The 56311-nt window shown below is 62.4% G+C and carries 53 protein-coding genes and 1 riboswitch (2 of these 54 cut by a window edge); of the genes, 17 read left to right on the top strand and 36 right to left on the bottom strand.

Translation table 11 applies throughout. The annotated features are described in order from the left end of the window. A protein-coding gene (gene rluF, locus AB5Y53_RS18340; protein WP_319907107.1) for a 23S rRNA pseudouridine(2604) synthase RluF crosses the window boundary here: on the bottom strand, positions 1 to 57 show its beginning. Its footprint begins 957 nt before the window's first position; the window shows 57 of its 1014 coding nt (coding positions 1-57); the start codon lies at positions 55 to 57; its stop codon lies off the left edge, out of view. 571 nt (positions 58 to 628) lie between these two features. On the opposite strand from rluF, the gene gdhA reads away from it, so the two are divergent. Both gdhA and AB5Y53_RS18330 read left to right on the top strand, forming a co-directional pair. Continuing rightward, positions 629 to 1972 carry an NADP-specific glutamate dehydrogenase gene (gdhA, locus tag AB5Y53_RS18335; RefSeq protein ID WP_134997899.1) on the top strand — a complete coding sequence of 448 codons (1344 nt, stop codon included), beginning with the start codon at positions 629 to 631 and terminating at the stop codon, positions 1970 to 1972. 143 nt (positions 1973 to 2115) lie between these two features. Beyond that, positions 2116 to 2319: a DUF3955 domain-containing protein gene (locus tag AB5Y53_RS18330; protein WP_319896784.1), complete on the top strand. Its 204-nt coding sequence runs from the start codon at positions 2116 to 2118 to the stop codon at positions 2317 to 2319. Positions 2320 to 2343: 24 nt separating this feature from the next. On the opposite strand, the gene AB5Y53_RS18325 is transcribed toward AB5Y53_RS18330, so the two are convergent. Further along, a complete protein-coding gene (locus tag AB5Y53_RS18325) occupies positions 2344 to 2712 on the bottom strand; it encodes a VOC family protein (RefSeq protein ID WP_041212762.1) in 369 nt (122 codons plus the stop codon). A 110-nt stretch (positions 2713 to 2822) separates the two neighbouring features. Continuing rightward, positions 2823 to 3290, bottom strand: a complete 468-nt coding sequence (locus AB5Y53_RS18320) for a hypothetical protein (protein WP_368182792.1) — start codon at positions 3288 to 3290, stop codon at positions 2823 to 2825. A 153-nt stretch (positions 3291 to 3443) separates the two neighbouring features. Here AB5Y53_RS18320 and AB5Y53_RS18315 point away from each other — a divergent pair, with 153 nt between their 5' ends. Continuing rightward, positions 3444 to 6587, top strand: a complete 3144-nt coding sequence (locus AB5Y53_RS18315; RefSeq protein WP_368182790.1) for a DUF3427 domain-containing protein — start codon at positions 3444 to 3446, stop codon at positions 6585 to 6587. Between the two features lie 48 nt (positions 6588 to 6635). Here AB5Y53_RS18315 and AB5Y53_RS18310 read toward each other — a convergent pair whose 3' ends face one another. Further along, positions 6636 to 7223: a histidine phosphatase family protein gene (locus AB5Y53_RS18310; protein WP_052814946.1), complete on the bottom strand. Its 588-nt coding sequence runs from the start codon at positions 7221 to 7223 to the stop codon at positions 6636 to 6638. Between the two features lie 460 nt (positions 7224 to 7683). Here AB5Y53_RS18310 and AB5Y53_RS18305 point away from each other — a divergent pair, with 460 nt between their 5' ends. Both AB5Y53_RS18305 and AB5Y53_RS18300 read left to right on the top strand, forming a co-directional pair. After that, the gene (locus tag AB5Y53_RS18305) at positions 7684 to 9792 is read left to right on the top strand and encodes a bifunctional diguanylate cyclase/phosphodiesterase (RefSeq protein ID WP_227656147.1); all 2109 of its coding nucleotides are present in this window, start codon (positions 7684 to 7686) and stop codon (positions 9790 to 9792) included. Between the two features lie 163 nt (positions 9793 to 9955). Beyond that, positions 9956 to 10243 carry a hypothetical protein gene (locus AB5Y53_RS18300; protein WP_368182788.1) on the top strand — a complete coding sequence of 96 codons (288 nt, stop codon included), beginning with the start codon at positions 9956 to 9958 and terminating at the stop codon, positions 10241 to 10243. A 45-nt stretch (positions 10244 to 10288) separates the two neighbouring features. Here the strand turns inward: AB5Y53_RS18300 and AB5Y53_RS18295 are convergent, their stop codons facing one another. After that, entirely contained in the window at positions 10289 to 10477 is a 189-nt protein-coding gene (locus tag AB5Y53_RS18295; RefSeq protein WP_010674183.1) for a hypothetical protein, read from the bottom strand. Between the two features lie 256 nt (positions 10478 to 10733). Beyond that, positions 10734 to 12635, bottom strand: a complete 1902-nt coding sequence (gene speA, locus AB5Y53_RS18290; RefSeq protein WP_368178205.1) for a biosynthetic arginine decarboxylase — start codon at positions 12633 to 12635, stop codon at positions 10734 to 10736. A gap of 1025 nt (positions 12636 to 13660) precedes the next feature. Here speA and pepT point away from each other — a divergent pair. Then, a complete protein-coding gene (gene pepT, locus AB5Y53_RS18285) occupies positions 13661 to 14887 on the top strand; it encodes a peptidase T (protein ID WP_253584630.1) in 1227 nt (408 codons plus the stop codon). A gap of 105 nt (positions 14888 to 14992) precedes the next feature. After that, positions 14993 to 16717, top strand: coding sequence for a lysophospholipid acyltransferase family protein (locus AB5Y53_RS18280; RefSeq protein WP_368182786.1), 1725 nt, complete (start codon positions 14993 to 14995; stop codon positions 16715 to 16717). Between the two features lie 63 nt (positions 16718 to 16780). Here AB5Y53_RS18280 and AB5Y53_RS18275 read toward each other — a convergent pair whose 3' ends face one another. From AB5Y53_RS18275 to AB5Y53_RS18260, 4 genes are all read right to left on the bottom strand, one after another. Then, entirely contained in the window at positions 16781 to 17092 is a 312-nt protein-coding gene (locus AB5Y53_RS18275) for a SelT/SelW/SelH family protein (RefSeq protein ID WP_010674179.1), read from the bottom strand. Continuing rightward, positions 17089 to 18210 carry an adenosylhomocysteinase gene (locus tag AB5Y53_RS18270; protein ID WP_202014330.1) on the bottom strand — a complete coding sequence of 374 codons (1122 nt, stop codon included), beginning with the start codon at positions 18208 to 18210 and terminating at the stop codon, positions 17089 to 17091. Before AB5Y53_RS18270 ends, AB5Y53_RS18275 begins: the two co-directional genes overlap by 4 nt. Before the next feature lie 185 nt (positions 18211 to 18395). Continuing rightward, positions 18396 to 19130, bottom strand: coding sequence for a hypothetical protein (locus tag AB5Y53_RS18265; RefSeq protein ID WP_368182785.1), 735 nt, complete (start codon positions 19128 to 19130; stop codon positions 18396 to 18398). Further along, positions 19130 to 19690 carry a YceI family protein gene (locus AB5Y53_RS18260; RefSeq protein WP_053288582.1) on the bottom strand — a complete coding sequence of 187 codons (561 nt, stop codon included), beginning with the start codon at positions 19688 to 19690 and terminating at the stop codon, positions 19130 to 19132. Before AB5Y53_RS18260 ends, AB5Y53_RS18265 begins: the two co-directional genes overlap by 1 nt. Before the next feature lie 109 nt (positions 19691 to 19799). Here AB5Y53_RS18260 and AB5Y53_RS18255 point away from each other — a divergent pair, with 109 nt between their 5' ends. After that, positions 19800 to 20702 (top strand): LysR family transcriptional regulator, encoded by a 903-nt coding sequence (locus tag AB5Y53_RS18255; RefSeq protein ID WP_039038856.1) that lies wholly within the window; start codon positions 19800 to 19802, stop codon positions 20700 to 20702. Between the two features lie 8 nt (positions 20703 to 20710). Here AB5Y53_RS18255 and AB5Y53_RS18250 read toward each other — a convergent pair whose 3' ends face one another. After that, on the bottom strand, positions 20711 to 21112 hold the full coding sequence (locus AB5Y53_RS18250) for a hypothetical protein (RefSeq protein WP_010674174.1): 402 nt from the start codon (positions 21110 to 21112) through the stop codon (positions 20711 to 20713). 66 nt (positions 21113 to 21178) lie between these two features. On the opposite strand from AB5Y53_RS18250, the gene AB5Y53_RS18245 reads away from it, so the two are divergent. Next, entirely contained in the window at positions 21179 to 22912 is a 1734-nt protein-coding gene (locus AB5Y53_RS18245) for a formate--tetrahydrofolate ligase (protein WP_368182783.1), read from the top strand. A gap of 152 nt (positions 22913 to 23064) precedes the next feature. Here AB5Y53_RS18245 and AB5Y53_RS18240 read toward each other — a convergent pair whose 3' ends face one another. Further along, positions 23065 to 24714 (bottom strand): methyl-accepting chemotaxis protein, encoded by a 1650-nt coding sequence (locus AB5Y53_RS18240; protein ID WP_043154240.1) that lies wholly within the window; start codon positions 24712 to 24714, stop codon positions 23065 to 23067. A 251-nt stretch (positions 24715 to 24965) separates the two neighbouring features. Next, positions 24966 to 25622, bottom strand: a complete 657-nt coding sequence (folE, locus tag AB5Y53_RS18235; RefSeq protein WP_010674171.1) for a GTP cyclohydrolase I FolE — start codon at positions 25620 to 25622, stop codon at positions 24966 to 24968. A gap of 370 nt (positions 25623 to 25992) precedes the next feature. Between folE and moeA the strand changes: the two genes are divergently transcribed. Both moeA and moeB read left to right on the top strand, forming a co-directional pair. After that, positions 25993 to 27219 carry a molybdopterin molybdotransferase MoeA gene (moeA, locus tag AB5Y53_RS18230; protein ID WP_368182901.1) on the top strand — a complete coding sequence of 409 codons (1227 nt, stop codon included), beginning with the start codon at positions 25993 to 25995 and terminating at the stop codon, positions 27217 to 27219. Then, a complete protein-coding gene (moeB, locus tag AB5Y53_RS18225) occupies positions 27216 to 27971 on the top strand; it encodes a molybdopterin-synthase adenylyltransferase MoeB (RefSeq protein ID WP_368182781.1) in 756 nt (251 codons plus the stop codon). The genes moeA and moeB overlap by 4 nt, the downstream gene beginning before the upstream one ends. A gap of 71 nt (positions 27972 to 28042) precedes the next feature. Here the strand turns inward: moeB and AB5Y53_RS18220 are convergent, their stop codons facing one another. The 18 genes from AB5Y53_RS18220 to moaA form a co-directional block, all read right to left on the bottom strand. Continuing rightward, positions 28043 to 28855, bottom strand: a complete 813-nt coding sequence (locus AB5Y53_RS18220; RefSeq protein ID WP_239053273.1) for a hypothetical protein — start codon at positions 28853 to 28855, stop codon at positions 28043 to 28045. Continuing rightward, the gene (parM, locus tag AB5Y53_RS18215; protein WP_223302530.1) at positions 28848 to 29891 is read right to left on the bottom strand and encodes a plasmid segregation protein ParM domain-containing protein; all 1044 of its coding nucleotides are present in this window, start codon (positions 29889 to 29891) and stop codon (positions 28848 to 28850) included. The genes AB5Y53_RS18220 and parM overlap by 8 nt, the downstream gene beginning before the upstream one ends. A gap of 113 nt (positions 29892 to 30004) precedes the next feature. Next, positions 30005 to 30781 (bottom strand): alpha/beta fold hydrolase, encoded by a 777-nt coding sequence (locus AB5Y53_RS18210; RefSeq protein WP_167825173.1) that lies wholly within the window; start codon positions 30779 to 30781, stop codon positions 30005 to 30007. A gap of 69 nt (positions 30782 to 30850) precedes the next feature. Continuing rightward, positions 30851 to 31906 (bottom strand): molybdenum ABC transporter ATP-binding protein, encoded by a 1056-nt coding sequence (modC, locus tag AB5Y53_RS18205; protein WP_368182780.1) that lies wholly within the window; start codon positions 31904 to 31906, stop codon positions 30851 to 30853. Further along, positions 31903 to 32583 (bottom strand): molybdate ABC transporter permease subunit, encoded by a 681-nt coding sequence (gene modB / locus AB5Y53_RS18200; RefSeq protein WP_194860098.1) that lies wholly within the window; start codon positions 32581 to 32583, stop codon positions 31903 to 31905. Before modB ends, modC begins: the two co-directional genes overlap by 4 nt. A 123-nt stretch (positions 32584 to 32706) precedes the next feature. After that, the gene (modA, locus tag AB5Y53_RS18195; protein WP_041215507.1) at positions 32707 to 33429 is read right to left on the bottom strand and encodes a molybdate ABC transporter substrate-binding protein; all 723 of its coding nucleotides are present in this window, start codon (positions 33427 to 33429) and stop codon (positions 32707 to 32709) included. Between the two features lie 54 nt (positions 33430 to 33483). Then, positions 33484 to 33948 carry a molybdopterin synthase catalytic subunit MoaE gene (moaE, locus tag AB5Y53_RS18190; protein WP_045525345.1) on the bottom strand — a complete coding sequence of 155 codons (465 nt, stop codon included), beginning with the start codon at positions 33946 to 33948 and terminating at the stop codon, positions 33484 to 33486. A 100-nt stretch (positions 33949 to 34048) separates the two neighbouring features. Beyond that, positions 34049 to 34294: a molybdopterin synthase sulfur carrier subunit gene (gene moaD / locus AB5Y53_RS18185; RefSeq protein WP_010674162.1), complete on the bottom strand. Its 246-nt coding sequence runs from the start codon at positions 34292 to 34294 to the stop codon at positions 34049 to 34051. Continuing rightward, positions 34291 to 34785 carry a cyclic pyranopterin monophosphate synthase MoaC gene (gene moaC, locus AB5Y53_RS18180; protein ID WP_151028417.1) on the bottom strand — a complete coding sequence of 165 codons (495 nt, stop codon included), beginning with the start codon at positions 34783 to 34785 and terminating at the stop codon, positions 34291 to 34293. The genes moaD and moaC overlap by 4 nt, the downstream gene beginning before the upstream one ends. Positions 34786 to 34835: 50 nt before the next feature. After that, entirely contained in the window at positions 34836 to 35342 is a 507-nt protein-coding gene (gene moaB, locus AB5Y53_RS18175) for a molybdenum cofactor biosynthesis protein B (RefSeq protein ID WP_039038846.1), read from the bottom strand. 194 nt (positions 35343 to 35536) lie between these two features. Then, positions 35537 to 36127, bottom strand: a complete 591-nt coding sequence (locus AB5Y53_RS18170) for a cytochrome c3 family protein (protein ID WP_010674159.1) — start codon at positions 36125 to 36127, stop codon at positions 35537 to 35539. Between the two features lie 11 nt (positions 36128 to 36138). Then, on the bottom strand, positions 36139 to 36594 hold the full coding sequence (locus tag AB5Y53_RS18165; RefSeq protein ID WP_041212738.1) for a nitrate reductase cytochrome c-type subunit: 456 nt from the start codon (positions 36592 to 36594) through the stop codon (positions 36139 to 36141). Then, on the bottom strand, positions 36594 to 37469 hold the full coding sequence (gene napH / locus AB5Y53_RS18160) for a quinol dehydrogenase ferredoxin subunit NapH (protein ID WP_368182778.1): 876 nt from the start codon (positions 37467 to 37469) through the stop codon (positions 36594 to 36596). The genes AB5Y53_RS18165 and napH overlap by 1 nt, the downstream gene beginning before the upstream one ends. Beyond that, a complete protein-coding gene (napG, locus tag AB5Y53_RS18155; protein ID WP_368182776.1) occupies positions 37466 to 38200 on the bottom strand; it encodes a ferredoxin-type protein NapG in 735 nt (244 codons plus the stop codon). Before napG ends, napH begins: the two co-directional genes overlap by 4 nt. A gap of 16 nt (positions 38201 to 38216) precedes the next feature. Continuing rightward, positions 38217 to 40706, bottom strand: a complete 2490-nt coding sequence (napA, locus tag AB5Y53_RS18150) for a nitrate reductase catalytic subunit NapA (protein WP_368182773.1) — start codon at positions 40704 to 40706, stop codon at positions 38217 to 38219. A 189-nt stretch (positions 40707 to 40895) separates the two neighbouring features. Beyond that, entirely contained in the window at positions 40896 to 41198 is a 303-nt protein-coding gene (locus tag AB5Y53_RS18145; protein ID WP_010674154.1) for a chaperone NapD, read from the bottom strand. Continuing rightward, a complete protein-coding gene (napF, locus tag AB5Y53_RS18140) occupies positions 41195 to 41704 on the bottom strand; it encodes a ferredoxin-type protein NapF (RefSeq protein ID WP_223916397.1) in 510 nt (169 codons plus the stop codon). The genes AB5Y53_RS18145 and napF overlap by 4 nt, the downstream gene beginning before the upstream one ends. 251 nt (positions 41705 to 41955) lie before the next feature. Further along, positions 41956 to 42951 carry a GTP 3',8-cyclase MoaA gene (moaA, locus tag AB5Y53_RS18135; RefSeq protein WP_010674152.1) on the bottom strand — a complete coding sequence of 332 codons (996 nt, stop codon included), beginning with the start codon at positions 42949 to 42951 and terminating at the stop codon, positions 41956 to 41958. Next, positions 42939 to 43078: riboswitch (molybdenum cofactor riboswitch) on the bottom strand. It overlaps the preceding gene by 13 nt. A 78-nt stretch (positions 43079 to 43156) precedes the next feature. On the opposite strand from moaA, the gene narQ reads away from it, so the two are divergent. The 4 genes from narQ (at position 43157) to AB5Y53_RS18115 (ending at position 46952) form a co-directional block, all read left to right on the top strand. Further along, complete coding sequence (gene narQ, locus AB5Y53_RS18130; RefSeq protein WP_041215515.1) at positions 43157 to 44869, top strand: nitrate/nitrite two-component system sensor histidine kinase NarQ; 1713 nt, start codon at positions 43157 to 43159, stop codon at positions 44867 to 44869. Beyond that, entirely contained in the window at positions 44869 to 45507 is a 639-nt protein-coding gene (narL, locus tag AB5Y53_RS18125) for a two-component system response regulator NarL (protein WP_039038841.1), read from the top strand. The genes narQ and narL overlap by 1 nt, the downstream gene beginning before the upstream one ends. A gap of 141 nt (positions 45508 to 45648) precedes the next feature. After that, positions 45649 to 46074, top strand: coding sequence for a globin domain-containing protein (locus tag AB5Y53_RS18120; RefSeq protein WP_039038868.1), 426 nt, complete (start codon positions 45649 to 45651; stop codon positions 46072 to 46074). Between the two features lie 302 nt (positions 46075 to 46376). Next, positions 46377 to 46952, top strand: coding sequence for an LON peptidase substrate-binding domain-containing protein (locus tag AB5Y53_RS18115; protein ID WP_368182770.1), 576 nt, complete (start codon positions 46377 to 46379; stop codon positions 46950 to 46952). Between the two features lie 272 nt (positions 46953 to 47224). Here AB5Y53_RS18115 and AB5Y53_RS18110 read toward each other — a convergent pair whose 3' ends face one another. Then, complete coding sequence (locus AB5Y53_RS18110) at positions 47225 to 49300, bottom strand: ATP-binding protein (RefSeq protein ID WP_368182769.1); 2076 nt, start codon at positions 49298 to 49300, stop codon at positions 47225 to 47227. Positions 49301 to 49318: 18 nt separating this feature from the next. Next, positions 49319 to 50500 (bottom strand): FIST signal transduction protein, encoded by a 1182-nt coding sequence (locus AB5Y53_RS18105; protein WP_041215518.1) that lies wholly within the window; start codon positions 50498 to 50500, stop codon positions 49319 to 49321. Positions 50501 to 50613: 113 nt separating this feature from the next. Here AB5Y53_RS18105 and yvcK point away from each other — a divergent pair, with 113 nt between their 5' ends. Next, positions 50614 to 51537 carry a uridine diphosphate-N-acetylglucosamine-binding protein YvcK gene (gene yvcK / locus AB5Y53_RS18100; protein WP_029314269.1) on the top strand — a complete coding sequence of 308 codons (924 nt, stop codon included), beginning with the start codon at positions 50614 to 50616 and terminating at the stop codon, positions 51535 to 51537. A gap of 12 nt (positions 51538 to 51549) precedes the next feature. Here yvcK and AB5Y53_RS18095 read toward each other — a convergent pair whose 3' ends face one another. From AB5Y53_RS18095 to lpcA, 3 genes are all read right to left on the bottom strand, one after another. Then, the gene (locus tag AB5Y53_RS18095) at positions 51550 to 51885 is read right to left on the bottom strand and encodes an Hpt domain-containing protein (protein WP_368182767.1); all 336 of its coding nucleotides are present in this window, start codon (positions 51883 to 51885) and stop codon (positions 51550 to 51552) included. 300 nt (positions 51886 to 52185) lie between these two features. After that, positions 52186 to 52983 carry a class II glutamine amidotransferase gene (locus tag AB5Y53_RS18090; protein ID WP_043154215.1) on the bottom strand — a complete coding sequence of 266 codons (798 nt, stop codon included), beginning with the start codon at positions 52981 to 52983 and terminating at the stop codon, positions 52186 to 52188. A 112-nt stretch (positions 52984 to 53095) separates the two neighbouring features. Continuing rightward, complete coding sequence (gene lpcA, locus AB5Y53_RS18085; protein WP_049636345.1) at positions 53096 to 53674, bottom strand: D-sedoheptulose 7-phosphate isomerase; 579 nt, start codon at positions 53672 to 53674, stop codon at positions 53096 to 53098. Positions 53675 to 53926: 252 nt separating this feature from the next. Between lpcA and fadE the strand changes: the two genes are divergently transcribed. Beyond that, positions 53927 to 56311 carry the 5' portion of an acyl-CoA dehydrogenase FadE gene (fadE, locus tag AB5Y53_RS18080; RefSeq protein ID WP_323943529.1) on the top strand. The gene runs 72 nt beyond the window's last position, so 2385 of the gene's 2457 nt are visible here — the first part of the coding sequence; its start codon is at positions 53927 to 53929; its stop codon lies beyond the right edge, outside the window.

The following is a 56311-nucleotide window of genomic DNA, read 5'->3' as shown; positions in this document are numbered from 1 at the left end:
GCAGATGCCGCTCTCGCTGATGTATTTGTTCAGGCGCATGGATTCATCGGCCAGCATGGGTCACCTCCCGGGTCGGATGGGCCTTGAGAATGGCTGGCTGGATCAGCCGCGCTGTGGTCGGGTTCGTCTGCATACAACTCCATGAAATAAGGGCCTGCGCCCTGCATGTTCGGCAAAAAACGCCGCTACAGTAGCACATTGCACGCGCACGCGCCCGGCCCCGTCGCACCCTGGCCGCTGGCTCACAGGGGGGGCTGCCCCTGATGCAGCAGCAGGCCCCCCATTATCCAGCGTGCGGTGACGCCGCGGCCCTGATTGGGCTGCACCGCGCACTCCCCGCCTCTTTTCACTTCATGGTGCTCACTTCATGGGCCGGGCCCCCGCCGCCGAAGATAGGGTGCGGCCTTTGCCAGATAGCCAGATGATCTAACGCTTGATATTTATCCAGCAAAAATGCATAAAAAGATTTTGGTCATCGCGAATTATCTGCTCTGACCCGCCGACGACGGGAAATGACACCCCCATCGGGGCGCAACAACGGGCCCCTTGAGCCCCGCGAACCCTGAAGACGGGCATGATCCCCTCTCTGGCAGGACGCCACTTTCATCATTCACGACAGGAGTTAAAGATGAGTCATTCCCTCTCCCAGGAGGCCTTCCTGGCCCAGGTCGCCAGCCGCAACCCTCACCAGCCCGAGTTTATCCAGGCCGTGAGCGAGGTGATCGCCTCCATCTGGCCCTATGTGGAGCGCCACCCCCGCTACCTGCAACACGGCCTGCTGGAGCGATTGGTGGAACCCGAGCGCCTGGTGCAGTTTCGGGTAAGCTGGGTGGATGACCAGGGTCGGGTGCAGGTGAATCGCGGCTACCGGGTGCAGCACAGCTCCGCCATCGGTCCCTTCAAGGGCGGCATGCGCTTCCACCCCTCGGTGGATCTCTCGGTGCTGAAATTCCTCGCCTTCGAGCAGACCTTCAAGAACGCCCTCACCACCCTGCCCATGGGCGGCGGCAAGGGGGGCAGCGACTTCGATCCCAAGGGCAAGAGCGAAGGAGAAGTGATGCGCTTCTGCCAGGCCCTGATGCTGGAGCTCTATCGCCACCTGGGGGCCAACACCGACGTGCCGGCGGGCGACATCGGGGTGGGCGGGCGCGAGGTGAGCTACATGGCGGGCATGATGAAGAAGCTCACCAACAGCGCCGAGTGCGTCTTCACCGGCAAGGGACTCTCCTTTGGCGGCAGCCTCATTCGTCCGGAAGCCACCGGCTACGGCCTGCTCTACTTTGTCGACGCCATGCTGGCCCATCGCGGCCAGTCCCTCGATGGCCTGCGGGTCTCGGTGTCGGGCTCGGGCAACGTGGCCCAATACGCCATCGAGAAGGCGATGGCCCTCGGCGCCCGCGTCATCACCGCCTCCGACTCCGGCGGCACCGTCTATGATCCGGACGGCTTCACCCCCGAGAAACTGGCCCGCCTGATGGCGCTTAAAAACGAGCAGCGCAAGCGGGTCGCCGATTACGCCCATGAACTCGGGCTCGAGTTCTTCAGCGGCCGTACCCCCTGGCACCTAGCGACCGACGTCGCCCTCCCCTGCGCCACCCAGAACGAGCTGGATGCCGAAGATGCAGCGCAGCTTATTGCCAACGGCGTGCAGCTGGTGGCCGAGGGAGCCAACATGCCCTCCAGCGCCGCGGCCATCCGTCTCTTCCACGACGCCCGGGTGCTGTTCGCCCCGGGCAAGGCGGCCAACGCCGGCGGGGTTGCCACCTCGGGCCTCGAGATGAGCCAGAATGCCCAGCGCCTCTCCTGGACCCGGGAGGAGGTGGACGCCCGCCTCAAGGGGATCATGACCAGCATCCATGCCACCTGTGTCCGTTACGGTCAGGATGATGGTCATGTGAACTACGAAAGCGGCGCCAATATTGCCGGCTTCGTCAAGGTGGCCGACGCCATGCTGGCGCAAGGGGTCTGCTGAGCGCCTTGGCCCGGGGCTTCCCCCTCAACACAACGGCAGCCCTTGGGCTGCCGTTGTGTTTGGTGCCTGGCGCGACTTCACACTCTCTTCACCCAGGCATGAAAGTCTCCCATCCGTTCCATCTCGCTGACGAGGATAACAAGATGACGATGAAAATAGGTGCCCTGCTGATCCTGGCCGGGCTCGGCTGCTTCCTGGCATTCAACCTGCTGGGCTCCACCCTCGATGCCCAGGGCTTCCTGCACGAGCCCTTTGCCCTGCTGCCCCTGGGCTATCTGCTGCTCTTCACCGGCATGGTGCTCACCGTGATCCCTCTGCTGCGCAAGGGGCGCTCCAAGGAGCAGTGACACAAACCGCAAGGTAACAGGAGCTCAGCAATAACGGCTGATCTCGATGAGGTTCTGATCCGGGTCCAGGCAATAGACAGATTCGATGGGACCACAGGCACCGCTTTTCATCACAGGCCCCTCCACGATTTCGACCCCCTGGCTCGCCAGCTGGGCCATCACCTGATCCAGGGGCCAGCGGGTGATGAGGCAGAGATCCCCCGACCCCACCTGCGCCCGGTTGCGCGCCTCCTCCCCCAGCAACTGCAAATTGATCTTCTGGTTGCCAAAGCGCAGGGCCCGGCGCCCCGCCCCGAAGGTGATGGGCTCCATCTTGAAGGCGCCGCTGTAAAACGCCACCGCCCGCTCAATATCGCTGACCGTCAATACCAGATGGTCGATATGGCTTATCATGCTTGCTCCCTGTCATGGTGATTGCCGCACCATCATACCCACCCGCCTCAATAGAAACTGTGGCATGGTGCACAGGGGGGCTAACCACTTATTTTGACTAGGGAAATACCTTAACGCACGGCAGCACACGCCTTGTCACGCTGGGCCAGCAGGGTTTCGTCATCACTGCCCATGGCCGCCAGAATGGCCTGATTACAGGCCCGCTCCGCGAGCTTACCCGGGCTCTGCTGGGCATCGGCGATCTCCGCAATCATGGGGCGATAACCGACAGCCGCCGAGCAGTACATGGTGCGGTACTTGGGAAGCTGCCAACTGCTGTCGTCTTGCCGTGTCAGGTCATCACACAGTTTGCCAAACAGTGCCTGCGCCTTGACCGTGCACTGACTGAATCGCCGCACATCTTGCTCGTAGGGACAGCAGACACTTTGCTGTTTTATCTGCCAGAGCTGGAAAGAGAAGGGAACCTGCTCTCCCTCATAGGGCACTACCAGCGTTTTTAGCTCGGTGCCATAGATATCCGTCACCTGCTGCTGCACCAGATTGAGATAAGCCGAAAAAAGATAAGATATTGGATCCATCACTACCTCCCTGTGGTTCGCCTTCTCTATCTTCGCCGCCCATGGCTAGATAGATCTTCAAATGGGCAAATTTAGATAACAGCTTACTGATTTAGCTAAAAAAAATGATACCCTGCCTACTCCCCTTATGCACAAGATTCAAGGTCAGTCACCATGCAGCAATGTGGTATTTATGAACAACTCATCACACAACTGTTGGCATCAAGACTAGATCGATCGCATTTCTACATCGGGGAACGACAACTGGAGTCTGCGGAGGCCGCAGTCTGGTTATCACGATTCCTAACTCGTGTGTTGGAATATGCAGTAGGCTCGGTCACTGGCGATGACCCATTACAACGGCAGATTGAGCTGGCTAACCAGTTATTGCTTTGGCTAAAAGATCGCATACAAGACCCAGACTTTATTGGCGAGAACCTTATCGACAGTCAGGGAAAAATACTGACCGCGCTCTACCAGTTAGATAACCCCATCTCTGCCAATTTAAAGAAATATACCGAAGATATTTTTCCTCTGACCGGTCTAACGCAAAGTGAGCTGTTCTGCGGCAGCAATGCGGGTTTGTCGATGGAGTCAGAGATTAAACGGGAGATATTATCGGCAGATAGCATCTGCTGGCTGGTCTCATTTATCAAGTGGGCAGGTATCCGTATTTTCCGTCATGAGCTGGAAGAGTTCACTCGCAGCGGCCGCCAATTAAAAATAATTACTACCTCTTATATGGGGGCGACCGACGCTAAGGCAGTTGAATTTTTAGCCAGCCTCCCAAATACCGAAGTCAAACTCAGCTATAACACCCAGCGCGAGCGGTTGCATGCCAAAAGTTATCTATTTTGCAGAAATACCGGCTTTCATACCGGCTATATAGGTTCATCCAATCTCTCTCATTCTGCCCTCACCAGTGGCTTGGAGTGGAACCTAAAAATCACCTCACAAGAGATCCCTCATATTATCGAGAAATCCCTGAGTACCTTTGAAACCTATTGGGAGTCCGATGATTTTGAGCTATTCGATGGCAAGCTCGAAAGCCGCACGAAATTACAGCATGCCCTGCAAGAGGCCCGAGGGGACGGGGACAAAAATAGCCCTGCCTATTTTTTTGATATCACGCCGTTTCCCCATCAACTGGAGATCCTTGAACAATTGGCGATGGAGCGCGCTTTACACCAGCGCTTCCGTAACTTGGTGGTTGCGGCCACCGGTACAGGGAAAACCCTGATCTCCGCTTTTGATTTTGCGCGCTTTTTGAAAACCAAACCCGATGCCAAGTTTCTGTTTGTCGCCCACAAAGAGGAGATCTTGCGCCAAGCATTGGCCTCATACCGCGGAGTGCTTAAACAATCCAATTTTGGCGAACTCTTGGTCGGCGGCGCCGTGCCGACCCACTACCGTCAGCTATTTGCCTCGGTGCAATCCTTGAATAACCAGCTGGCTAATTTACGCCTTAGCCCAGACTATTTCGATTACATCGTCATCGATGAGGTTCACCATATTGCGGCGGCCAGTTATCGCGGTCTGCTCGCCGCCTTTGAACCTCACATTCTGTTGGGATTAACCGCAACGCCAGAGCGCCATGATGGCGGTGATATTCTTGCCGACTTTTGTGGTGTCATCGCAGCAGAGATCCGCTTGCCCGAGGCCATCAATCGTCGCCATCTCTGTCCGTTCCAATATTTTGGTATCGATGATGATACTGACTTGCGCCAAGTGGCTTGGAAAAATGGCCGTTATGACATCACTGAACTCACCAATATCTATACCCACAATCAGCAGCGGGTACAGAAGATAGTCCAGAGCCTCAATGAGATCGTCACCGATATTACCAAGATCAAAGCGCTGGCATTTTGTGTGAGCCGTGAACATGCCGACTTTATGTGCAAGGCATTTTTATTGAAGGGCATCAAGGCTGACATCCTCACTAGCGATAACCGAGACGAGCGACATAGTAAGCAACAAGATTTGCGTACCGGCGTTATCAATATTCTCTGCGTGGTGGACATCTTCAACGAAGGGGTTGATATCCCGGAAGTCGATACCTTGCTGTTTTTACGACCAACGGAAAGCCTCACCATCTTCTTGCAGCAATTGGGACGTGGTCTGCGGCTGGCAAGCGATAAAGAGTGCTGCACCGTATTGGACTTTGTTGGGAATGCCCGTGCGGAGTATGACTTTGCCCAGAAATTCCGGGCACTGGTGGGTAAAACCAATAAGGCGATCAGCCACGAGATCAAACAGGGCTTCCCTCACGCCCCCTTGGGCTGCCGTATCGAGCTCTCAAAACAGACCCAAGAGTTAATTCTGAGCAATATCAAAAAGGCGACTCTCAATACATCGCGCCTGATGGGCCTGATCCGCCGTTTCTCACAGGATTGCGATTTACCGCTGACACTGGCGAATTTTCTGAAGTTCTACCCTCATATCAGCCTTGAGGAGATCTACAAGCGCGGCAATTGGAGCGCCTTGGTCAAACAGACCCACAACCATACCATTTCTGAAATGAGCGATGAGAAGCTGTCGACCCTCTACACCCGGGCCATCAAAACCCGGCTATTGGGCTGCGATGCGCTCCATTACTTGAACTTCTTACAAACCTTGGTGGAAAGCGCCTTTACCTTAACAGCCGAGCACGATGCACGCATGGCCTTAATGTGCCACTACGATTTCTGGCAACAAAGCGGCCCCAACGCAGGCTTTAGCTCCTTGGCGCACAGCCTGAAACAACTCAATCAACCAGAGTTAAGGGCCGAGCTGGCAGATCTGTTGCCCATGCTGATCAACCGGGTGCAGCACGAACAAAGAGCCATGCCAGATCTTCCCGGCAATCCACTACAACTGCATGCTCGCTATGCCAGAGAACAGGTGCTGGTTGGCTTTGGCGCGACCACCTTCGCGCAGCAGCCCACGGCTCGCGAAGGGGTCTATGTCATCGCAGAGCACAATATCGAGTTGCTGTTCGTGACCTTGAACAAAACGGAGCAGCACTTCTCCCCCACCACCCGTTATCACGACTACGCCATTAATGAGTCGCTGTTCCATTGGCAGAGCCAAAACAGCGCTCGCCCAGAGCGAGGTAAGGGGCTGAGTTACATAAACCACAGAGCAGAAGGTAAGCGTTTGTTTCTGTTCGTTCGTGAGCAGAGCAAAGATGAATTTGGCCGCACCCTTGGCTTTGTGAACTTCGGTGAGGTGGAGTACATCTCCCACAGCGGTAGCCAACCGATGAACATAAAATGGCGTCTCACTACTCCGATGCCGCCTTTTATGTGGAAAGAAGCGGCCAAATTGGCAGTTGGCTGAGCGACCTATCACAACAAGGCCCACCCACGGCGGGCCGCCTTCGTGTGGTCAGCAGGCAATCCGCTCGATGCGACCGCCACTGAGTTTGAAGAAGGCATCCTGCGGCAGCTCCTGAAGCCAGGTGGTGGTGTAGTCCAGATCCACATAGGCGCCGCGCAGCATGGCGCCAAAGAGACCGTGAGAAACCACGATGGCCTGCTCGGCAATGTGCTCGTCCTCAAGCCATTGCCGGGCCCGGCGCTGAATGCTCTCAAAACTCTCGCCATGGGGGGCCCGCAGATACCAGTCCGGCTCCTCCAGATCCAGCTCGGGGTAGGCCGCCAGCAGCTCGGGTACCCGGCGACTCTCCCACTCCCCCATCCCTAGCTCCACCAGCCGCTCGTCCCAGATGATGCGCTCCTGGTCCAATCCAAGCTGCTGACACACCCGCTCCGCCGTCTGCCGTGCCCGACCGAGGGGACTGGCGTAGATCGTCCAGTCGGTGGGCTCGGTCAGGAGCTTGGCCAGACGGGCCCCCATGGCGAGGGCCTGGGCTTCTCCCCTGGGGGTCAGCTCGGAGTTGCAACGCCCCTGCAACCGCAATTCGGCGTTGTAACGGGTCTGGCCGTGGCGCAGCAAATAGAGGGTTCGAGACATGGTTTCTCCAGCAGAGTCAACGAGATAAGAAAAACAGGGGGAAGATGATAACAGATGTACCGGGTCAACCAAGACCCGGAGGATGCAGGCTTGTGCTGACTCCTTGAGCGCATGGCATACGGCTATACGTGAAAGGGCAACAGGGGCTGCGCGCCTTTATCGCACAGGCGCCTTGTGCGCATTCCACACGCCTTCGCCACGGGCCCGGCGCACCATGCCAGCACCGTGGCAAGCGCCCCATGCCCCCCTATCTTGTTGTTCAGACGGGATAAAATGGGGGCGTGCCGGTTTATCGGTCACAGGATGGCGGCCAATGCCAGAAAAGACAGAGTTTTTGCTCTGATCCGGGCGCCATTTTGGTACGTATCTCTGGCTCACGACAGGGACGCCTGGTGTACAATCTGCCACCCGATTTCCCCTGACCCGGCCCAGGCTCAGGCCCTGATGTACCCCAGAGTAAATGAACGTGACCCCAACCCACCCCATGCTCGACAGTTATTACAGCCAGGATCTGGTGTTCTTCTCCATCCTGGTGGCGGTGCTCGCCTCCTACACGGCGCTGACCATGACCAGTCGGGTGAGCCAGAGTCGGGGACGGGCCGCCGTGCTCTGGCTAGCGGGGGGAGCCTTCGCCATGGGGCTCGGCATCTGGTCCATGCATTTTATCGGCATGCTCGCCTTCAACCTGCCCATCGCGCTGGGATACGATCTGACCCTCACCGGTCTCTCCCTGGTGGCGGCCATCGGCTCCTCGGCTTTTGCGCTCTGGCTGGTGAGTCGCCCCCAGCTCCCCTGGCACCAGATCCTGTTCGGGGCCGTGCTGATGGGGGCCGGCATCGCCACCATGCACTACATCGGCATGGCGGCCATGAAGATAACACCCGGCATCCACTACCTGCCTGGGCTTTTCATTCTCTCCATCCTCATCGCGGTATTCGCCTCGGGTGCCGCGCTCTGGATAGCGTTTCGCCTGCGCAACAGCTCGCCCCGCGCCTTCTTCAGCAAGGCCCTCGCCTCCCTGGTGATGGGGGCGGCCATCATCGGCATGCACTACACCGGCATGGCGGCGGCCCAGTTCCCCGCAGAGAGCCTGTGCGGGGCCCTCTACACCGGTCTCAATACCCAGTGGCTGGCAACCGTGGTCATCATAGTGACCCTGGCGGTGTTCGCCATCGCCTTCGTGCTCTCCATGCTGGATGCCCACGCCGCCAGGCTCTCCACCTCCCTGCATCAGGCCCACGACGAGCTGCTCAAGCTGGCGCTCCATGACAGCCTGACCCGGCTGCCCAACCGGCTGCTGTTTGCCGACCGCCTGGAGCAGCGCATCCAGGAGTGCCAGCACAGCCAGCGCAGCTTCTCCCTGCTGTTTCTCGATCTCGACGGCTTCAAGATCATCAACGATGCCCACGGCCACCACACCGGGGATCTGCTGCTGGCCGAGGTAGCCCAGCGCATCACCGGCCTGCTCGGAGCCAGCGACACCGCCTCGCGCTTTGGCGGGGACGAGTTCGTGCTGGCCCTGGCGCCGGGGGATGTGAGCCAGACCACGGCCTTTGCCGAGCGGCTGCTGGCCACCCTGGCCCAGCCCTATGAGTGGGAGCACCACAGCCTGCACATCACCGCCAGCATCGGCATTGCCGTCTATCCCCAGGATGGTACCAGCCTGCACGAGCTGACCCTCAACGCCGATGCCGCCATGTATTACGCCAAGGAGCAGGGGCGCAACGACTACTACTACTTCGACAGCGCCATGAACGCCAACGCCCACCAGCAGTTCCTGCTGCACAAGGAGCTGCAACACGCCCTGGAGCGGGGGGAGCTGGCCCTGCACTACCAGCCCAAATACTGTGCCCGCAGCGGCCAGGTGGTCGGCGCCGAGGCCCTGCTGCGCTGGCAGCACCCGGAGCATGGTGCCGTCTCGCCGGCCAGCTTCCTGCCGCTGGCGGAGAAAAGCAGGCTCATCATCCCCATTGGCAACTGGGTCATCGACGAGGCGTGCCGCCAGATGAGCGCCTGGCGGGCGGCGGGTCATCACGACTGGAGCGTGGCGGTCAATCTCTCCACCATCCAGCTCGCCAGCCCCGGGTTGCTGGAGGAGGTGCAGGGCGCCCTCGCCCGCCATCGGCTCGAGGCCCGTCACCTGACCCTGGAGATCACCGAATCCACTGCCATGCAGAAGGCCGAGGAGAGCCTCGCCATCCTCAACCGTCTGGCCGAGCTCGGCCTTGGCATCTCCATCGACGACTTCGGCACCGGCTACTCCAGCCTGCTCTACCTCAAGCGCTTCCCCGCCAACGAGCTCAAGATTGATCGGGGCTTTGTCACCACCCTGGAGCGGGGAGGCGACGATGCCACCATCATCGCCGCCATCATCGCCCTGGGTCAGGCCCTGGAGATGCGCATCGTGGCAGAGGGGGTGGAAACCCCGGAGCAGCGCGACCTGCTGACCGAGCTGGGCTGCGACACCTTGCAGGGCTACCTGCTCGGACGCCCCATGACAGGGGAGCAACTGCTTGTCCACTGCGCTCCCGAGACTCCCCAACGGGTGCTGGAAGGTGTGCTTGCCTGACAAGCAGGTGAGGCGCAGCGCCCGTGTCGCCAAGGTCATCACCAGCCCGATTGCGTCCCTTCACGACTCAAGGTAGTCTGCTGCAAGACTCGAATGCTCCTTTATCTTGCCGGGCGCATCGAGCGCCCCCATGGCAGATCACCCGTTCAGAGGAGCCACATCCATGGCCAGATACCAGTTCTTCAGCGTCCCCGCCTCCCGCCGTCAGCAATATACCTATGTCGACATGGCCTCCCCCACCTTCCTCACGGAGAAGGAAGCGCTGCTGACGCAAGGGTTCGAGGTGGAAGAGGATTTCATCGACGCGGCCACTCCCCGCGAGGCGGTGGAGAAGTACAGATCCGGTTTTCTCTACGTGGCGGACGAGATAGGCAAGTCAGACGAGGCCTATGCGGCGGCAACGGCCTTGCTGGAGATGGGCAATAAGATCCTGGGCCACAAGGCGGGCTGAGCAAGGCGGGCCGCCGGGACGATACCCTCGATGGCCCGCAGGCAGTCAGCGTTGGGGGTGCTGGCGGAGCATCTCCACCAGCTCCTCTTCACTGCCGGGTTCATGGGCAAGCTGCAGGCTGGGGGCGGCGCCCCCCATCAGCATATAAACGTGAGTGCTGCAGTGATCGTAGTGATACCACTTACCGTCGATACAGACGTCGGTATAGCATCTCGGGTCCCTCTTGAGTTCCATACGCACATCCTTATGTGTCATTCACCAACCTCACCCTTGACCGTAAAATAAGCGGCCCGAGTCCCCCTTGACCTGGATCAAGGGCGGTGGCGGGCAGAAGCGGGCAGTGGCCGGATCTGGCCGGGGCGGGATGCCGCCAGCCCGGATGACAGAGCCCGCCAACCGGCCCCAGCCAGGCAACAGCGCAACAAAAACGGCGCCCGAAGGCGCCGTTTTTCATGTCCGTCATTTGACCGACGGAGAACAAGCCGCTGGCTTATTCGTCTTCCAGGTAGGCGTAGCCTTGCAGACCCAGCTCCAGCTCGTCGAGCAGGGCCTTGCGGGTCTCGTCGTCCAGCGCCGGGTGGGAGACGATGCGCTGGTAGTTCTCGCGGATCACAGACGGGTCGATGTTGACGTAACGCAGCAGCTGGTCGACGGTGTCGCCACGCACCACGTTGCGGATGTCCATCTTGCCTTCTTCATCCAGCCACACTTCCGCGCAGTGGGTGTCACCGAACAGGTTGTGCAGATCCCCCAGGATCTCCTGATAGGCACCCACCAGGAAGAAGCCGACATGGCACTCTTCGCCTTCACCGTAGACCGGCATCGGCAGGGTGCTTTCCACCCCCAGACCGTCGACGTAGTGCTCCACCTGACCGTCGGAGTCACAGGTGATGTCCATCAGGATACCGCGGCGGGTGAGCGGACGCTCGAGGCCGGAGAGCGGCATCACCGGGAACACCTGACCGATACCCCAGGCATCCGGCAGGGACTGGAACAGGGAGAAGTTGGCAAAGCACTTGTCAGCCAGTTTCTCGGAGAGCTCGTCGGCCAGGGCGCGGTGGTTGCGGTTGACCGGGTTCAGCAGCTCCTTGAGCGCCAGACAGGTGTTTTGGTGCAGCATCTCGGCCCAGGCGCGTTGCTCCAGGTTCAAGAGGCCCATGGTGTACTGGGCGTTGACGTCACCGAGATCCGCCACGGAGTCGTGGAAGATCTCCAGCAGGGAGGGATCTTCCCCGCGCAGGTCCAGCCAGCCTTTCCACATGTTCTGCAAGATGGTGGGCGCGTCTTCGTCCGGGGCGCTGATGTCGTTCACCTCCACCCCTTCGGCGCCAATGATGTTGGTGACCAGCACGGCGTGGTGTGCAGTCAGGGCACGGCCGGACTCGCTGATGATGGTCGGGTGCGGCAGGTCGAACTCGCGGCACACATCGCCGATGCCCCAGACCACGTTGTTGGCGTACTCGGAGAGGCTGTAGTTCGCGGAGCAGTGGCTCTGGGAACGGGTGCCCTCGTAGTCCACACCCAGGCCGCCGCCCACGTCCACCACCTCGACCTTGGCGCCAAGACGGCACAGCTCGGCGTAGAAGCGGCCGCACTCGCGGATGCCACCCTGGATGTCGCGGATGTTGGCGATCTGGGAGCCCAGGTGGAAGTGCAGCAGTTGCAGGCAGTCCAGCTTGCCGAGGCTGCGCAGACGCTCCACCAGCGCCAGGATCTGGGAGGCAGAGAGACCGAACTTGGACATGGAACCGCCGCTCGATTCCCACATGCCGGAGCCGGTGGACGCCAGACGGGCGCGCACCCCGATGTTGGGCTTGATGTTGAGACGAGCGGACTCGTCGAGCACCATTTCCAGCTCGGAGGGCTTCTCCACCACGATGTAGACCTTGTGGCCCATCAGGTTGCCCAGGAGGGCGTGGCGGATGTATTCACGGTCCTTGTAACCGTTGCAGACGATCACGGACCCTTGCTCATGATGATGGGACAGCACGGCCAGCAACTCGGGCTTGGAGCCCGCTTCCAGCCCAAGCCTCGGCTTGTCGCTGTAGGACTGACTGATGGTCTCGATGACGCGGCGCTGCTGGTTTACCTTGATCGGGTAAACGCACAGGTAATCCCCTTCATAGCCTGACTTTTCGATGGCCTGACCGAAGGCGTTGAACAGCGCATCGACCCGGCTCTTGAGGATGTCGGGGAAACGCAGCAACACCGGCGTGGTCAGCCCGGACTGGCGCAGTTGCTCGATGGCCTCGGACAGCACGATCTGAGCCTCGGGGCGAGACTTGTCGGGAGAGACGGTCACATGACCGGCGTCATTGATATTGAAAAAACCCGCACCCCAGTAGGGAACGTTGTAGACCTTCAAGGAGTCCTTGCTGGACCAGTTAGTCATGGGCTATGCCTCGCAAATGAGCGGCCGTGGGCCGCCTTCGTTACCCTCAATCACATCCAGACCATTGATTGCAAAATGCGGCAAGCCAGAGCGGCCTGCTGACGTTGGACCCGCAACGGAGCATGCTCCGCCACATCCTGTTCATTGCACATCGCGGCAAGCCAAGGCTGCCTGGTGGATCTTGGGAAGTAACGAGTCTTGATGTGGGGCTGGTGGCTTTACATCAAGCTCAACGGTATGCGGTAACACCTTGCCGGCGTACCGCGGTACTTTGATGACAATCGGCATCAGCCACGCCGTTTGTTCATCATTCGGCAGCCATCCCGACGGACAGGAGAGGGTTTCAAGGAAGAGAAGGGAAGACGTCAGCACGCATCGTGTTGATGGACGACAACCACTACGACCCGCTCAACGCCAGTGACCGCCCATGACAAGGGAGATGATGAGCCCGAAGCCCACTCGGTCAGCTGAAAGATGAGAGTCCGTTGTTCTCCCTGATACCGGAGCCTAACCGGTATTAAAGAAACCATTCCCCAGCAGTGTCTGTCGTTTCTGCGTGCCTCGCCCTATAGGCGTCATGATCCTGCGGGTCTGGCGGACACGGCCTGCGCAGGGTTGCCCTTGGATCGGCGCGGAGTGTACACACTTACCGCAGCCAGTGACAATAAAAAATCGTGTTAAAAAACGGGTTTTCATCGGGGGGCAAAATCTCGCTGCCAGCAAGGCGGGCTCTGGGATAGCGGGGGATGGGAGTGCGTGGGCGAGGCGATGAAAATAACCAACACGTCACGCTTTTTGGGTCACCCCTTGCCAGCGCTGGGCCGAGGGGAAATTCAGCTTTTTCGCAATTGCTTAACCAGTTTTTATTTTGGAATTTTTATGCAAACTGCCGCGCTATGATCCCCGCCCCTCCCCTTCGATGGCCCTCCTCTCCCCCACAAAGTCATCAAAAACTGCGCTGACGCAATAAGCGGCGCCGCCGTCTTGGCCACAATGACTCCTCTTTCGTGACCCGAGGCTTGCCCATGAACACCCTGCTTTCGCGCTTTCTCCACTACCTCACCTTTCATACCCGTTCCGATGCGACCAATCCAGCCTGCCCCAGCAGCGAGGGACAGCGCCTCTTCGCCCGGGCCCTGCGCGACGAAATGACGCAGATGGGGCTGAGCCAGGTCACCCTGGACGAGCATGGCTACCTCACCGCCTGCCTGCCGGGCAACCAGCCGGATGCCCCCGCCATCGGGCTCATCGCCCACATGGACACCGCCGATTACGAGGCCGAATGCGTCGTTCCCCAGATAGTCGAGAACTATCAGGGGGGCGATATCTGCCTTGGCAAAGGGGACGAGGTGCTGGCCATCCGCCAGTACCGCTTCCTGAAAAACTACCTGGGGCAGGATCTCATCACCACCGACGGCACCACCCTGCTGGGGGCCGACGACAAGGCGGGCATCGCCGAAATCCTCACCGCCGTGGAATACCTGCAGGCTCACCCCGAGATCCCCCGTGGCGATGTCTGGGTCGGCTTTACCCCGGACGAGGAGATAGGGCGCGGTGCCGACCGCTTCCCGCTGGACCGCTTCCCGGCCAAGTGGGCCTACACGGTGGATGGCGGCGAACTCGGCGAGCTCGAATGCGAGAACTTCAACGCCGCCAGCGCCACGGTGCGCATCACAGGCAACAACGTCCACCCCGGCACCGCCAAGGGCAGCATGATCAACAGCCAGACCCTGGCCGCCCGCTTCCATGCCGCCATGCCCGCCGAGCAGACCCCGGAGTGCACCCAGGGGTATGAGGGCTTCTTCCACCTGGCCCGGATGGAGGGCACGGTGGAGGAGACCACCCTGCACTACCTCATCCGCGACTTCGACGATGACTGCTTCGCCGCCCGCAAGGCCCAGCTCAAGGAGCGGGTCGCCTCCCTGCAACTGGACGCCCCCAGGGCACGCATCACCCTGGAAATAGCGGACAACTACCGCAACATGCGCAGCCAGATAGCGCCCCATCCCCACATCGTCGAGCTGGCCAAAGCCGCCATGGAGGCCGCCGACGTGGTGCCCAAGATCAAACCCATTCGCGGCGGCACCGACGGCGCCCGGCTCTCCTTCATGGGGCTGCCCTGCCCGAACCTGTTCACCGGCGGCCACAACTTCCACGGCAAGCACGAGTTCATCCCCCTGCAATCCATGGAAAAAGCGGTCGCCACCCTGGTGGCGCTGGTGCGCCTCACCTCTGCCTGGCGGGCAGAGTAAGGGGGCAAGGACGGGGTTCGCCCCGTCATCAAACCGTCACCCAACCGACACACGAAAGGCACGCAGGGGCGTCAAGCTGGGGCAAAGTTCAGCGGAGCCTTGCCCATGTTCGACGTCGATACCCTGTTGGGGCAGCACCTGCCCCGCCTCGCCAGCCAGCCCCTCCTCCGTCCCCTGATGAGGCAGGGGCTGAGCTGGTTGCTGCACGAGGAAGCCTTCACCCGCTTTGCCGCGCGCCATCCCCACCTGCGCGGTCTGGACTTCGTCGAGCAGGCCCTCACCGAGCTCCACTTCGACTACCGGGTGAGTGAGGCCGAGCTCGAGCACATTCCCGCCAGCGGCCGGGTCATTCTTGTCGCCAATCACCCCATCGGCTCCCTGGACGGGCTGGCCCTGCTGCGCCTCATCGGGCGCATCCGCCCCGACGTCAAAATAGTGGCCAACCAGGTGCTGGCCCAGCTCGCACCGCTGCGCCCTTTGCTGCTGCCGGTGGACAACTTGGGGGGCAAGACCGACAGGCAGGCCATCCTCGCCATGAATGAACACCTCGCCGCCGACGGGGCCCTGGTTATCTTCCCCGCAGGCGAGGTCTCCCGCCTCGGCCCCAAGGGGGTGAAGGATGGCCCCTGGCAGGCCGGCTTCATCAAGCTGGCCCAGCGCAGCCGAACGCCCCTGGTGCCCATTCACCTGGGAGGGCGCAACAGCCTCTGGTTCTATCTCGCCTCCTGGCTCAACAAGCCCGCCTCCGCCCTGCTGCTGGTACGCCAGCTGTTTCGCCAGCAGGGGCAGACGCTGCCGGTGACCATAGGGGCGCGCATTCCCCTCGCCAGTTTTCAGGACCTGCCGGCCAAGACCGCGGCCCGGCTGGTGCGCGGCCACCTCTACCGAATCGCTCGGGGCAAGGCGGGACGGTTGCAGACCGAGGCCCCCATCGCCCTGCCGGAGGATCGCCGCCTGCTGAAACAGGCCATCGACGGGTGCGAGCTGCTCGGCCAGACCCCAGACGGCCAGCGTATCCTGCTCTATCGCCGCCACGAGCAGAGCCACTCGGTGATCCTGCGTGAGCTGGGGCGCCTGCGGGAGATTGCCTTTCGGGCGGTGGGGGAAGGCTCGGGCAAGCGGCGGGATCTCGATGCCTTCGACGATGACTATCACCATCTCATCCTCTGGGATCCCGCCCGCCTCGACATCATCGGCGCTTACCGTTTCGCCCCGGTGGCCGAACGGCTGGCCAGCAAGGGGCTGGATGGCCTCTACAGCCACACCCTGTTCGGCTTCGAAGAGAAGCTGCTGCCCCGGCTGGAACAGGCCATCGAGCTTGGCCGCAGCTTCATCCAGCCCGCCTACTGGGGCAAGCGGGGGCTCGATTACCTCTGGTTCGGCATCGGGGCCTATCTGGCCCGCTATCCCCAATACCGCTACCTGTTCGGGCCCGTCACCCTCTCCGGCAGCCTGCCGCCAGCGGCCAAGGATCTGCTGGTGAGCTTCTATCGCCAGCACTTCGCCCCCACCCTTGCCCTCGCCCCTTCCCGCCGCCCCTATCCCGCCACGCCGACGCTGTTCGAGGGGCGCGATTACGGGGACGACCTCAAGGAGCTCAAGGCCGGGCTCGACAACCTGGGCTGCGCCATTCCCACCCTCTACAAGCAGTACGCCGAGCTGTGCGAGCCGGGGGGCGTGCAGTTCATGGACTTTGGCATCGACCCGGACTTCAACCACTGCATCGACGGCCTGGTGTGGGTGGACGTGAGCCGCATCAAGCCCCACAAGCGGGCCCGCTATATCGGCCTCCCCGCCGGGGAAGCACTGGCCACCTCTGGCGACCGTTGACCGGGCGCTGCAACGAAAGAGGGAGGCCTACGCCTCCCTCTTTCACATCATGGGTGATGCCGCCTACTCGGCTGCGGGTTTGCGATCCGCATGGCCGAGATCCCGCTCCGGGGCGATGACATCTCGCACCCGCTGCTTGATCTCCTTGGCCTCGGGGAAGCCCTCGTCGGCCACCCTGTCCCACACCAGCACCCCGTCCACCAGGATGCGAAACTCCCCCTTGCTGGCGGGTACCAGGGCCACCTCTCCCAGTTCGCCGTCGAAGGTGGAGAGCAGCTCCTGGGCGAGCCAGGCGGCCCGCAGCATCCAGCGGCAGAGGGTGCAGTAACGGATTTCGATGCGCGGTTTCGCGAGGGGCAAATGGGTGTCTGTCATGGGGTGACTCCGTGAAAATCGGTCAACCAGTGGCGAGCGATGCGCTGCATGGTGGCCTGGGGCAGTTCGTGAAGGCCCGGGGTGGATGCCTGATGGGCCAGTTGGTGCACCCCTTCGATGATCTCCGCCAGCACGAGGTAGACATATTCGCCGATGACGGCGCCGTGGACGAAGTTGACCGCCTCCCCCCGGTTGAGCAAAAAGATGGTGCTGCCGTCCGGCCGGGTCAGGGCCAGCACATGGGGACACACCTCCTCGCTCGGCCAGGGCAGCTGGGCGAGGCTGAAGGCGAATTCGTCGTCGGCGGAGGTGACCGAGGCCAGCATGGCGCCGGGGCGCAGGGCCTGCAGATCGGTGATGTCGAGGGAGCCGTTGCCGGTGGAGCAGATCACCAGCTCGGCGCGGCCCAGGGCCTCGGCCTTGTTCACCAGCTTGAAGCCGTGGGAGAGCGCCTCCACCTGGCGCAGGGCATCCGTCTCCACCAGCTCCAGATGCAGGTTGCGACAGCGCAGTTCCCGGGCGATGCTGCGCCCCACCTTGCCATAGCCGAACAGGGCGGCCTGGCAGACATTGAAGGTACGCCTCAGGGTACGCGCCAGGGACTCCGCGGAGTAGACCACGCTCAGGCCGATCTGGATATCTTCCGCCTGCTTGAGGGGGCTGCGAGCCACCGAGATGACGGGGGCCGCCAGGGACTCCTGTTCGTAGCGCTGATGGCCGTTCTCGGTCATCTCCACCACCCCGATGAAGCGTGCGCCAAAGTGCTCGGCCAGTACCGCCTGGCTCTTGGCGAAGTAGCCGCCGATGTCGAGGATGATGAGCCGTTCGTGAGACATCACCAGGGGGGCAATCTGGGCGATCACCTCACCGGGATCCGAGGTCCAGTGGCGATTGAGGGGCAGCACGGGGTAGTGCTGCTGGGCCCAGGCCAGCGTCGGCCCGTGAACGGACTTGGGTTTGGGCAGGATGGCACCGACCCGGCCCACCCCATCGAGCACCTGGATGAAGTCGGGTCTGTCGGGAAGCAGGTGGGTCACCAGCAGGATGCAGAGATCCCCAAGACATCCCTGTTCGGTGAAATGGCGAAAAAACAGATGCTCAGATCCCTGACTGTGCAACTGTGGCCTCCTTAGCGTGCCGCGGGAAAGCAGGCAAACAGAACCCGGCATAGCCGGGTTCTGTGTGTATCCAGATAATTGAAAATCCTTTTTATCCGAAAGCACCATGGGTCTCAATCTTTATCTGTCCAGACTTTGACAAGCCCATCAATTTCTAAGGTAATAGCCTGTTTTTCATGCAGAAATCAGTAAAGTGACGCCTCTGGCCATACCCACCACAGACTCACTCCGGCACCGACGGCCGCCACCGGGATCAAGACCCCCCAGCGAGAGAGTCCCGGGCGCCCGTGCAGGGCACGTTCCAGCAGCGGCAACAGCCAGACCGGCAGCAGCACCAGCAGGGGCACTTCCACGTACTGCCAGGCGAGCATCTGCACGAAGGCTAGTGAAAGCCCCAGGGCAGCCGGGGTCACCTTGACCCCTGCAAAGGCGCCGAGCAGGGCACGGAATCCGGCAAACGCGGCCAGGGCACCCGTCAGCTGGGCGATGAGCAGGCTGCCATCGATGCCGATGACCAGCGCCAGCCAGATGAAGGCCAGGGCGAAGCCGAGCCCCTCCTCGCTGTCACCGCGCCAGCTCGTCCAGCCAGACCAGAGGATGGCGGGCAGCAGGGCCAGCCAGATCCCGGGCTCGCTCGCCAGCACGGAGGCCAGCCCCTGCCACCACACCAGGGCGCCCAGCACCCCGAACAGCGCGAGGGCGACCCCCTTGCTGGTACCCTGGGTCAGGGCGGGTACCAGCAGGGTCAGCGGCAGCCACTGCCACGCCTTGACCGGCAGGCCATAGGCACCGCCCAGCAGACAGCCCACCAGCCAGATCCCCAGGGCGCCCCACAGATAGCCCAGCCGCGGCCAGCGCCACGACAGCAAAGCGGCCCCTAAAGGAGCCGCCAGGGTTTGAAGCAGGAGTGCTGCGCCCATTACTTGCGCACGCCTTCAACGAACAGGTTGATGGTCATCTCGTCAGGGATGTTCGGCACCATGTAGTTCACGCCGAACTCGCTGCGCTTGATGGTGGTGGTGGCGTTGAAGCCGCTGCGGTAGCCGCCCCAGGGATCCTTGCCTTCGCCGATGTGGACCAGGTCGAAGGCCACGTCCTTGGACACGCCGTGCAGGGTCAGGGTGCCCTTGAGTACGCCTTTGTCCTTGGTGCCTTCATAGCCGGTGCTGACGAAGGTCATCTTGGGGTACTGCTTCACATCCAGGAAGTCGGGGCTGCGCAGGTGCTTGTCGCGGGCCTCGTGGTTGGAATCCACGCTGGCGGCATCGATTTCGAAGTTCGCCTTGGCCGCCGCCGGGTTGGCGTCGTCCATGCTGAAGGTGCCACTGAAGGTGTTGAACCGGCCGACCAGTTCGGAGAAGCCGAGGTGGCCCACCTTGAACTGGACTGTGGTGTGCGCTGCATCGACATCGTAATCGGCAGCCATCAGGGGAGCCGCCATAAACAGGCAGGAGGCCAGCAGGGCCTTGGTCATTTTCATTCCGATCGTTCCTTCATTGGGGGTTCACAACGGTGTCCAAAATGCTAACCTCCTATCGAGAATAGATAATCATCGATTTATTAAAATAATTATCAACCGAGAGTGGAATATGGATCAGATAGCCGCCATGCGCACCTTCATCAAGGTGGTGGAGTGCCAGAGCTTCACCAAGGCCGCCCATCAGCTCGGGATCTCGGTCGCCATGACCTCCAAGCTGATGCAGCAGCTCGAGGAGTCCCTCTCCACCCGGCTGCTGTCGCGCACCACCCGCCAGGTCAATCCCACCGAGGCGGGCCAGTTCTACTACCAGCGCTCCCTGGCCCTGCTGGCGGAGCTGGAAGAGACCCACAGCCAGCTCACCCACAACAACCAGCAGCCCCAGGGCACCCTCAAGCTCTCGGTGCCCATGGATTTCGGCTACCTGCACCTCTCCCCCGCCCTGCCCCTGTTTCGCGAGCGCTACCCGGACTTGAAGCTCGAGATTGAGTACAGCGACCGGCGGGTGGCCCTGGTGGAGGAGGGGTTCGATCTGGCCCTGCGCATCGGCAACCTGCCGGACTCCTCCCTGGTGGCCAAGCCGCTCGCCATGATGAAGATGGTGGTGTGCGCCAGCCCCGACTACCTGGCCCGCCGGGGCAGGCCGAAGACCCCGGAGGATCTCAAGCAGCACGACTGCCTCATCTACACCCTGACCCAGCCGGACTGGGTCTTCAAACGGGATGGGGAGGAGCACAGCATCCGTCCCCAGGGGCCCCTTCGCGCCAACAACGGGGTGGCCCTGACCCGGGCCGCCTGCGACCACCAGGGCATCATCTTGCAGCCCACCTTCATCGTGGGGGATGCGCTGCGCTCGGGGGCGCTGGTCCCCTTGTTGCTGGAGTGGGAGAAGGGGCAGGTGGGGCTCTATGCCCTCTATCCGCACCGCCGTTTCGTGTCGGCCAAGGTGCGCTGCTTCATCGAATTCGTGCAGGAGCGCTATCTGGCGCCCCACTACTGGGACAGGGAGACCTGAGCCCGGGCTCAGGGGGTGGGCATCAGCTCGGCCACCAGCAGGTGATCCTGCTGGCTCATCTGCCAGCGTGGCAGACGCTGGCGCAAGGCGGCGAGCTCGGCCTCCCCCAGCGCATAGGGCAGGGTGACGTGCAGGCAGTGGCAATCCAGCATGGCCGCCAACTGCATCATCAGGGCGAGGTTCGCCTCGTCGCTCTTGTGCTTGTTGATGCGCTTGCCGAGCTCGTGGCGAAAGTGGGTCTCGGGATCCTGGGTCATCGCCTGCCAGCCGTAACCAAAGAGCGGAATGAAGGCGCTGACGATGCCAAGGGCGGTGAGGGGCCGTTTGGGCGGGTGATAGAGGGCGTTGAGATCCAGCAGGATGGGGCTTTGATGGGGCTCACGACTGCCGGATAAAATAGTATTGCTCATTGGATTACCCTGTTGATTCCTCTAGACTTCGCCGCATATTTGACCTGACATGCCAACGAGGTGCTGATGCTAAGCGATATCGAGATCTCCCGCCAGTCCCCCCGCCTGCCCATCGCCGAGGTGGCAGCACAGCTCGGCATAGCGGCCGCCCATCTCCACCCCCACGGCCATTACAAGGGCAAACTCGACCTCGCGCTGCTCCATCACGCCCCCGCCCGCGAGCCCGGCAAGCTGGTGCTGGTGAGCGCCATCACGCCCACCCCCCTTGGGGAGGGCAAGACGGTCACCACGATCGGCCTCTCCATGGGGCTCAACCACATCGGCCAGCCCAGCATCGCCACCATTCGCCAACCGAGCCTCGGCCCCGTCTTCGGCGTCAAGGGGGGCGCCGCCGGGGGCGGCATGGCCCAGGTGGTGCCGATGGAGGAGATGAACCTGCACCTCACCGGGGATTTTCACGCCCTCACCGCCGCCCACAACCTGGCCTCTGCCGCCCTCGATGCCCGCCTGTTCCATGAACGCAAACTCGGTGACCAGTTCAGCGCCAGAACCGGTCTGGCGCGGCTCGATATCGACCCGGCCAACATCCTCTGGCCCCGCACCCTGGACATGAACGACCGGTCGCTTCGCCACCTCACCCTCGGCCAGGGCGGCGCTGCCGATGGGGTCGAGCGCCCCGATCGCTTCGTCATCACCGCCGCCTCCGAGCTGATGGCCATTCTGGCCCTGGCCAGGGATCTCAAGGACTTGCGCGCGCGTATCGGCCGCATCCAGCTCGCCCTCGACCAGCGCGGCAAGCCCATCACCGCCGAGCAGCTGGAAGTGGCGGGGGCCATGACGGTGCTGCTCAAAGACGCCCTCAAGCCCACCCTGATGCAGACCACGGAGCAGACCCCTGTGCTGGTCCACGCCGGCCCCTTTGCCAACATCGCCCACGGCAACTCCTCCGTCATCGCCGATCGCATGGCGCTGGGTCTTGCCGACTATGTGGTGACCGAGGCGGGTTTTGGCTCCGACATGGGGCTGGAGAAGTTCTTCAACATCAAGTATCGCCAGTCCGGCCTTCCCCCCGCCTGCGTGGTGCTGGTGGCCACGGTGCGCGGCCTCAAGGCCAACAGCGGCCTGCTCGACATCCGGCCGGGCCAGCCGCTGCCGGCCAGCCTGCAAGGGGAAGATCTGCCCACCCTGACAGCGGGGTGCGCCAACCTCGCCTGGCATATTCACAACGCCCGCCGTTACGGGGTGCCCGTGGTGGTCGCCATCAACCGCTTCCCCACCGACAGCGATGCCGAACTGGCCCTGCTGGAGGCGGCGGCGCGCCAGGCCGGTGCCTGTGGGGTCGCCCTCTCCCGGGCCTTCACTGACGGTGGCGCGGGTGCGGCGGATCTGGCTCACGCCGTGGTGGCGGCCTGCAAGCAGCCCAGTGAGGTCAGGCTGCTCTACCCCGATGAGATGAGCCTTGCCGCCAAGCTCGCCACCCTGGTGGAGTGCGGCTATGGTGGCCGGGGCGTCACCCTCTCGGACAAGGCGCGCCAGCAACTGGCCAGACTCTCGGCAGAGGGTCAGGATCACCTGCCCGTCTGTATGGCCAAGACGCCGCTCTCCATCAGCCATGACCCCGCCAGGAAGGGCGTGCCGACGGACTTCGAGGTCCCCATCGAGGAGGTGAAACTCTGCGCGGGGGCAGGCTTCGTCTATGCCCTGGCGGGCCCCATCATGACCATGCCGGGCCTGGGCAGCCTGCCGGCCTATCGCCATATCGACATCGACGATGACGGGGAGATTGTCGGCCTGAGCTGACGCGCAGGCTGGCAGCCTGCCCTCCCTTAACACCATATGGACATCGACGATGACGGGGAGATTGTCGACCTGAGCTGACGGCGCCCAGGTCCAGCCAGAAACGACAAGGCCCCGCCGATTGGCGGGGCCTTCTGCTATCTGCCGAACAAGGCTTACAGGGTAAAACGCTGGGTCATATGGTGCAGGGTATTGGCCAGCTTGCTCAGCTCGACACAGGCCTGGGCGGTCTGCTGCGCCCCCTGGGCATTCTCGTCGGCGGCGGTGTGGATCTTGACGATGCTGCGATTGAGCTCCTCGGTGACCGCGTTCTGCTGCTCGGTGGCGGTGGCGATCAGGGTGTTCATGTCGGTGATCTGGGTGACGGCACCGTTGATGCTGTCGATGCTGCTCCCCGCCTCCCGCGCCAGCTCCACGCTCTCCTGCATCTGCTGACGGCTCAGTTGCATGGCGCTGCCCGCCTCGGCGGTACGCTCCTGAAGCACCTCGATCATCTTGCTGATCTCGGCGGTGGACGCCTGGGTACGCTGGGCCAGACTGCGCACCTCGTCTGCCACCACCGCAAAGCCACGCCCCTGCTCGCCGGCCCGGGCCGCTTCGATGGCCGCGTTGAGGGCCAGCAGGTTGGTCTGCTCGGCGATGCCGCGAATCACGTCCAGCACCATGCTGATGCTGGCGCTGTCGGTCTCCAGTTGCTGCACCACGCTCCCGGCCTGCTCTATCTGGCGGGAAACCTGCTCTATGCTGCCGATGGCGCTGCGCACCACCTGGTTGCCCTGGGTGGAGGTGCGGGAAGCCTGCTTGGCCGCCCCCATGGCGTCCGTGGTGTTGCGAGCCACCTCATTGACGGTGGACTGCATCTCGTTCATGGCGGTGGCGACCTGAGAGACCTCTCCCTGCTGACTTGCCATGCCTTTGGCGGACTGCTCGGAGATGGCGCTCACCTCCTCTACCGCGCTGCTGAGCTGGCTCACCGAACCGGAGATTTCACTCACCAGCTCCGCCAGAGCCCCCTGCATCCGGTCGATGGCCGACCCCAGCTGGCCCAGCTCGTCGCGGTTGAAGCGGTTGCCGCGGATCCACTCCTGCAGCTCGCCCCGACCGAGATCGCCGCTCGCAATGCGCTGGGCCTGACGGGCCAGCATGATGAGCGGGTCACGGATCTGGCGGGTCAGCACCACGGAGAGGGCGACAACCAAGGCCAGGCCGATCACCAGGGCCAGGGTCACACTCAGCTTGGCGCTGTCAAAGGCGGCGATCACCTCGGCGCGGGAGCCCACGGAGTAGCCGTGGTTGATGCGGATGAGATCCCCCACCGACTTGCTCAGGGTGGTGTAGAGGGTGACCCCCTCCCCCATGAAGAGGTGCCGGGCTTCGGCCATCTGTCCCGAGTCCTGCATCTGCCGGATGCGCTGGTGCAGGGCGACATATCGCTCCCAGTCCGCCTTGACGATGTCAAAGGCGCGGCGCTCCTCCCGATCCTCCGCCCAGATGGTGCCATCGTGGGCCACTATCTGGCGCGCAGCCTCTTGCAGGCTCTTCTCGCTCTCGTTGCGATAGCGGGCCTTCTGCTGGGCATCGTCCGCCACCAGGAAGACATCCAGTTCGTAGCGGCGCAGGGCATTGATGGTCTCGCCGAGGGTGCTGGTGCGCACGACGGCGGGCAGGATACTGTCGGTAAAGCCGATGGCGGCGCGGTTCATCTTGCTGAATTCAAACAGCGAGAAGCCGCCGATAAAGGCCATCATCAGGCCGAGTACGGCAAAGCCGGCGGTAAGTTTTTTGCCTATCGTCATGGTGTTCATGGCATGTCCTGCATGGGGGAAAACAAGTGGCATTGCTGGGCGCAGGCCTGGCCTGCGCCTTCACTACCCTCCTTGGCAGCACATCTCGTCCCTGTCGGCGCGCACAAGGGCGGGCCCGGGGGTGTCGGCGTCAACCAGACCGTCCGACAACACGGAGAGCCATAGCGACCGGCACGGTCACAACTTTAGGTATTTTTCAAAAAAAGTGAGGGAAAGGAGACGGGGCCTGTCGGCGACAGGCCCCGGGAGCACTACCCTTTCAGACCACCGAGGAACTCGGCGCGGGTGTCGGGCTGGGTCTTGAAGACGCCGCCCAGGGAGGTGGTGGTGGTGTAGGAGGTGGAGTCCATCACGCCACGGGCCTTCACGCAGAAGTGGGTCGCCTTGATGCTGATGGCCACGTCCCTGGTGCCAAGCAGGGTCTGCAACGCCAGCAGGATCTGCTGGGTCAGCCGCTCCTGTACCTGGGGACGACGGGCGAAGAACTGCACGATGCGGTTGATCTTCGACAGTCCAATCACCTTGCCGCGGGGAATGTAGGCCACGTGGGCAAAGCCGTCTATGGTGACGAAGTGGTGCTCGCAGGTGCTGGTGAGGCTGATGTCCCGCACCATGATCATCTCGTCCACCTTCATCTTGTTCTCGATCACCGTCACCTTGGGGAAGGTGGCATAGTCGAGGCCGGAGAAGATCTCGTTCACGTACATCTTGGCAATGCGGTGCGGGGTCTCGGCCAGACTGTCGTCGGCCAGATCCAGTCCCAGCGTCTCCATGATGGCGCGCATATGACCTTCGATTTTTTCCTTTTTCTGCTGGCCGCTCAATTCATTGGCCACCAGAGGTGTCTCAAGGCCCTCGGCCTCGAGCGCCGCCCTGACCAACAGGGCTTCCTGGCTTAAGCTCGTCATCGTGTTTCTCTCCCACGCTCAGGGACTGTGCTGGCCTGCGGCATGGTGCCGCGGCGCAATCTTACAGGGCGATTATTGTCATAATTCTGTCTAACTCAAGCCCGGTGCCCGACTTTATGCCAAACCACCCCGTTTTGTCCGCACCGGCCTGCCCATTCGGGGGCAAGGCGCACGGCCGTGCCGCCTCTTCCCCACCCGCTATCCCGCGCAAGCCTCGCCCTGGTTACCCATCAGGAGGTAATTCAACGGGATAGCGCCCCAGAATCCGATCACTCCGGGGCATCTGCCCCCCATTACCACACCTTCGGCCTGCCCATCGGAGCGGATTTTTGGGATAATCCGCCCCCTACACACCAGAGAGGTCATGATGATGGGATTCGATACCGGTGCACTCCTCCCCTTGGACAAGGCCCTGCAAGGGATGCTGGAACAACTCACCTGCTGCTGCGAGACGGAGCGGTTGCCCCTGCCCCAGGCGCTGGATCGGATCCTGGCCGAGGAGATAAGCTCCCCCCTCTTCGTCCCCCCCTTCGACAACGCCGCCATGGACGGCTATGCCGTGCGCCTGGCGGATCTCGCCGCCGGGGTGCCGCTCCCCGTGGCGGGCAAGGCCTTTGCGGGCCAACCCTATGAGGGGGAGTGGCCCGCCGGCCACTGCATCCGCATCATGACCGGGGCCCCTGTGCCCCCGGGTGCAGACGCTGTGGTGATGCAGGAAGAAACGCAAGCCGGCGACAACGGGATCACTTTTCTGACCGCGCCCACGCCTGGCCAGAACATCCGTCGCCGGGGCGAGGATCTGGCGCAGGGCGCCCGGGTGCTCGAAAGCGGCCTTCGCCTGAGCCCCAGAGAGCTGCCGCTGCTCGCCTCCCTTGGCATCGCGAACGTCACGGTGCGCCGTCCCCTCAGGATCGCCATCTTCAGCACAGGGGACGAGCTCAAGCCTCTGGGCACCCCGCTCCAGCACGGGGACATCTACGACTCCAACCGCTACGGGGTCAAGGCGATGCTGAGCCGCATGGGCTGTGAGTGCCTGGACCTTGGCATCATTCCCGATGATCCGGCGGCCCTGCGCGCAGCCTTCTTGCAGGCCGACCGCGAGGCCGACGCCCTGATCACCACCGGGGGCGTCTCGGTGGGGGAAGCGGACTTCACCAAGCAACTGCTCGAAGAGCTCGGGGAAATTGGCTTCTGGAAGCTCGCCATCAAGCCGGGCAAACCCTTCGCCTTTGGCCGGTTGCCAAACGCCTGGTTCTTCGGTCTGCCGGGCAACCCGGTCTCCGCCATGGTCACCTTCGATCAGCTGGTGCAACCGGCTCTGGCCAGACTGGCCGGCCAGCAGTTTGCACGCCCGCACCCCCTCCAGGCCCTGGCGACAGAGCCGCTCAAGAAGAGCCCGGGGCGCCTGGACTTCCAGCGCGGCATAGTGAGCGTGGGCCCGAATGGCCTCGAGGTACGCAGCACCGGCTCCCAGGACTCCGGGGTGTTCAGCTCCCTGTCCCGGGCCAACTGCTACATCGTGCTCGAACAGGAGCGCGGCAAGGTGGCCGCCGGTGAGACGGTCACCGTCGAGCCCTTCTCGGGGCTGCTGCTGTGAGCGAGATCCTGAGCGACGCAGAACTCCTTCGCTACAACCGCCAGATCGTGCTCAAATCCTTCGACTTCGAGGGGCAGGAGGCGCTCAAGCAGTCCCGCGTGCTGGTCATAGGCGCCGGGGGCCTCGGCTGCGCCGCCAGCCAGTATCTGGCGGTGGCCGGGGTCGGCCACCTCACCCTGGTGGATTTCGATCGGGTGGAGCTCTCCAATTTGCAGCGCCAGGTGCTGCACAGCGACGCGCGCATCGGCCAGCTCAAGGTGGAGTCCGCGGCGACGTCCCTGCGCGCCCTCACCCCCTGGCTCGAGGTGGAGACCCACGCCACCCTCGCCGATGAGGCGCTGCTCGATGCCCTGCTGCCAGGCCATCAGCTGGTGCTCGACTGCACCGACAACGTCGCCATCCGCAACCTCCTCAACCAGCGTGCCCGCCAGCACAAGGTGCCCCTGGTCAGCGGCGCCGCCATCCGGCTGGAAGGGCAGCTCTGCAGCTTCACCTGGCAGGAGGATGAACCCTGCTACGCCTGTCTCAGCGCCCTCTTTGGCGATCAGGCCCTCACCTGTGTCGAGGCGGGGGTACTGGCCCCCGTGGTGGGGCTGGTGGGCAGCCTGCAGGCGCTCGAGGCCATCAAGCTGCTGGCGGGCATGGGCAAAAGCTACAGCGGCCGCCTGCTGATGATCGACGGTCTGGGTGGCAGCTTTCGCGAGCTGAAGCTTCCCAAGCGCCCCGACTGCCCGGTCTGCTCAAGACCCTGAGCAGCGCCCACAAAAAAGCCGAACCCCGGGGTTCGGCTTTTTTCATTGGGCTGCGGGTCGTCACAAAGGGCCTAGAAGATCCCCTTCGCCTTGACCTTCTTCATGCTCGCCACCTGGTTCGAGAGATCCTCGATGAGGGGCTCGGCCAGCTCGGACGAGCCAGCCCCCCGGACGGGCTGGCTGGCCAGGCGCTGGATCAGGCGGTGCTGCTCGCGAATGAGCCGGGACTGCTCCTCCAACTGGCGGGAGAGCAGCTGGATGCTGCCTGCAAGGGGGGCCAGATCCGCCTCTCCCCCCGCCGTCGGCAGCTTGCCCGCGATGGCCTCTGCCAGCAGATCGTGATCGAGCGGGGCCGGCAGCCCCTGCTTCAGCTCGTCCCAGAGCCCGGTGGGCTGCTGCTCGCCGATGCGGCTCACAATCTCGTCCACCAGGCTGTCCGGAAGTGGCGCCGCCGCCTGCTGACCCAGACGCTGAACGATTTCATCCGCCAGCCCCCGGTTGTCCCCCTGCCCCAGCTGGGGAGCCAGCCTGGCCACGATTTCATCGATCAGGGTATCGGTCGCCACGGGCGCACTCCCTTCCCCCAGATCGAAGCCGCAACTGGCGAAGACATGGCGCAGGGTCGAGAGGTTCACCTGCTCCGGACCGAAGGCATTGGCCATCCCTTTGCACAGGCTCGGTGCCAGCACATACAGGAACATGCCGCTGAGGTAGATGTCCTTGTGAAAACGGCTCTTGGAGAAGTCGAACTCCTCCACGTCGTCCTGGATCTTGCGCGCCCGCTGATACCAGCTTTGCAAGATCCCGGCCGCATAGCGATCAGACTCCAGCGCACCCGGATCCATGAAGATGGAGAAGGTCATGCGCTTGAGTTGACTACTCATCGCCGACCTCGGCCATCACGGGCGCCTCACGGTACACCTCTTCCTCTTCCGTGGTGTAGAGGCAGATCTCCCGCGCCAGGGCGGACTGGGCATCGTCCAGCAGCTCCACCCGCTCCCCCAGGGTCGGATAGGCAGCCTTGATGGCATCGACGATCAGGGACGCGCCGCCACCGACCAGATAGATCCGGTTCGGGTTCTTGGCGAACTTCTTCGCCTCGTGGGCCACCTGGGAGCCCAGCTCGTCGATCTTGTTCTGCATCTTCTCGAGGATCTTCGGGATCTGGCTCTCGTCGTTCACCACGTCACGCACGAAGCTCATGTCGTGGCGGCGCTTGATGAATTCGTTGGCCACCAGATAGCTCGAATCGCTGTCTGCCGCCGCCAGCGCCTTGCGGGTCGCGTCGGTTACCATGGAGACGCCGATCTCGTTGTTGCCATACACATCGGAAACGTCGTCAAACTCGCCGACGATGATCCCCATGTCCAGGGTGGTGCCACCGCAGTCGATCACTAGCGTCTTGGTGAACTCGTTGCAGCCCGAGCCAATCAGGCGGGAGAGCGCCGCCGGCAGGCTTTCCGGCATCACCTCCACGCTGACGATGTTGAACAGCTCACCCTTGTTGAGGCTGATGGCCCGCATCAGGTTGCGGCGCTTCTTCTCGATCTTCTCCTCGTTGCGCTGACAGTCATCCGGGTTGTAGAACTCGGTGATGGGCAGGGTCACGGTGATGGCCACATCGCAGGGGGTCACGCCGGTCTGCAACAGGGCATGGTGCACGGAGAGCAGGTTGAGATCGTCGTACTGGTACTCCACGTGGGTGGTGGCCAGGGACTTGTCGGAGGTGGCGTCGTAGGTGTACTTGGTGTTGCCTATCTCGTAGTTGTAGATCTTCTTGTCCTTGCGCAAGGCAGCACTCTTCCAATCCTTGCGAAAGGAGTTGGGGGAGATGATGGTCTTGAGCACCTTGTTCTCAATCCAGCTCACCTTGACGTTGGTTGAACCATCGTCGATGGCCATTTTCATTACTTCAGACATGAGGAAATACCTGTTCAATAGGGCAAGATGGGTCCGATTGCCTTGCCATCTGCCACTGGCAAGGCGATCGGACCAATACATACACGGGGGATCAAGGTCAAAAGGCGACAAGTCTAATGGGTTTCTAAAATCCGGTGAAGCAAATGATTGAACCCGGCGGGATCTTCCGCCGGCCAGGCGTGGTGACCATCCGGGGTGTGGATGGTGGCATTGGGCAGGGAGGCGAACTGCTCCACCCGCCGCGCCAGGGGCAGATAGTCGTGACTGGTGGAGATGATGGCCACCGGCTGCCAGAGGGTGCCGAGACGAGCCCGCACCGACCAGCCGGGCAGCGCCTCCAGCAGCGCCTTGTAGGTCTTCTTTTTGTTGCGCACGAAGCGCCCCCGGAAGGTGTGGCGCACCTGGGCGAGATCGGGGCCGGGAAAGAGCTCGCGACCGAGCCACCACGCCAGCGGCCGCATGCCGAACCAGCGCAGCCACTTGAGGCGCATGGCATAGCGCTCCTGCTCCTTTGGCGTCTCCAGCAGAAATTCGCTGAAGCCGTTGACCAGCACCAGCCCCTGCACCTTGTGGGGCAGTTGCAGCGCCAGCTCCAGCGCCACCATGGCACCGAGCGACAACCCCACTACCCAGGCAGGCTCGGGCTGCTCGTCGAGCCAGCGGGCCACGTCCGCCGCCAGGGTGGGCACGTCAAAGGGCCCCTCCTGCATGCTCTGGCCGTGGCCGCGCAAGTCCATGGCCACCACCCGGTAGCGCTCGGAAAAACGCTCGATCTGCGCCTGCCAGTCGAGGCTGGAAGAGCCCAGCCCGTGCAGCAAGAGCAGCAAGGGCCCCTCCCCCGCACTGCGCAGGGCCAAGCCATGGGATTTCATTACCTGATTGCGACGCACCCGTCCCCCCCCTTTCTCGACGCCATGCCGGCCACTCATGACCAGCCAATCCGTACTCCGGTCCCCTGTCTACCCCTCTCCCACCAGGCTCACCGCTTTGATGTAGGCGTAGAGGCGCATGGCCGGCGTCAGGGCGAGCCGCTGCGCGGAGCGGCTGGTGATCCGGGCCAGCAGTATCTGCTGCCCGAGAGCCAACTGCAACAGGGTCTGCCCCGGTCGCACCTCCCGCACCTCCAGCAGCCGGGTCTCGAGGCAGTTGGAGAGGCTGGAGTGCACGATGGGCTCGGTGGCGATCACCAGATCCCGCGCCGCCACCTTGATCTGCAAGGGGCCTGCTTCATCGGGGGCATGCTCCATGGTCACCATCAGGGTCTGATCCCCGAGTCGCAGGGTCGCCATCTGCTCGTGCTCGTCGTAGTGGGCCAGGGTTGCCGAGAGCATGACCCCGACGTCGTCGCGACTGGCCAGCGACAGGTCGGTGCGGGCGAAGATCTCCTCTGGGGTGCCCTGGGCCTCCACCCGTCCCTCTGCCAGCAGCACCAGTCCATCGCAGAGCAGGCTCACCTCCTCCATGGCGTGGCTGACGAAGATCATGGGGATGCCGCTCTCCTGCTGCAAGCCCTTGAGCACGTGGGCCTGATGGATGCGGCTGCGCCTGTCCAGCGCCGAGAAGGGTTCATCCAGCAGCAGCAGATGAGGCTCGGCCAGCAAGGCCCTGGCCAGTGCCACCCGCTGACGCTGCCCGCCGGAGAGGCCGTGGGCCGGTTGCCCCAGCAGATCGGCAAAGCCGAGGCGCGCAGCCAGATCCTCTGGCTGCCAGCGCCCCCTCCCCTTGCGAGCCGCCAGTTGCAGGTTGCCGAGCACGCTCAGGTGGGGGAAGAGACGTGCATCCTGAAACACCAGCCCGATGCGCCGCGCCTCGGGGGGCAGGGCTGCAAGCTCGCGCCCCTGCCAGCGCAGGGCATCGCCCGGGGCCCTGTCGAGCCCGGCGATGATGCGCAGCAGGGTGCTCTTGCCACAACCCGAAGGACCGAACAGGCCGAGGATGCGGCTGGGGGGCAGAGCCAGATCGCACGCCAGGGTGAAGGGGCCGAAATCACGTCTGGCCTTGAGGTAGAGGCTCATCCGAACAGCCTCCGTTGCCGGCGTTGCAGCACGCCGTAGACCAGCACCAGCATCACCAGGGAGAAGCCCATCAGGCCGCCTGCCAGAATATGGGCATTCTGGTAATCCATCGCCTCCACGTGATCAAACAGGGCGATGGAGAGCACCTGGGTCTCCCCGGGAATGTTGCCGCCAATCATCAGCACCACCCCGAACTCCCCCAGGGTGTGGGCAAAGCCCAGCGCTGCCGCCATCACGAAGCTGGGCAGCGTCATGGGCAGGATGATGCGAAAGAAACGCTCAAACGGGCCCATCCCCAGGGTCGCGGCAGCCTCCAGCTCCTTGTTGCCCATGTTGACGAAGGCGGAGGTGAGGGGCTGTACCACGAAGGGGAGCGAATAGATGATGGAGGCGATGAGCAGGCCGAGGAAACTGAAGGCGAGCGGGGCCCCGAAGGTCTCCCGCCACCAGCCACCGAGGCCGTACTCCGGGGAGAAGGCCAGCAGCAGATAGAAACCGAGCACGGTGGGCGGCAGCACCAGCGGCAGGGCCACCATGGCCTCCACCAGGGGGCGCAGCCGGTGCTGGCTGCGAGACAGCCACCAGGCGAGCGGCGGCGACAGCAGCAGCAGGATGGCAGTGGTGCTGGCCGCCAGTTTCAGGGTCAGCCAGACCGCCAGCAGATCCCCTTCACTCATAGGGTCCCCTCTCGGGTGTCGATAAAAAACAGGGCGCCGTCATGACGGGCGCCGCCTTGGGACACGTCAGGCACCGGATCTGGCCAGCACGGGGCTGACCGGCCCCCGACAGACGCCGGGCGCTTACTGCGGCAGGGCGTAACCCGCCGCCTTGATCTGCGCCTGTCCCGGCCCCTTGAGCCAGGCGACCAGGGCATCCACCGCCGCCCCTTTCTTCAGCACCAGGGCCTGCTGCTCGATGGGGGGATAGAAGCTGGCCGGCACCGCCCAGGCTTCGCCGGTCTTGCCCGCCTCCACCAGATTGGCCCAGGCGACGAAGCCCAGCTTCGCATTGCCGGTGTCGACGAACTGCCAGGTCTGGCTGATGTTGGTGCCGGTCAGCACCCGATACTGCTTGGGATCGATCTTGAGATGAGCCAGGGTCGCCATGGCGGCGGCGCCATAGGGCGCTGTCTTGGGATTGGCGATGGCTAGCTCCCCTTGCCAGTGGCGCAAGGTGGCCTCGTCAGGAGCAGGCCCCCCCTTCTGCCAGAGGCCGAGCTGACCGATGGCATAGGTGAAGCGCTCGCTCCCCTTGCCTTCCGACTCCAGCTTTTGAGGGGTCGCCACGTCGGCCGAGAGGAAGAGATCGAAGGGCGCACCGTGGGTGATCTGGGTATAGAGCACGCCGGTGGCCGCCGAACTGATGACGACGTTGTGGCCGGTCTTGGCGGTGAACTCCTTGCCGATGCGCTCTATGGTGCCCTTGAAGTTGGCCGCCACCGCCACCTTGACCTCGTCAGCCAGCACAGCACCGCTGTACATGGCGCCGGCCCCCAGCACCAACACGGATACCCATCTCTTCATTCCTTTGCTCCTTATGTTCCGGCACGGCCGGATCGATTGACGCGAGCCCGAGGCTCACTCCCCTTGTTGCCAGCGGGCCAGGGCGGCGTCATCGCTCGCCCTGGCCTCGACCCAGCGTTGCACCCCGTCGGCGGTCAGTTCTTTTTTCCAGAACGGCGCCCGGGTCTTCAAGAAATCCATGATGAAGTGGCAGGCCTCGAAAGCCGCCTCACGGTGGGCGCTGCTCACCACCACCAGCACGATCTGATCCCCGAGCAGCAGCTCTCCGATGCGGTGAATGAGGGTGCACTCCTGCAGGGGCCAGCGGCTGCGGGCCTCGGCCACGATGCCCGCCAGCGCCTTCTCGGTCATGCCGGGGTAGTGTTCGAGGGCCAGCCCCTTCACATGCTCCCCCTGATTGAAGTCGCGCACCTTGCCGACAAAGCTGACAATCGCGCCTGTGTCCTGCCGGGCAGCGAGGCGGGCATATTCGTCAGCCAGCGAGAAGTCAGCCCGCTGCACCAGAATGCGATCGGTCATGGTCAGCCTCCGGTCGTCACTGGAAGGAGAGGGAAGAAGGCGGCCTCACCACAGTCCCACAGCTCAGTGGTGCGATCTACGGTCATTATCTCGTTCATCCTTAACCTCCGGTCACCGGCGGGAAGAAGGCGACCTCATCCCCGTCATGGAGGGGGGTATCCAGCGGCACCAGGGTCTGGTTGACCGCCACCAGGAGCTTGCCGGATTCGAGCGCCAGCGCCCACTTGTCACCCCGCTCGCTCAAGGCGGCGCGAAGGGCATCGGCACTGGCGTAGTCGCAAGGCAGGCTCAGCTCGTCGCAGCCGACCAGCTCACGCACCTGCGCAAAAAACAGAACCTTGATCATGCCTGCTCTCCTTTGGTCTCACCCAGTTGGAAATGACCGGATTTACCGCCCTTTTTCTCCACCAGACGCACCTGCTCGATCACCATGTCCTTTTGCACCGCCTTGCACATGTCGTAGATGGTCAGGGCCGCCACCGAGGCGGCGGTGAGCGCCTCCATCTCCACCCCGGTCTTGCCCGAGAGCTTGCAGAGGGTGCGGATATGGACCCGATTGTGCGCCACTTGGGGGGCTATCTCTACCTCCACCCGGGTCAGGGCCAGGGGATGGCAGAGTGGGATAAGATCGGCGGTCTTCTTGGCCGCCATGATGCCGGCGATGCGGGCGGTGGCGAACACGTCCCCCTTGTGGTGCTGACCGCTCAGGATCAACGCCAGGGTCTCGGGGGCCATGGTCACGAAAGCCTCGGCGCGGGCCTCGCGTTCGGTCACCTGCTTGTCGGTGACATCCACCATGTGGGCCTCGCCGCTCTGGTTGAGATGGGTCAGGTTCATCTATGCCCCTATCGAAAAATAAGATGGATGATCCGGGTTTACTCCCGGGATCACAGATGGGTCACGAAGTTGCACGGCCGGGTACGGGCATCGAGCTGATCCCGGATAAGCTGTTCCCAGCCCAGACGGCAGGCGCCGGTGGAGCCGGGCAGGCAGCAGATCAGGGTGCGATTGGCGAGCCCTGCCAGGGCACGGCTCTGCATGGCGGAGCCTTTGATCTCGGCAAACGAGAGCTGGCGGAACATCTCGCCAAAACCCTGCACCGTGCGCTCGAACAGCACGCCGACCGCCTCGGGCACCCGGTTCTGCTCGTTGAAGCCGGTGCCGCCGTTGATGAGCACCACCTGGACTCCCTCGTCGGCAATCCAGTCGCTCACCTGGGCACGGATGCGAAACAGGTTGTCTGGACAGAGCGCCCGATCGGCCAGCACGTGGCCGGTCTGGGTCAGGGCCTCGACCAGATAGTCCCCCGAGCTGTCATCGGCGGCGGTGCGACTGTCGGAAACCGTCAGGACGGCGATCTTGAGAGGGATGAATTCGCTGTGTTTGGGTGCCATTGGGGCCATTCCTGTCAATCATTGACCACGAGAGGATGAGGTGAACGCGCCGCACCGTGGTGCCAGTCATAAAAGGAGCCGGTGGGCGCCGCGTTGCCGGGAAGGGATTCTATCAAAAGATATCTGGCTGGGGGGGCGTCATTGCCCATTAATCTCGAAGGCCGCCGGATCCCGAGGATCCGGCGGCCTTCCCATCAGAAGCCTGGCACCCCTTTCATGTCAGGCAGTTGGTGCGCAATCCCCTTGTGGCAGTCGATGCAGGTGTTGGCCCCGCTTGCCAGGTTGGTGGAGTGCATCTGGGCGGCCCGACGCCCTTGCAGGGAGAAGTCCATGTACTCGAAGTTGTGGCAGTTGCGGCACTCGCGCGAATCCGTCTCCTTCATCCGCTGCCACTCCCGCTCGGCCATCTCCCGCCGGTGGGATTCAAACTTCTCGCGGGTATCCACCTTGCCGGTGATCATGCCCCACAGCTCCTTGGAGGCCTGTACCTTGCGGATGATCTTGTAGGTCCACTCGTGGGGTACGTGGCAATCCGGGCAGCTGGCCCGCACGCCGGAGCGGTTGGCGTAGTGGATGGTGTCGCGGTACTCCACGAACACGTTGTCCTTCATCTCGTGGCAACCGGTGCAGAAGGCCTCAGTGTTGGACGCTTCCATGGCGGTGTTGAACCCGCCCCAGAAGATGACGCCACCGAAGAAGCCCATCAGCAGGATGACCCAGAGGGCCGCCTTCGACGGTGACTTGAAGGTGGTCCACAGACGCTTCACAAAGCCGGGTAATTTCATCTATGGGCTCCTCAGTTCAGCGCTTCAACCGGTTTAAAGGTATTGTTCACCAGCGGCTTGGCGTCCGCTTGCGGCACGTGGCACTGCAGACAGAAGTAGCGGCGCGGAGAGACTTCGCCCAGGGTCATGCCGTCGCGGGTCTCGAAGTGGGTGGGGCTTATCTTGGGGGCCTTCATGGCACTGGCGTTCTTGAAGCTGTGACAGGCCAGGCACTTGTTGACCTTGTTGTCCACTTCATAGTTGCGGGTGTCGTGGGGGATCAGCGGGGGCTGGTGCATGTACTGGCGATCGTAGAGGTCGCCATCCTTGCGAAAGTTCTTCAGAGGGGCCGCGTCGGCATCCGTTACCAGATCCGTGCTTCCCCGCTCCGACTTGATGCCCCCCGTGCTGTTGGTGATCTCGGGGACGGCCGCCATCAAGGAACCCGCCATCAGGCAGGCCAGCATTGCTCCAATCAGCTTCTTCATTATGTGTTCTCCGACGTTTTCTCTGCCTTGACGGCAAAACCTACAGTGATTTCAAAAACTTGCTCCGCGCAGACATCGATGCAACGGCCGCAGTTGGTACACTCCTGAGCCGCAATCAAGGGCCCGTGACCACGCCTGGCACCGTGAACGGGGCCGCGCAGGATGGGACGCTCCGGGCAGACCGCATAACAATCCATGCAGTTGCTGCACCGCTCGCGCCCCGAGGCTGCAATCTTGATGAACCCGACCCGGTTGACCAGGGCATAGAAGGCCCCCACCGGACAGAGGTGGCCGCACCAGCCCCGCTCCACCACAAAAAGGTCGAACAGGAACAGCACCGCCAGCAGGCCCCAGCCCGCCCCCATGCCAAACAGCAGGCCCCGCAGGGTGAGCGACACCGGATTGACCAGCTCCCACACCAGCACGCCTGTGATGGCCGGCGCCACCAGCACCATGGCCAGCAGCCAGTAGCGGGTAGCGCGGTTGAACTGACCATTGCCCTTGAGCCCGAGCCGCCCCCTGAGCCAGGCGGCGGCATCGGTGACCAGGTTGACCGGACAGACCCAGGAGCAGAACACCCGCCCCCCGACCAGCCAGTAACCCGCGAGCACCAGCCCGGCCCCGAGCCACAGGGTGGGGATGGGCCACTGGCCCGCCGCCACCGACTGCAACAGGGTCAGGGGATCCGTGAGGGGCACCGTCTCCAGCAGCAGGGAGCTGGAGAGGTTGCCCTTGAGGATCCAGATGCCCGCCAGCGGCCCCAGCAGGAATAGCCCCAGCACCCCGAACTGGCAAAGCCGGCGCATCAGCAGGAAGCGGTGGGCACGCCACCACCCCAGCCTGGCCGTGGCCTCGACCCCTGGATACCGACTCATAGACCCTCCGGTTTGCGGGTCGGCAGGGTGAGCCTGTCGCCGATGAGGGACTTGCCCGCCTTCGCCTTCTCTTCCCAGCCGAGCCGGTAGTGGTGGCCAATCTCTCCCTTGGCGAGCTGGCGAGGCACCACCTTGATGGCCGCCTCCTCCAGCACGCAGGCGTGCTCGCACTTGCCGCAGCCGGTGCAGAGATCGCTGTGCACCGTGGGCAGGAACATGGCGTGCTTGCCGGTGCGCGGGTTGTGCTGCAGCTCCAGGGTAATGGCCTTGTCGATGAGGGGGCAGACCTGGTAGCAGACGTCGCAGCGCAGCCCCAGGTAGTTGAGGCAGGTCTCGTGATCGATGAGCACCGCCACCCCCATCCGTGCCTGATCGATGTCGGTCATGCCCTGATCCAGCGCCCCGCTCGGGCAGGCCGCCACGCAGGGGATGTCTTCACACATCTCGCACGGGACGGCGCGCGCCTTGAAGTAGGGGGTGCCGGTGGTCACGGGTTCAAACAGCCGGGCGAGCTTGAGAGTGTCGTAGGGGCAGGCCAGGGCGCAGAGCCCGCAGCGCACGCAGGCGCCGAGAAACTCGGCCTCGTCGAGGGCCGCCGGCGGGCGCAGCGCCTGGGCAGGCACGGCCTGCACCTGCTGGCGCGCCATGCCGCCGAGCCCCACGCCAAGCAGGCCCACACCGCAGGCCCCCTTGGCCATGTCGGCCAGAAACTGGCGCCGACTACGACTCATCTCGCGCTCCCCCGCCTCAGGCCTTCATGACCTTGACGGCGCACTTCTTGTAATCCGTCTCTTTGGAGAGCGGATCGGTGGCGTCCAGGGTCAGCTTGTTGACCAGCTGGCTCGCATCGAAGAAGGGCATGAACACCAATCCCTTGGGCGGACGGTTGCGACCACGGGTCTCGACCCGGGTCTTCACCTCGCCCCGGCGGGAGGAGACGATCACCTCTTCCCCACGGCGCACACCGCGAGCCTTGGCATCTTCCGGGTGCATGAAGAGCACCGCATCCGGGAAGGCGCGATAGAGCTCGGGGACCCGGCGGGTCATGGTGCCGGTGTGCCAGTGCTCCAGCACGCGACCGGTGGAGAGCCACATGTCGTACTCTTTGTCCGGAGCTTCGGCAGCCGGCTCATAGGGCAACGCGAAGATCACCGCCTTGCCGTCGGGCTTGCCGTAGAAACGCACCCCCTCCCCCGCTTTCACATAAGGGTCAAACCCTTCGCGATAGCGCCACAGGGTCTCCTTGCCGTCCACCACAGGCCAGCGCAGGCCGCGGGCTTCGTGATACTGATCGAACGGCGCCAGGTCGTGGCCATGGCCGCGACCGAAGGAGGCGTACTCCTCAAAGAGCCCCTTCTGGACGTAGAAGCCAAAGTGCTCGGCCTCGTCGTTCAGGGCCCCCTTGCTCTGCTCTTTCGGGAACTGATTCACCTGGCCGTTGGCATAGAGCACGTCGAACAGGGTCTTGCCCTTCACTTCCGGCATCTTGGCGATGAGTTCGGCCGGCCACACCTCTTCCACGGTGAAGCGCTTGGAGAACTCCATCAGCTGCCACAGGTCGGATTTGGCCCCTTCCGGTGCCTTCACCTGCTGGTGCCAGAACTGGGTGCGACGTTCGGCGTTGCCATAGGCCCCCTCTTTCTCCACCCACATGGCGGTGGGCAGGATAAGGTCAGCCGCCTGGGCGGTCACGGTCGGATAAGGGTCGGACACCACGATGAAGTTGGCCGGGTTGCGATAACCGGGCAGCGCCTCTTCATTCATGTTCGGGCCGGCCTGCATGTTGTTGTTGCACATCACCCAGTAGGCGTTGAGCTTGCCGTCTTTCAGCATGCGGTTTTGCAGCACGGCGTGGTAGCCCACCTGCTCCGGGATGGTGCCTTCCGGCAGCTTCCAGATCTTCTCGGCGATGGCGCGGTGTTTGGGATCCGTGACCACCATGTCCGCCGGCAGACGATGGGCGAAGGTACCCACTTCACGGGCGGTACCACAGGCGGAGGGCTGGCCGGTCAGGGAGAAGGGGCCGGAGCCCGGCTGAGAGATCTTGCCGGTCAGCAGGTGGATGTTGTAGCAGAGGTTGTTGGCCCAGACGCCACGGGTGTGCTGGTTGAACCCCATGGTCCAGTAGGAGACCACCTTCTTGTCCGGATCCGCATAGATCTGGGCCAGCTTCTCAAGCTTGTCCTTGGGCACACCGGAGAGCTTGGAGACGGACTCCAGATCGTAATCTGCCACGAACTTGGCGAAGTCCTCGAAGCTCATGGGGGTGGAGTCGCCGCTGTCCGGGTTCTTGGCCTTTTGCTGCAGCGGGTTGGTGGGACGCAGGCCGTAACCGATGTCGGTCACCCCTTTGCGGAACTGGGTGTGTTTGTTGACGAACTCCCAGTTCACCTTGTCGTTCTGGATGATGTAGTTGGCGATGTAGTTGAGGATCGCCAAATCGGTCTGGGGGGTGAACACCAGCCCGTTGTCCGCCAGCTCGAAGCTGCGGTGCTCGAAGGTGGAGAGCACGTGCACCTGCACATCCGGGTGGGACAGACGGCGATCGGAGATGCGCGACCAGAGGATGGGGTGCATCTCGGCCATGTTGGAGCCCCACAGCACGAAGGCGTCGGCCTGCTCGATGTCGTCGTAGCAGCCCATGGGTTCATCCATGCCGAAGGTACGCATGAAGCCCACTACCGCGGAGGCCATGCAGTGACGGGCATTGGGATCCAGGTTGTTGGAGCGCAGGCCTGCCTTCATCAGCTTGGCGGCGGCATAGCCTTCCCAGACGGTCCACTGGCCGGAGCCGAACATGCCGACGGCGGTCGGGCCCTTCTCTTTCAGGGTCGCCTTGAACTTCTCGGCCATGATGTCGAAGGCCTGATCCCAGCTGATGGGGGCGAAGTTGCCGTTCTTGTCGAACTTGCCGTTCGTCATGCGCAGCATGGGCTGGGTCAGGCGATCCTCCCCGTACATGATCTTGGAGAGGAAGTAGCCCTTGATGCAGTTCAGGCCACGGTTGACCGGTGCATCGGGATCCCCCTGGGTCGCCACGACGCGGCCAGCCTGGGAGCCCACCAGCACGGAGCAGCCGGTCCCGCAGAAGCGGCACGGCGCCTTGTCCCAGGTGATGGCGGTCTTGTCGGTACTGGTGATCAGATTCGCCGCCAGAGTGGGGGCACTGACACCGGCCACGGCAGCGGCTGCCGCCACCGCATTGGCCTTCATAAAGTCGCGTCGACTCAGCTTCATGACATATCCTCGCATTGCTTAATCACATCAATGACAGCCATTGTGACGAGCCGCGCTGGCTCAGCTCCATGGCGCTTTATTCCTTTGCTCTGGGCTTTTCGTTCATCGAACGCAGACAACAGACCCGGCATCCCGTGTATTACCCGTGGCGGTCAGCGAACGACTCTTGCGCTTCTGCCACATGACGCCTTATTCCCCATCTTCGGCGTCCATTTCATCGAACTGGTGGTAGATCAGGGCCGCAGAGAGCACCCCGGGCAACCCCTGAATGGTGTCGATGGCCGCCATGATGGGGCGCTGGCTCGGCCCCTCCAGGGTCACCACCAGCTTGCCCTCCTCGCTGACGGCGTGGATCTCGGCCCCGTCCAGGGTCGCAATCCGCTCTGCCAGGGCGTGGCGCAGATCGGGCTGGGTCAGCACCACCAAGCTGGATACATGGAACTCTTCTCGCGTCATATCACCGTTTTCCAACTTGTTCGTCTCTTGGGTCATCGCGAAGCCTCGCCACGAGACAGACCGATGCTGATGCTGCCCACCGGGCAATCCGCCACGCAGGCCCCGCAGCCGTTGCACGACTCGGCATGGATGCTGGGGGTGGGTACGCGCCCCAGCCGGGGGGAAAAGCGGATGGCCTGCTGCTCGCAGCTGTCCTGACAGCGCTGGCAGAACACCTGGGCCGTGGCCAGACAACCCGCCTCGATATGGGCCACATACTCCCAGGGTGTCTGGGTTGTCGGCCTGAACACCGGCGCCTGGCAGGCGCTGACGCACTCGGTGCAGAAGGTGCACTCGCCGCGGTGAAAATCCACCGTGGGGAAGCCTCCGTCTCCCTTGATCAGGATCTGCTCCGGACAGGCCGCCAGACAGTCGCCGCAGCGGGTACAGCCGGCCACGAACTCGTCCCAGGAGACGGACCAGGGCAACTGGATCCCGGCCTTGGGGGCGTTCAGGCGTCCCCGAAACAGGCCTCTGCGTGACAAGTTGACCCCGTCGGTCATATCGACTCCTCTTTTCGGGGACGGATGCCCCCGCGCGGATCCCGTGACTGGCATTTTCAATACCAATTATAAGCGTGGGTGTATATTGCGGCCCTGACAAGTCAGGGGATATACCACCAGGGAGATAAACAGGGGGGATTCTTGCGCTGGATCAAACCCTTGGCGCAATTAGACACAGCAGGGGCAAGGTAAATTACCCCTATGTGAGGATTGATAATTAATCGAAGGTTATTTGAGGTGCGCGGCGGCTGTCAGCCGCCGATGGAGGCCAGGTGAGGGGTCATGCCTGCATTGCCTTCATGGAGGCGATGGGTGGCGGCCTTGCCGGTCAGCGCCTGGCGAATACGCCATTGCAGCGCCTCCTGCTGGCTGTCATCGGTGAGCAGATCCCGCAGTTCCACCCCATTGTCGCCAAAGAGACACAGGTGCAGCTTGCCCTTGGAGGAGACCCGCAGCCGGTTGCAACCGGCGCAAAAATCCTTGCTGTAGGGCATGATGAGCCCCACCCCGCCCCTCGAGTCCGGATGCGTGAACACCTGGGCAGGGCCATCATCCAGGCCGCGCAGCTGCTGCACCCAGCCGCTCTCTTGCAGGCGCTGCTTGATGAGTTCACCGCTGGTATGGTGATCGCGAAACAGGGCGTCCATCTCGCCGGTCTGCATCAGTTCGATGAAACGAAGCTCGATGGGTTTGTCCCGGATCCAGGCGAGGAATGTCTCGAGCTGATGATCATTGAGCCCCTTGAGCAGCACGGCGTTGATCTTGACCGACCGGAAACCTGCACTCAGGGCGGCGTCTATCCCCGCCATCACCTCCGCCAGCTTGTTCTCGCCGGTGATCTGGTGGAACTGACGGGGATCCAGGCTGTCGACGCTGACGTTCAGGGCCGTCAGCCCCGCATCGAACCACTCGCGGGCACGCTCCTTGAGGCGATACCCGTTGGTGGTCATGGCCACCTTCTCGATGCCGGGGGTATTGGCCACGGTCTCGATGATGGCCGTGAAGTCGCGGCGCAGGGAGGGCTCGCCTCCGGTCAGACGCACCTTGCGCGTCCCCATGGCCGCAAACCCGGAGACGACGCGACGGATCTCCTCCAGGGAAAGGAAGGACTGGCGCCCCTCACCATCTCCTTTCGGCGGGTGATAGCCGTCCGGCAGACAGTAGGTACAGCGGAAATTGCAGACGTCGGTGACCGACAGACGCAAATAGTAAAAGCGACGGGAAAAACCATCTTCAAGTGGCAACATAAACACCTTTCCAAATACGGGAGGCCAGGGCATTTCTTTCCTGACCCTTTCAGCTCGAACATCGGCTGACGGCGATCTCCCCCTATCTCAATGACTTAGGCAAAATCGCTCGGAGTTCATCTAGTTTTTCGATGCTAGCACAACTTGGAGTACACTCCCATGCTACTTTGTGGGGTCTTTGTGGGTGAAAAGGGAGCCGGTCGGCATGGGAAAATGGTTCAGAGTGCAGTCGGTCAGCAGCGCCATCGGTCGCTCCATGGTGCTGATCCTGTTCATGGCCAGCCTGATCGCCGTGGTGGCCATGGTCACCCTCTTCTATTCAGTTCCCGATGCCAAGGCCATCAACCTGTCGGGATCCCTGCGCATGCAGGCCTACCGCATGGCCTATGAAATCGAGAAGGATCAGGTCGTCCTCGGTCGGCTCGCCCAGTTTGAACAGACCCTTCATGCCCCCGAGCTGCAGGAGACCCAGCGCTGGATCACGCCCGCCTCCCTGCGCCGCACCTATGGTGAAGTCCTGCTGCAATGGCAAGTGATGCGCGAACACATCGAGAATGCCACCCCCAGCCGTTATACCGACAATACGGAACAGTTCGTCGCCGCCATCGATGACTTCGTCAACCAGATGCAGTACCACGTGGAGTTCAAGGTGCGCATGCTGGCCCTGGCAGAGGGGTTGGGTCTGCTCGCCATCATCACCATCGCCTGGTGCACGGTGCGCTTCACCCGCCAGCAGGTGGTGGCGCCCCTCAACCAGTTGGTCTATTGCGCACGCCAGATCCAGCGTCAGGAGTTCGATCTCACCCTGCCCCCCCACTGTGAGAACGAGCTGGGAGAGCTGTCGGGGGCCTTCGCGACCATGGCCGACGAGCTTGGCAAACTCTACCGGGAGCTGGAGAGCAAGGTGGAGGAGAAAACGGCCAAGCTGCAACAGGCCAACGACACCCTCTCCTTCCTCTATTCTACCGCCCAGAAACTGCACGCGGCGCCCCTCAGCCGCCGCACCCTGCAAAAGCTGCTGGAGCGGGCCGCCGCCCACCAGCACATCGAGTACATCCGCCTCACCCGCTTCGAGCACAATGCGATGCCGGTCTACATCACAGGTCGCAAGGGGTGGCCGGGGGATCTGGACGCCGTGGTGAGCTTCTACCTGCAGATGGATGACGAGGAGTACGGCCGGCTCGACATGATAAGCGACCACCCCATCGACGAGCGGCTGATGAAGAACTTCTCCATGTTGCTGGCCCAGGTGCTGCACAAGGATCAGACCCTGCTGCAGCACCAGCGCCTGCTGCTGATGGAAGAACGCGCCGTCATCGCCCGTGAACTGCACGACTCCCTCGCCCAGGCCCTCTCCTACCTGAAGATCCAGGCCACGCTGCTCAAACGCTCCTTCGCCAAGGGAGACAGGGCCAAGACCGAGGCAGCCATGGAGCAGATCGACGAGGGACTCAGCAATGCCTATACCCAGTTGCGCGAACTGCTCGGCACCTTCCGCCTCAGCATCGGCGATGCCAACCTGGGTGAAGCCATCGCGGTCATGCTCGAGCAGCTCAAACCCCAGACGCACGCCGACATCAGGCTCCAGTACGGACTGACGGACACCGACCTTGAAGCGGGGCAGCACATCCACATCCTGCAGCTGATCCGTGAGGCAGTGCTCAATGCCATCAAGCATGCCAGCGCGCGGCACATTGACGTTAGCTGTGAGACCCTGGCTGATGGTAACATCCAAGTTCAGATTGCAGACGATGGTGTTGGAATAAGGGGCGCAAGCTCGGCGGTGAATCACTACGGTCTCAGCATCATGAATGAACGCGCCAGCAAATTGCGCGGCCAGTTGACCATCAGTGAACCGCCCTCCGGGGGCACCCGCATACACCTGACCTTTCCCACCAGCCTAACAAGAGACGCCTGATGGACGAGATGAAATACAGTGTTCTGGTCGTGGATGACCATCCCCTGATGCGCAAGGGAATTGTGCAACTGCTGGAGTTGGAAGATAACATCGACGTGGTTGGCGAGGCCTCCAACGGCACCGACGCCGTGGCCATGGCCAAGGAGTCCGAACCGGACCTTATCCTGCTCGACCTCAACATGAAGGGGTTGTCAGGTCTCGATACCCTCAAGGCGCTGCGGGCCGAAGAGGTGACTTCCCGCGTGGTGATCCTGACCGTCTCTGACGCCCGCCAGGATGTGGTTGCCCTGCTCAAGGCAGGCGCGGACGGCTATCTGCTCAAGGACACCGAGCCTGACATGCTGCTGGCCCAGCTGGCTGACGTGATGACCGGCAAGCAGATCCTGAGCGAGCCGCTACGTCCCTATCTCGAGAACATCTACGAGCTGGACCACCTGCAGCAGAAGCTGGAGAGCCTGACCCGACGCGAGATGCAGATCATGCGTGAAATCGCCAAAGGGTTGTCCAACAAGCAGGTCGCCTCAGTGCTCCATATCTCCGAGGGAACCGTCAAGGTCCACGTCAAGAGCCTGCTGAAAAAGCTCGAGGCCCAAAGCCGCGTCGAAGCAGCCGTCATGTACCTGGAACAGCGCAACTGAGGTCCCGGCCTCCTGCCAGCAAGGGGTCACCATCCGTGCCTCCTTGCTGGCCCCCTCTTCCCCAAATGGCGCGGAACCCGGTGCTCTATTGAGTAGATGGATTATTATTTTCATGACATTGCACGGGAAGGAAACATCGACATGACCTTTGAGCAGATAGAGCTGGTCCAGAAAGCCTGGGGCAGGGTGAGCGCCCTGAACAACAGCTATGTCCAGGAGGTGTATGAAGAGCTGTTCAGATTGTCCCCCGAACTCAGGGCCCTCTTTCCCCCACATCAGGAGCTGCCCGTTGCCAAGGTGTCGGACACCCTGAACACCGTCATCACCAGCCTCTCCCAGCTGGATGCACTGGGTTTCATCATTCGCGATCTCGGCAGGCGTCACCAGCGATTCAACGTTCAACCCCACCAGTTTGCGCTGCTCAAACAGGCGCTGACCCAGGTACTGGCACGGCGTCTCGGCAGTGGTTTTACCCCGGCACTGGCACAGGCCTGGTCGCAGATGTATGACGAAATAGCCGCCCTGATGCTGGACGGCATGACACAGCACACCGAATTCACCACCTGATCCCCTGGCCTTTGCCCCCAATCGCTCAATGGGTCTGTAACAGGCATTTTGCATGAATCAAATTTGCAATATGCGAAAATAGACTCATTCTGCACACGGGGTATGTTCGGCGCCCTAACACCTCACCTGAATCCCTTTCGCACTGCCTTGCCTGCATTCGCGACATCAAATCACAATAGATTGATTTTAAATGGATATTAAAAATATCCACGGGAAATGACTCACCCCTTCGCCACGCCACCTCTCTCTGGCACGGTCACTGCATTGTCACATTCAGCAATGACTGATTAGGAGGATGGAACATGAAACTTCAACAACTGGCACTGTTCCCCTTGCCGTCCCACATTCTGCCCGGCGGCAAGCTCCCCCTTCGCCTGTTCGAGCCGCGCCACCTGCAGATGCTCAAGGAGTCCTTCCTCGAGGATCGGGGTTTTGGCATCGTGATGGAAGAGACCACCAGCACGGGTACCTGCGGACGGATTCTCCCGGTCGGAACCCGCGTCAAGGTGACTGATTTTTATACCCTCAACGACGGTTTGCTCGGGGTCACCGTGCTCGGCCTTGAACGCTTCTGCATCCACGAGATGGAAACGGATAGCGCAGGCCTCAGACACGCCCAGGTCGAGCCGTTGCCCAACTGGCCGAGTGCGGATTCTGATGTCAGCGACAACCAGCTGGTCAGCCGATTGAGAGAGGTCTTTGCACAATACCCGGAACTGGATGAGCTCTACCCGGACAAGCAGTTCGGCGATGCAGCCTGGCTCTGCCAACGCTGGCTCGAGATCCTGCCCATGCCGATCTATGAAAAACAGATGTTGATTGCCAAACAGAACAGTGAAGCGGCGCGCCAGTTCTTGCGTCGACTGATCGCACAGTGAGTCAAAGAGTGAGTCAACGGTTGGTTTGCAAAACGCGAATTTTCGGCACTGCATTCTTATAATGAAAAAATGATAATTGCATTTTGCAATCACGGTAGCGATAAATAACACACAACTCAGCTACAGGCCGCAAATAACAGGTTTTGAAAAGTTGGCACGACTTTTTCATATAAAACCGTACAACCCGATTTATCCCGTGCTCTCTTCAGTATTTGCTGAAGAATTGGTCAACCACCAGGTTGACCATTTTTTTTACCCAAAATCGGCCGGCATCACCTGCAATGGCGGAGCAGGCAGCTTCGCAGCCTGGCAAGACTGATGGGTTTGGCCAGAAAATCGTTCATGCCCTGGGCAAGGCAGCGGGCCCTGTCCTCCATCATGGCATTGGCCGTCAACGCGACAATGGGCACCTCGCACCCCATGTCCCGCAGGCGCCGGGTCGCCTCCAGCCCATCCATCTGCGGCATCCGCATATCCATCAGGACAAGGTCCGGCTGCTGCTTCGCCACCTGTGCCAGGGCCTCCAGCCCATTGCCTGCCAGCCTCACCCTGCACACCAGCTTCTGCAGCATCAGGGATACAACCAGTTGATTGACCGGACTGTCTTCCACCACCAGCACATCCAGCTCCAGTCTGGCGCACTCTTCACTGCCGGGGGCGGCTGCCGGAGCACAGGGAGAGGCCATCCCGGGCAGCTCGAACCAGAAGCAGCTTCCCAGCCCAGGCGTGCTCTGCACGCAAATGTCTCCCCCCATCAACTGCACCAGCCGCCTGCAGATGGCCAGTCCGAGCCCCGAGCCGGAGAAGCGGCGGGTTGCCGAACTGTCGACCTGATAGAAGGGTTCGAACAGCAACGCCTGATCCTCGGCGGAGATGCCGATCCCCGTGTCGCTGACCATGACCCCCAGCTTTTCCTCCTCCCAGGTCAACGCCAGACGCACGCTGCCGACGGAGGTGAACTTCACGGCATTGCCAAGCAGGTTGCCTATCACCTGGGAGAGGCGGACGGCATCCCCTTGGAGGCGTTCAGGGAGCGTCTCATCCAGATGCCAGTGCAGTGTGATGCCCTTGGCACTGGCCTGTGCCTGCAAGGGCTCCACCAGGGCACGGCACAGCTCGGCTGGCTGAAAGGGTTCACAGTGCAGGGTCAGGGTATGTGACTCTATTTTCGAGAAATCGAGCACGTCGTCGATGATGGTCTGCAACAGATGCGCAGAGTGGGTGGCATGGCCGATGAGGGTCTGTTGCGGAGTGTCGAGCCGGCCGTGCTGCAGCAGATCCAGCATCCCCAGCACGGCGTTCATGGGAGAGCGGATCTCGTGGGTCATCATGGCGAGGAACTGGGATTTGGCACGGTTGGCCGTCTCGGCATCGTCCCGCGCCCGCGCCAGCTCCTGCTCGCGGCGGATCTGGCTGCCTATCTCCCGCGCCGTGCCCCGATAGCCGAGGAAGCGGCCACCGGCATCATGGCAAGGCTCCGCATTGATCTCCATCCAGCAAGGCCCGCCCGCCAGCATCACCTGGGCCCGCATTCCCCGCACCGGCAGATGGTGGGCGATCAGGTGCCGGTAGTGGCTCCAAGCCGAGTCCTGCTTGTCGTGAGCAAAATCATAGAGGCTTCTCCCCGTCTGGCGGGCCAGCACTTCCCCCTGATAGCCAGGTGCAGAGACATAGCTGAGCCTGTGCTGGGGATCGGTCTCCCAGAACCAGTCGGAGGCCATGGCGGCAAAACTGCGAAAACGCTGTTCGCTGGCCTGCAGGGCCAGGGTCTTGAGGTCAACCTGTTCTTGCAGGCGGGCCCGATAGGCGATGTTGACCAGGGCCTGGGAGATGAGCGGGCGACAACGCTGCATCGCCGCCTTGCTCTTGAGATCGAAGGTGCCCGCCACGCTGTGCCGGCAGATGAGCACACCGGAAAACCCCGGTCCCTGCAAGCCTGTCATCATGACGCTGGCCCAGCCCGGCGCCCCCGCCAGCGGCGCCAGCTCAGGCAGTTGGGCGGGATCATAGATGACCAGGGTCTCCCCCTCGATGGCCCTGGAGAAGAGCGGTGTCAGCGACCAGGTCCGGCCCACCTCGTCCGGCTGGGTGCTCAGATGGGTGCTGCCCCCCACGGACTCCCAGGCGACCACGTCCGCCTGTTCGAATCCGATAAAGGGCTTGAGAGCAAGAATGAGGCTCTCCAGTACCTGCTCCAGACTCTGGGCCTGTGCCAGGGTCGCCACCCCGCACAGCAGGGCTTGGGACTCCTCCCGATATCTGGCCTCCCGCTCCCGGCAACGCATCAGCTCCACCAGCGTGGTTTGCAGTTTGTCGCCCAGGGTTTCGAGTTCGCTATTGCCTATCATCTTGAATCCAGCACAGTGTCAGCTCTCGAGGAAGATTACGCTCGACACCATGAGGTTGCCGTGTGCCAGCTCACCATGGGGTAATCGTCCCTGTTCACCGAATGTAAAGGGCGTGATGAAGGGGATCTCACCCAGCCTCTGACTGAATTGACTGACGATGTCCCCCAGCCTGTCCCCCAGTGCCAGCCGACAACCGGCACAAAACACCACCAGGGCGCCAAAGGGGCGCATATTGCTCGCCATGCCATATTCAGGCTCGATATTCACCGCATTCAGGCTGCGCTGCAACAACCCTTCCTGGCTGCTGTACATGAGCAGCAGCCGCTCTCCCAGTCGGGTTTCGGTAAAGAGGCGCAGCCCCTCCCGCGCCGTCACCGCCTCGGGATGGGAGAGCTTGTAGTAGGGCAGGTCATCGAGCATGCCGACCTGACGGGCCAGTGGCGAGAGCGTCGTCTCCCTGAGGATGGGGCCCACCGGCCAGGGCGTCGCACGCTCGGTCCAGCGACCATAGACCCGGGCCGCCGGCTCGTGATCGATGGTCAGCACCTCCCGCCCGTCTATCCCGGTAATGATGCCGCGACACTCGGTGGGTACATAGCCTGAGTGAAACTGGAACGCCAGTTGGCAGTCGGGGTAAAGCACCGCCAACACGCACCCTTGTGATCCCTCCCCTTCGTCCCAGCACAGCTGCCACTGCCCGGCCACGCCGTCGTCTGCCGCCGACCCGCCGACGACGGGAACGGTCGCGCCAAACTCGGCGTCGATCCCCGCGAGCACAGCCTCCTCCAGCCCCGGGCTGGTGTGCAGCAACACGAGCTGCGGCAGCTCTCCCGGTCGGCCACCATCGGCGATGGCGCGGCGCAGCAATGCCCGCACATCCGGTTGATCCCCCATCTGGCCAGCCACGCCATAGGCCCCCTTGTCATCATAAAGGGCGGCGACCGACAGGCTCCAGCCATGCCGACCATGATGGCCATCCTGGGTCAGGATGCCGCCGCAGGAGCTGCAACCGATCAGTCGGGTATCGGGAAAACGTGCCTTGAGCGCACGGCGCAGTTCCGCCGCCTCGTGTGCTTGGGTAAAATAGACCAGCAACAGCGATGGAACATGGGATGACTGGGCATGCAACCGCTCTGTAACTTGTTGGGCGGCCAGTGGGGTCGTCTCGGCAAGCGAGTGAGCCGTCAGGAAGTTCAACATCGTCTCCTAGGGGTACGGGATGCTGGCATCAAGCAAAAATCATACCCTTATCAAACAATTACCTGGCCATGGAGACTAGAATGGTGCTCACTGGCCTCCCACGGGATCACTGCATGTGGCAGAAAAATATCAATGACTTCGACCGGGTTGTCGCCATCGGCGGCGGGCACGGTATGGGCCGGGTGCTCTCTTCCCTGTCGTTCTTGGGATCCCGGCTGACGGGCATCGTCACCACCACGGATGATGGCGGCTCCACCGGACGCCTGCGCAAAAGCCAGGAGTGCATCGCCTGGGGGGATCTGCGCAACTGCCTCAACCAGTTGGTGACCACCCCCAGCATCGGTAGCCAGCTGTTCGAGCACCGCTTTACCGGCCGCGGCGAGCTCGCGGGCCACAACCTCGGCAACCTGATGCTGCTGGCCCTCGACAACCTCTGCGTGCGCCCCCTGGATGCCATCCGGCTCATCAGCGACATGCTGGAAATTGAACCCAATCTGCTGCCCATGTCCGAGCATCCCACCGATCTGTGCGCCCACACCGTCTGTGGCGATCAGATCCTGGGAGAGGTCTCCATCGATCAGCTCACCACACCGCCACGGGCCCTGAGCCTGAAACCGGTCGTACCCGCCACGCGCGAAGCGGTCGAGGCGCTGAGCCAGGCCGACATGATCATCCTGGGGCCGGGCAGCTTCCTCACCTCCATCATGCCTCCTCTGCTGCTGCGTGAGATTGCGGAGGCGATACGCAGCAGCCGCGCCATCGTCGTGTTCATCAGCAATCTGGTGGACGAAGAGGGTCCGGCAGGCCAGTTGTCACTGTCCAGTCAACATCGTTGGCTGGAAGAGCGGATAGGCAGCGGCCGGATCGATGCCATTCTGGCTCCCGAGGGCCCCCAGGTACCCGAGCTGCAGCACTGCCTCGTTCGGGCCGAGCTGGGTGAAGCGGCCCTCCCCCACCGCCACGACCGCCTCAAGCTGCGGCTGGCACTCGACACCGTGATCCTGAGCAGGCTTGGCGAGCGCGACATGGCGGGCTGATGCCCTTCTGGATCAGTGAAACTGGGCCAGATGGGTGAAGACCTGGGGCAGGGAGTACTCCAGCTCAGCCAGCAGTCTGCCGGCCTCTTGCTCATCTTCCCGGCGACAGGCGGACTCCAGACCCATCACCTGCTGATAGCTGGGTTTGGCGCCATAGCTGCCACAGGACGATTTCATGCTGTGGGCAACACGCGCCAGGGCTGACCAGTCCCGCTGCTCAAAAAGCGGTCTTAATTGGGACAACTGCTCGCCTACCTCTTCGACAAACACCGAGATGACGACCGGCATCATCTCGTGACCGATATCATCTGCCAGTTGTCGCAGCACTTTCTGATCCAGCCACTCCATCTTCTCTTCCCTATGATGGTATTCAAACAGACCACAATATAGCGGACCCACAGCCCCGCTGTCACCCGCCCTTCGGGCATGCCCGTATCGCTCCGGATGCTCTTGGGACACCAGAATGTGAGCAGCTTCAAGTTATCGGTATGTCAGCCAGAATGGAGAGAGATAAAGGTTGTCACAAAATTAACATTAAAGTAACAATACAACCCATGAGAATGATGCGGCTCAGCAACACCTCTCTCATCCCTTTTTGCCTGTATGGCTGCTGCGAAGAACCAGGGTAGACATCTACCCTGGTATTTTTTATTTCTGGTTCAACAAGTTGGCTGCATTGCCATATTCCAGCTCACCCAGCCTGAACAGGCAGAACTCCCCGGGCACCATCTTCACCCAATTCTCGTTGCCGGTGAGCGGCCGGGTGGCGATCAGGGTCACCACATCGTTCGGCGTGGTTTCACTCTGAAAGTCGATGGCCACATCCTCATCCAGCAGACGGGCTTCGCCAAAGGGAGCCCTGCGCGTCAACCAGTAAAGGTTGTTGCTGCAATAGGTCATCACGAACTCTCCGTCCGACAGCAGCATGTTGAACACCCCGAGCCCGCGCAGCTCGTCGCACAGGGTCGCGAGGTAACGGAACATAGCGGGGAAATTTGCCGGCCGTTTGGGGTACTTGTGCTCCAGCCTGTCGAGCAGCCAGCAGAAGGCGTGCTCGCTGTCGGTGTCGCCGACCGGACGGTGGCGCCCGGTCGGCAGCTTCTTGTAACCGGTCAACTGGCCATTGTGGGCAAAGGTCCAGTAACGGCCCCACAGTTCGCGGGTAAAGGGGTGGGTGTTTTCCAGGGAGACACACCCCCGGTTCGCCTGCCGGATATGGCTGACCACGGCACGGCTCTTGATGGGCAGTGCCTGGACCAGCTTGGCGATGGGAGACTGGGCACTGGGTTCGGGATCCTTGAAGGTGCGAAAACCCCGCCCCTCATAGAAGGTGATCCCCCAGCCATCCTTGTGGGGACCTGTCTTGCCTCCCCGCAGCATCAGCCCGGTAAAGCTGAAGCAGATGTCGGTCGGCACATTGGCACTCATGCCGAGCAGTTCGCACATATACCATCCACTCCCTGAATATCTTGACTCTGGTTTCGTCAATCAACCGTCACGGCTGGACGAGAGGGCCGGGATGGTCGCCCATCACCCCCTCTCAATCCCGGATCGTTGATTACTTGGCCATCTCTTTTTCAACCAGCTGGATCAGGATGTGGATCACCTTGATGTGCACTTCCTGGATGCGGTCGGCATAACCGAAGTGCGGCACACGGATCTCCACATCGGCCAGACCAGCCATCTTGCCGCCGTCCTTGCCGGTCAGGGCAATCACCTTCATCCCTTTGGCATGGGCCGCCTCGATGGCTTTGAGGATGTTGCCGGAGTTGCCGCTGGTGGAGATGCCGAGCAGCACGTCACCACGACGGCCGACGGCCTCCACATAGCGAGAGAAGACATAGTCATAGCCAAAGTCGTTGGAGACGCAGGAGAGGTGGCTGGGATCGGAGATGGCGATGCCGGCATAGCCTGGGCGGTTCTCGCGGTACCGACCGGTCAGCTCCTCGGCAAAGTGCATGGCATCGCAGTGGGAGCCGCCGTTGCCGCAGGAGAGTACCTTGCCTTCCTGCTTGAAGGAGTCGGCGAGCAGCTTGGCCGCCGCCTCGATGTTTTTCAGATTTTGCTCATCTGCCAGGAACGCCTGAAGCACGCTGGCAGCTTCGGTCAACTCGTTGCGGATCAGTTCTTGGTACATGGTTTTTGAAATCTCGTCGTCCAACATAGGGTGGCGGCATTGTCGCACAAGCCAGTCCAATCGTCGCCCCCCGCCCGCCAAGATGGGGCGGGCAGCGCGTTATGCCGATCACAGAGCTAAGGTAACAGGCTTGTAAACAGCTTGATAAGTTTGTGCGTATGAATTACAACAGGGGCCATATCCAACAGGTCAGACCTCTGGATCAGTTAACGCCAATTTCCCAACCTCGGCAATTCATGCAAGGAGCAAACAATGACGACGACCCTCACTCTGCTCGGGGTGATCCTGGTGATCGGCGCCATGGCCTATCGCCGTGCGTCCCTGTTCACCGCCACGCTTGCCACGGCCGCCGCCCTGGTCGCCGGCACCTTCTATGGCCATGTGCCCCTGTTGGTGTGGGCGCTGTTCGCGGTGATAGCCCTGCCCCTCAATCTGGTGGAGTTTCGCCGCAACCAGCTGACCAAGCCGCTGTTCAAGATCTACAAGTCCATCATGCCGGAGATGTCCCGAACCGAGAAGGAAGCCATCGAAGCGGGGACGACCTGGTGGGAAGCGGATCTGTTTGCCGGCAACCCGGACTGGAAGAAGCTGCACGCCATTCCGGTGAGCACCCTCAGCGCCGAGGAGCAGGCCTTCATGGACGGCCCGGTTGAAGAAGTGTGCCGCATGGTCAACGACTGGGAAGTGACCCACGAACGTGCCGATCTCTCCCCCGAGGTGTGGCAATACCTGAAGGACAACAAGTTCTTCGCCATGATCATCAAGAAGAAATATGGCGGGCTGGAGTTCTCCGCCTACGCCCAGTCCTGCGTGCTGCAAAAGCTGTGCGGCGCCAGCGCCGTGCTCGCCTCTACCGTCGGCGTTCCCAACTCCTTAGGGCCGGGTGAGTTGCTGCAACACTACGGTACTGACGAGCAGAAGGATTACTACCTGCCCCGTCTGGCCGTCGGCAAGGAGATCCCCTGTTTCGCCCTGACCAGCCCGGAAGCAGGTTCTGATGCGGGCTCGATTCCCGACTTCGGCATCGTCTGCAAAGGCGAGTGGGAAGGGGAAGAGGTGCTCGGTATGCGCCTGACCTGGAACAAGCGCTACATTACCCTGGCTCCTATCGCCACCGTACTCGGCCTCGCCTTCAAGCTGCGTGACCCTGACCACCTGCTGGGTGAGGAAGAAGAGCTCGGCATCACCTGCGCCCTCATTCCGACCCACATCAAGGGAGTCGACATCGGTCGCCGCCACTTCCCGCTCAACGTGCCGTTCCAGAACGGCCCGACCCGCGGCAAGGACGTGTTTGTACCGCTCGACTTCATCATCGGCGGTCCGGCCATGGCCGGTCAGGGCTGGCGCATGCTGGTGGAGTGTCTCTCCGTCGGCCGCGGCATCACCCTGCCCTCCAACAGCACGGGCGGCGTCAAGATGCTGGCCCTGGCCACCGGAGCCTACAGCCGCATCCGTCGCCAGTTCAAGCTGCCGATTGGCAAGATGGAAGGGATTGAAGAGCCGCTGGCACGCCTGGGTGGCAACGCCTACATCATGGGCGCCGCCGCCAAACTGACGGTCACCGGCATCGATCTCGGTGAAAAACCCTCGGTCATCTCCGCCATCGTCAAGTACCACCTCACCGACCGCGCCCAGAAGTGCATCATCGATGCCATGGACATCCATGGCGGCAAGGCCATCTGCATGGGGCCGAACAACTATCTGGCCCGTGGCTATCAGGGGGCGCCCATCGCCGTGACCGTCGAAGGAGCCAATATCCTGACCCGCAGCATGATCATTTACGGTCAGGGAGCCATCCGTTGCCACCCCTACGTGTTGCCGGAGATGCTGGCCGCCAGCCACCCCGACAAAGAGCAGGCGCTGAAAGATTTCGACAAGGCGATGTTCAACCACGTGGGCTTTGCCATCAGCAACCTGGTGCGCAGCTTCTGGCTGGGGCTGACCGGTGCCCGCTTCGCCGCCGCGCCCTACAAGGATCAGACCAAGGGCTACTATCAGCAGCTCTCTCGCCTCTCCGCCAACCTTGCCTTCCTGTCAGACATGGCGATGGGCACCCTGGGTGGCGAGCTCAAGCGCAAAGAGCGGGTCTCTGCCCGCCTTGGCGATGTGCTGAGCCAGCTCTATCTGGCCTCCAGCGCCCTCAAGCGCTATCAGGATGAAGGACGCCAGCAGGCCGACCTGCCGCTGCTGCACTGGGCACTGCAAGACGCCCTGTTCAAGGCTCAGGAAGCGATCGACGAGTTGCTGCGCAACTTCCCGAATCGCTGGATTGGTCTGGCCCTGCGCGCCATCGTGCTGCCCCTTGGTCGCGACCTGAAGCGACCCTCCGACAAGCTCGACAGCCAGGTGGCCCGCCTGCTCCAGGTGCCAAGTGCCACTCGCAGCCGTCTGGCCGAGGGCCAATATCTGACGCGCGAGGAGGGCAACCCCTTCGGGCTGCTGGAACAGGCGCTGGACGATGTGCTGACCGCAGAGCCGCTGTTTGACAAGGTGTGCAAAGCCGAAGGGAGCAAACGCCCCTTCACCCAGCTCGACAAGGTGGCAGAGGCGGGCCTGAGCCTCGGTGTCATCAACCAGGCCGAAGCGGACCTGCTGCGGCGCGCCGAGGAGAGTCGCCTTCGCACCATCAACGTCGAT

It is taken from the genome of Aeromonas sp. R7-5 (assembly GCF_040908015.1).
GTDB lineage: Bacteria > Pseudomonadota > Gammaproteobacteria > Enterobacterales > Aeromonadaceae > Aeromonas > Aeromonas caviae.
The sequence above is the reverse complement of the archived record's forward strand: the minus strand, read 5'-3'. Positions and strand labels throughout refer to the sequence as shown.

Excerpts from the sequence above, each read along its gene's own strand:
- gdhA (WP_134997899.1), top strand. The coding sequence starts at position 629 with ATGAGTCATTCCCTCTCCCAGGAGGCCTTCCTGGCCCAGGTCGCCAGC.
- AB5Y53_RS18330 (WP_319896784.1), top strand. The coding sequence starts at position 2,116 with ATGACGATGAAAATAGGTGCCCTGCTGATCCTGGCCGGGCTCGGCTGC.
- AB5Y53_RS18325 (WP_041212762.1), bottom strand. The coding sequence starts at position 2,712 with ATGATAAGCCATATCGACCATCTGGTATTGACGGTCAGCGATATTGAG.
- AB5Y53_RS18320 (WP_368182792.1), bottom strand. The coding sequence starts at position 3,290 with ATGGATCCAATATCTTATCTTTTTTCGGCTTATCTCAATCTGGTGCAG.
- AB5Y53_RS18315 (WP_368182790.1), top strand. The coding sequence starts at position 3,444 with ATGCAGCAATGTGGTATTTATGAACAACTCATCACACAACTGTTGGCA.
- AB5Y53_RS18310 (WP_052814946.1), bottom strand. The coding sequence starts at position 7,223 with ATGTCTCGAACCCTCTATTTGCTGCGCCACGGCCAGACCCGTTACAAC.
- AB5Y53_RS18305 (WP_227656147.1), top strand. The coding sequence starts at position 7,684 with ATGAACGTGACCCCAACCCACCCCATGCTCGACAGTTATTACAGCCAG.
- AB5Y53_RS18300 (WP_368182788.1), top strand. The coding sequence starts at position 9,956 with ATGGCCAGATACCAGTTCTTCAGCGTCCCCGCCTCCCGCCGTCAGCAA.
- AB5Y53_RS18295 (WP_010674183.1), bottom strand. The coding sequence starts at position 10,477 with ATGGAACTCAAGAGGGACCCGAGATGCTATACCGACGTCTGTATCGAC.
- speA (WP_368178205.1), bottom strand. The coding sequence starts at position 12,635 with ATGACTAACTGGTCCAGCAAGGACTCCTTGAAGGTCTACAACGTTCCC.
- pepT (WP_253584630.1), top strand. The coding sequence starts at position 13,661 with ATGAACACCCTGCTTTCGCGCTTTCTCCACTACCTCACCTTTCATACC.
- AB5Y53_RS18280 (WP_368182786.1), top strand. The coding sequence starts at position 14,993 with ATGTTCGACGTCGATACCCTGTTGGGGCAGCACCTGCCCCGCCTCGCC.
- AB5Y53_RS18275 (WP_010674179.1), bottom strand. The coding sequence starts at position 17,092 with ATGACAGACACCCATTTGCCCCTCGCGAAACCGCGCATCGAAATCCGT.
- AB5Y53_RS18265 (WP_368182785.1), bottom strand. The coding sequence starts at position 19,130 with ATGGGCGCAGCACTCCTGCTTCAAACCCTGGCGGCTCCTTTAGGGGCC.
- AB5Y53_RS18260 (WP_053288582.1), bottom strand. The coding sequence starts at position 19,690 with ATGAAAATGACCAAGGCCCTGCTGGCCTCCTGCCTGTTTATGGCGGCT.
- AB5Y53_RS18255 (WP_039038856.1), top strand. The coding sequence starts at position 19,800 with ATGGATCAGATAGCCGCCATGCGCACCTTCATCAAGGTGGTGGAGTGC.
- AB5Y53_RS18250 (WP_010674174.1), bottom strand. The coding sequence starts at position 21,112 with ATGAGCAATACTATTTTATCCGGCAGTCGTGAGCCCCATCAAAGCCCC.
- AB5Y53_RS18245 (WP_368182783.1), top strand. The coding sequence starts at position 21,179 with ATGCTAAGCGATATCGAGATCTCCCGCCAGTCCCCCCGCCTGCCCATC.
- AB5Y53_RS18240 (WP_043154240.1), bottom strand. The coding sequence starts at position 24,714 with ATGAACACCATGACGATAGGCAAAAAACTTACCGCCGGCTTTGCCGTA.
- folE (WP_010674171.1), bottom strand. The coding sequence starts at position 25,622 with ATGACGAGCTTAAGCCAGGAAGCCCTGTTGGTCAGGGCGGCGCTCGAG.
- moeA (WP_368182901.1), top strand. The coding sequence starts at position 25,993 with ATGGGATTCGATACCGGTGCACTCCTCCCCTTGGACAAGGCCCTGCAA.
- AB5Y53_RS18220 (WP_239053273.1), bottom strand. The coding sequence starts at position 28,855 with ATGAGTAGTCAACTCAAGCGCATGACCTTCTCCATCTTCATGGATCCG.
- parM (WP_223302530.1), bottom strand. The coding sequence starts at position 29,891 with ATGTCTGAAGTAATGAAAATGGCCATCGACGATGGTTCAACCAACGTC.
- modC (WP_368182780.1), bottom strand. The coding sequence starts at position 31,906 with ATGAGCCTCTACCTCAAGGCCAGACGTGATTTCGGCCCCTTCACCCTG.
- modB (WP_194860098.1), bottom strand. The coding sequence starts at position 32,583 with ATGAGTGAAGGGGATCTGCTGGCGGTCTGGCTGACCCTGAAACTGGCG.
- modA (WP_041215507.1), bottom strand. The coding sequence starts at position 33,429 with ATGAAGAGATGGGTATCCGTGTTGGTGCTGGGGGCCGGCGCCATGTAC.
- moaE (WP_045525345.1), bottom strand. The coding sequence starts at position 33,948 with ATGACCGATCGCATTCTGGTGCAGCGGGCTGACTTCTCGCTGGCTGAC.
- moaD (WP_010674162.1), bottom strand. The coding sequence starts at position 34,294 with ATGATCAAGGTTCTGTTTTTTGCGCAGGTGCGTGAGCTGGTCGGCTGC.
- moaC (WP_151028417.1), bottom strand. The coding sequence starts at position 34,785 with ATGAACCTGACCCATCTCAACCAGAGCGGCGAGGCCCACATGGTGGAT.
- moaB (WP_039038846.1), bottom strand. The coding sequence starts at position 35,342 with ATGGCACCCAAACACAGCGAATTCATCCCTCTCAAGATCGCCGTCCTG.
- AB5Y53_RS18170 (WP_010674159.1), bottom strand. The coding sequence starts at position 36,127 with ATGAAATTACCCGGCTTTGTGAAGCGTCTGTGGACCACCTTCAAGTCA.
- AB5Y53_RS18165 (WP_041212738.1), bottom strand. The coding sequence starts at position 36,594 with ATGAAGAAGCTGATTGGAGCAATGCTGGCCTGCCTGATGGCGGGTTCC.
- napH (WP_368182778.1), bottom strand. The coding sequence starts at position 37,469 with ATGAGTCGGTATCCAGGGGTCGAGGCCACGGCCAGGCTGGGGTGGTGG.
- napG (WP_368182776.1), bottom strand. The coding sequence starts at position 38,200 with ATGAGTCGTAGTCGGCGCCAGTTTCTGGCCGACATGGCCAAGGGGGCC.
- napA (WP_368182773.1), bottom strand. The coding sequence starts at position 40,706 with ATGAAGCTGAGTCGACGCGACTTTATGAAGGCCAATGCGGTGGCGGCA.
- AB5Y53_RS18145 (WP_010674154.1), bottom strand. The coding sequence starts at position 41,198 with ATGACCCAAGAGACGAACAAGTTGGAAAACGGTGATATGACGCGAGAA.
- napF (WP_223916397.1), bottom strand. The coding sequence starts at position 41,704 with ATGACCGACGGGGTCAACTTGTCACGCAGAGGCCTGTTTCGGGGACGC.
- moaA (WP_010674152.1), bottom strand. The coding sequence starts at position 42,951 with ATGTTGCCACTTGAAGATGGTTTTTCCCGTCGCTTTTACTATTTGCGT.
- narQ (WP_041215515.1), top strand. The coding sequence starts at position 43,157 with ATGGGAAAATGGTTCAGAGTGCAGTCGGTCAGCAGCGCCATCGGTCGC.
- narL (WP_039038841.1), top strand. The coding sequence starts at position 44,869 with ATGGACGAGATGAAATACAGTGTTCTGGTCGTGGATGACCATCCCCTG.
- AB5Y53_RS18120 (WP_039038868.1), top strand. The coding sequence starts at position 45,649 with ATGACCTTTGAGCAGATAGAGCTGGTCCAGAAAGCCTGGGGCAGGGTG.
- AB5Y53_RS18115 (WP_368182770.1), top strand. The coding sequence starts at position 46,377 with ATGAAACTTCAACAACTGGCACTGTTCCCCTTGCCGTCCCACATTCTG.
- AB5Y53_RS18110 (WP_368182769.1), bottom strand. The coding sequence starts at position 49,300 with ATGATAGGCAATAGCGAACTCGAAACCCTGGGCGACAAACTGCAAACC.
- AB5Y53_RS18105 (WP_041215518.1), bottom strand. The coding sequence starts at position 50,500 with ATGTTGAACTTCCTGACGGCTCACTCGCTTGCCGAGACGACCCCACTG.
- yvcK (WP_029314269.1), top strand. The coding sequence starts at position 50,614 with ATGTGGCAGAAAAATATCAATGACTTCGACCGGGTTGTCGCCATCGGC.
- AB5Y53_RS18095 (WP_368182767.1), bottom strand. The coding sequence starts at position 51,885 with ATGGAGTGGCTGGATCAGAAAGTGCTGCGACAACTGGCAGATGATATC.
- AB5Y53_RS18090 (WP_043154215.1), bottom strand. The coding sequence starts at position 52,983 with ATGTGCGAACTGCTCGGCATGAGTGCCAATGTGCCGACCGACATCTGC.
- lpcA (WP_049636345.1), bottom strand. The coding sequence starts at position 53,674 with ATGTACCAAGAACTGATCCGCAACGAGTTGACCGAAGCTGCCAGCGTG.